Genomic DNA, 41,309 nt, shown 5'->3' on the forward strand with positions numbered 1-41,309 from the left:
CGCTTTCCCGCAGGAGTCTTCGCTAATTCCACATCAACAAAGATAGCTATACAAGATTTTCATTATTAATTTTAATGTTTTTTACTTTTTCAGTGCATTCAATGTAGTGTTACTAGGTCGAAGCTAGGAAGCGTGGCATACTTCAACGAGGAAATTGAAGCCAAGTCTGTAGCGGAACATCTAAATCTGAATATGGAAATAACCGAAAATAGATTTACGAGATTGATTCATTTAGATTTCCAAGGAAGATGCCATATACTAATGAATAATTCCCAATTGAGCGAAAGACAGGGGACTCCTGCGGGAAGATCAAGCGAATCAAGACCCCGCACGAACGAAGTGAGGAGGAGGCTTGATGCTTGCCCGCGGAAAGCGCCTGTCTGTAGCGGAATATCCAAATCTAAAAGTGAAAAGTTTATGTTTAAATGTTCGAGTTTAAAAACCGAAAATAGATTTGTAAATTGATTCAAATAGTATTGTAAATATAAAAAAGGGAGTGGGAGTATGTTTCCATCACTAGAAACGAAAAGGCTTAGATTAAGAGAAATTGTATATGAGGATGCTCAAGGTATTTTTAATTGTTTTTCTAATAACGATGTAACGCGTTATTATGGTCAAGATACTTTAACGAGTATAGAACAAGCAGAACAGTTTGTTGACTTTTTCGCAAGAAACTATAAAGAAAAAAGAGGGATTAGATGGGGGATTGAATTAAAAGAAAAAGGGGGCATTATCGGAACAATTGGATTTAATGTTTGGTCTCCTAAGCATAAAAGGGCTGAGATAGGTTATGAACTTCATCCAGATTATTGGGGTAAAGGATACGCAACCGAAGCTGTCTCAAAAGTTATATCCTATGGTTTTAATGAACTTGATTTAACACGTATTGGAGCAGTTGTTTTTATTGAAAATACACCGTCTAATGAATTATTAAAAAAGCTTGGATTTGAAAAAGAAGGTGTTTTGAGAAACTATATGTACCAAGATGGTATTTCTTATGATACCAATGTTTACTCACTGTTAAAGTCAAAAGTGTAATAGGTGAAAGTTTTGAATAATTTAGAAATATCAAGAAATCAAAGAAATGTTATTATCTGTGACTACATAGAACTATAAAAATACAAATGATTCATTAGCAGCTATCTACTAAAAAGCCTTTCTCGAGAATAGAGAAAGGCTTTTGCTCATAGAATGTAAAAAATAGAAAAGGATTCATGCTTATGAGAATATTAATTTTTCTAATATGTTATGGCTTAATTGTTTTAACTACCACTCATATGATTTTATACCTAAACTATCACGCATTAGGATATACGTGGACGTCCGTATTTACATTTATCTTAAAGACCGCTGATTTTAAGATTTTTGTTGGTTCATGTATAGGTATGCTTATCGTCGTCTTCTTCCCAAGCCCATCGCAGTCTCCATCTTAGTAATTGTTTCGCTAGCAATAGCATTTGCTTTTTCTGCACCAATATCGAGAATGTGATCTAGTTCAGATGAATTGATTAATTCTTCGTATCTTTCTTGAATTGGTGTTAAATGGTTGATGATGCTTTCAGCAACACCAGCTTTAAATGCTCCATAACCTAAACCCTCATATTTTGCAACTAAGTCATCAATTGAAACATCAGTTAAAGAAGATTCAATTATTAAAAGGTTAGAGACACCCGGTTTGTTTTCAACATCGAATTTTACAATACCTTCAGAATCTGTAACGGCAGATTTCACTTTTTTCTCAATATCTTTGGCAGAGTCTAAAACGCGAATCGTTGCTTTTTTGTTATCATCCGATTTACTCATTTTTTTCAATGGGTCCTGTAATGATTTAATACGAGCACCGTTTTTAGGTAATTGAATTTCTGGAATTTTAAATGTTTTTCCATAACGTTTGTTGAAGCGTTCTGCTAAATCACGTGTAATTTCAAGATGTTGTTTTTGGTCTTCGCCAACTGGAACAATATCTGTGTTATAAAGTAAAATATCGCCTGCCATTAAAGGTGGATAAGTTAATAACCCAGCTGATACAGCATCTTTTCCATGAGCTTTATCTTTGAATTGTGTCATACGTTCTAGTTCACCAATGTAAGATGTACAAGTTAGCATCCATCCAGCTTGTGCATGAGCAGGAACTTCAGATTGGATAAATAATGTTGACTTATTAGGATCAATACCAGCTGCAAGATAAGTTGCGGCTAGGGTACGAATGCTTTTGCTTAGTTCATCACTATCTTGTTGTACAGTAATTGCATGTTGGTCTACAATGCTGAAGATACAATCATAGTTATCTTGCATTGTGACAAATTGACGGAAAGCACCGATATAGTTGCCTAATGTAATAACGCCTGTTGGTTGAACACCTGAGAAAATTCTTTTCATGTAATGATTCCTCCTTAGAATATAAAAAAACATCATGCATCCCAAATAGGGACGAATGATGTTTTGTATCCGCGGTACCACCCAAGCTTGTCGAAAAATCGACCACTCAATCTCATAACGTGAGATGCCCGAGCTTCACTACTACATGATGGTTCATAAAGCTAACTCAGAAGTCCATTCCTCATAGTGTATGATCTGTTCCCACCTTACACAGACTCTCTACACATACTTACTACAAGTACTATTCTTCGTCTTCGTTTTAATTATTTATGCTGAAAATTATAATATAGCCCCAAATAAATTACAAGCTTTTACTATGTTAAATAGAATATGCAATTTGATCTTACTTGATACATAAAGTGTTTAGTGTTTTAAAACAAAACATGACGATGCAAATTAAAGCAATGTGCTAAACTTAAATTTTTTTATATACTGGAATGTTTTATTGAAACTTAATCGTATCAATTTTATACAGCAAAATTCATATAAAATATACGAACATTTAATGAATTAATTGCAACGCTTTCGACGGCGAGTCCTCGAAAATGCATTCTCATTTCCTTCGTGCGATGTAATTTAGAAGAAAACTTGAGTTGAAAGCCCCGCGGAAAGCGAAGCTAATTCCACATCATGCAGAAAACAGATTAATATTATTAATATTTGTATTTAAACACTTTTTCAGTATCCTCAACGTAGTGAAGAGCGATTGAAGCCAGCCTCCGTTTGTAACGGTATACAAAATGAATTACATTAAATGAAATAAAATTGATATCGATAAATTTTTAGTATTTGTTCATAAAAAAGACACCTAAAAAATTAAGAAAGAATACAAAAAATGAAACCTTTTGAAATCTAGTTCGTAGATATAGTAGAACACAAAATATTTTCAATGTCAGGTTGCTAAATGAGAAAATTTTTATTATCTTTTGTTGTTTAAAAGCTATAAATTTTGGCAATATTAAAATTGTAAGTGAGAATTGCTCTATACGAATAACCTAAAAAGCTTAAAGTTATAGAATAATTAGTCATAAAACAATTGAAATTATTTCTTTTTTGTGTATATTCAAATGAGAAATTATGTTGTATAATGTTGTTAGACCTCTTTATTAGAGTAATTCTAATTTAAAAATAGATAAATTTTTATATACTTTGACTCACATTTTGAAAGGGTGTGTTTGATATGATGGTAACATTATTTACTTCACCAAGTTGTACTTCATGTAGAAAAGCAAAAGCATGGTTAGAAGAACATGAAATTTCATATAAAGAAAGAAATATTTTTGCTGAACCACTTAGCATTAGTGAAATCAAAGAAATTTTACGAATGACTGAAGATGGAACGGATGAAATAATCTCGACTCGTTCTAAAATTTTCCAAAAACTAAAAGTGGATTTAGAATCATTACCTTTACAACGTTTATATGAATTAATCCAAGAAAATCCTGGGTTATTACGTCGACCAATTATTTTAGACGAAAAACGTTTACAAGTTGGCTACAATGAAGATGAGATTCGTCGTTTCTTACCACGTAAAGTTCGTGCTTATCAATTACAAGAAGCACAAAAAATGGTGAACTAATCGCATAGTTAATGATCATATGTACAAGCTAAGCTAGAGCTCCGCATAAAAGAAATTTGGAGTTTTAGCTTTTTTGTTTTCTTTTTATTATTTGTTGGTGCATTTACCTCCCTTTCAATTTGCAAATTTGTGTGAACACTCCATCAAATATAAAAAAACTTTTATGCGACATTAATAGAAATATAGTATAATCTGTTGAATTTAACTTGCATTTGTAAACAGACTCTACTATATTTCATATACTATTGTTATTTCTCGAGATTTATCCTTTTCATTTTTCATCATCTCGTCATACAATAGTAAGAGACGCTGTTTATGTGGTACACCTTCAATTATCTGGCTAGCAGACAAATCTTTTTAGAAGTAGTGACCGGAGGGAGTTGTGTAATATGGATATGGAACGCATTAATGAGAATACACTAAAACTCTTCATTTCTTATCTTGACATTGAAGAACGCGGTTTCACGAAAGACGAAATATGGTATAACCGAGATAAAGGCGAAGAACTCTTCTGGGTAATGATGGAAGAGATCACTGACGATATAGATTTTGAAATGGATGGACCATTATGGATTCAAGTCGTTGCAAAGGAAACTGGACTTGAATTAACTGTTACTTCTGCCAAATTCACTTCAGATGGTTTGCTTGATTTGCCTTCGAGTCTTGAAGAGAAAAGAAAGTTTTTTGAAAATGCATTTAATGGTATGGATATCAAACCACATGAGTTTGATGAAATTTTTATCGATTCAGATGAGGGCGTAGATGGCTATACGTTCGAGTTAAAAGATTTCGATGACATCATCGATATAGCTTATAGAATCCCTGAGGGAGCAGATTTTGAAAATTCTTTATATGAGATGGATGGGAAATATTATCTTCATGTGGAATTTGATGAAGAATGCTCAATGGAAGAATTAGAGAATTATTTGAGTGTTATTTCTGAAGGTGCGGAAGAAGCAGATACGACGATCTACTTGTTAGAAGAATATGGAAAGCCTATTATGGCTGAACATTGTTTTGAAACAGTCCGTAAATTTTTTTAATGAATAGCGCTGTTAAGTTTGTTTGTTGATATCTGAAAGAAAAACTAATTGTGCTAGCACGCATCTCGTATTGCGTTTAAATATTGTGCTTAGCGTGCTGGTACAATGGATATTCATTAACATTGCCTAATAAATAAAACAATAAAAAAGGGGGTGTCTTAAAAGTTTAGTAAATATTACTTTTAAGACACCCTTTTGAATTGAGTAAGAAGAATTAGAAGATTTATACGCCTGTATTATTGTACTAGCTTCATCACAGAAAAAGTTGCCCAAATTTTTTGGACAACTTTTTTGTTGCAATGGGTACGGAAAATTCTTACAATTTAATTAGGAGGTGATACTATTTTAACAGCACTTAATGCGAATAAGCAGTTATTCGTATTGAAGAGAGAATATGTAAGAGATCAACTGTTGGAATTACGAAAAAATGAGCAGTTTTACTGTCCCCAATGCCAGGAATCTGTTCAATTGAAAATTGGACAAGTGATGATTCCACATTTTGCACATAAAAAACAAAGTAACTGTCAGCAAGCTTTTTCGGAAGGAGAAACAACAATACATTTATTAGGCAAACATCAATTGTATGAGATGTTTCAAAAGCTACAGTTTAAAGTGCAATTAGAACCTTATTTACCGAAATTAGCCCAACGTCCGGACATTCTAGTTGAGAGAGAGCAACAACAATTTGCGATTGAATTTCAATGTAGTACGATTTCTATTCCCCAAATGGAAACACGTACAATTGGTTATCTACAAGCAAATATAATTCCAATATGGATTTTAAAAACCCCAAAACACAAGCATCCATACAAAGATGGAGTTCAACAAATTAAACTTTCCCCATTTAATCAACAATTTACCACATATATTCAGAAACATGCGCATATCATTACTTTTGACCCTGACACAGCGGTTTTTTTATATTTTTCTTATTTAATGCCGATCGAGGGCTATCGTTTTATAGCACATGTACAGCATTTATCAATGGGAAATCAGCAGTTTCCATTTTTACAAGTAAAAGAGCCTACCGAAGTTGAATTTAATATTTATTGGAGGCTTTGGAAGAAAGCAAGGCAACAATTTCTCGACAAAAGATTATTAATAAGTAAAAAAGGAGTGCAAGATCCCTTTTTAAGAGCCTGTTATTTTATGGGCAATCAAGTGGAAAAGTTGCCATTATTTATCGGCATACCTGTGTCGAATAAAGTTAATTTTTCGGTTTTTGATGCTGAGTGGCAGATGTTATGGTTAATGTTCTTGTATGAACAAGGATTTGATTTAAGTCATATATCATCTGATGTTATTGATGGATTTAGAAAGAGATTCCCAATATTATTTATAAATGAAAAAGCAGTGGAAACCTTGCAGAATTATAATGAAATATTAAAAAAACTAGGGGTTAGGCAGATTAACAGTGATTTTGACGAAATAGCGCTATATCAGTATTTATACGCTCAATTTCTTGCAAAGGGTTAAGAAAATTGAGAAAATGTGAGAGTACTTCGTTTCTTAGGAGCAAATTAAAATAGGGGGTCATATCATGGCTGAGAATCAACAATCAAAAGTACTAACAAGAGAGGAGGTACCCACTGAGCTAACTTGGAAACTGGAAGATATTTTTGCAACAGATGCTGCTTGGGAAGAAGCTTATAAAGAAATAGGCGACCTAAGTAAACAAGCTGCTAGTTATCAAGGAACAATTAAAGATGGAGCTGAATCATTGTTAAATGTTTTACGTTTCCGTGATGATGTGTATAGTAAATTAGGCAAACTCTATGCTTATTCTCACATGCGTAATGACCAGGATACAACCAATTCCACTTATCAAGCGATGGATAGCCGTGCTAAAACATTATATGCCCAAATTTCAACAAGTCTATCTTTCTTAACACCTGAAATTTTATCTGTAGATGAAGCAGTTATTGAAGGGTACCTTAAAGAAAACGAAGATCTTCAATTATATAAACAAGAAATCGAAGAAATTAATAAAGAACGTCCTCATATTTTACCAGCAGAACAAGAAGCAATCCTTTCTCAAATGTCAGAGGTTACAGGTGCGTCTTCTAATACATTTAGCATGTTAAACAATGCTGATTTGGAGTTCCCAACAATTCAAGATGAAAATGGTGAACAAGTCCAATTAACACAGGGTAACTATGTACACTTCTTAGAAAGCAAAGATCGTTCAGTTCGTGAAGAAGCTTTCCATGCAATGTATAGTTCGTATGGTAACTTTAAAAATACATTTGCTGCTACATTATCAGGCAATGTGAAAGCACATAATGTAAGTGCAAGAATTCGTAAATACGATTCTGCTCGTCAAGCTGCAATGTCTGCTAACAGTATTCCTGAAAAAGTGTATAATCAACTAATCGACACAATTCATAAATACTTACCATTAATGCATCGATATATTTCATTGCGCAAGAAAATTCTTGGCGTTGATGAATTGCATATGTGGGATGTATACACACCACTTGTACCTGAATCTAAAATCGATATGACATACGAAGAAGCAAAAGGTCATATGCTGAAAGCTTTAAGTGTAATGGGTGATGACTATGTAGGCATCATTGAAAAAGCACTAAAAGATCGTTGGGTAGACGTGGTAGAAAGCAAAGGGAAACGTAGTGGTGCTTACTCTTCAGGCTCATATGGTACAAATCCATACATCTTGTTGAACTGGCATAATAATTTAGATAATCTATTTACACTTGTACATGAATTTGGACATAGTGTGCATAGTTATTATACTCGCAACAACCAACCAATCGTCTATGGCGATTATTCGATTTTCGTTGCAGAAGTAGCATCAACTTGTAACGAAGAATTATTAAATGATTATCTATTGAAAACTATTGATGATCCAAAAACACGAATTTACATTTTAAATCATTGGTTAGAGGGCTTCCGTGGAACAATTATTCGTCAAACCATGTTTGCTGAGTTTGAACATATCATTCATGAAATGGATCAAAAAGGTGAAGCACTAACAGCAGAAAGTATGACTAAAGTGTACTATGATCTAAATAAGCAATACTTTGGTGAAGATATGGTAGTTGATGAAGAAATCGGTTTGGAATGGGCACGTATTCCTCACTTCTACTACAACTATTATGTATATCAATATGCAACAGGAAAGAGTGCAGCTATTGCTTTAAGCTCTCAAATCCTTTCTGAGGGTGATGTTGCAGTTGAACGTTATATCAACAAGTTCTTAAAAGCAGGCTGCTCAGATTACCCAATTAATGTTTTAAAAGCAGCTGGTGTTGATATGGAATCAGCTTCTCCAATTGAAGAAGCGTGCAAAGTATTTGAACGTAATCTAGAAGAACTTGAAAAATTACTAGCTGAATAAATCAATATTCTCCAATGGGCTGTCCCAAAAGTAAAAAAAGTGCAAATCAATGTCATTGAATTTGCACTTTTTTGCGTTTGGAATCGATTGATTCCATTCCTGAGGTCGCTTTCCACGGATGTGGCTTGAACATGTCAGTATGATTTGCTCTATTTAAATAAATCAACGAATGATTAATATCGACAATTTTCGATACTATTCTCCGGATATCTCCAGAATTAATTTGTAGGAATAAATCCTATAAGCTATTATCATCGGCAGATTCATTACATAATATACAATTAAAAACTTCAAATACATTGGAAACGCTTACTATATGACAACTTTGTGAATATAAGCGTGAACCGTTGCTATATCTGCTTTTTCATGCTAAAGTTTAGATGTGAAATAAATCACAAACAAACATACACCCCTTTGTTTGAACGTGAACATTTCTCCCATCCCCTTTGTGAAAAGAAGCATCTCCCGTAGAGATGCTTCTTTTGTTTTTTGTCAAAAAATATCGAATCCAGCTTACATGGAATGTTAGATAATGAATGGCAAATTCTATTTAATGATGTCTCCACTTCTCACATTTGATGTTACATACAAAAAAACCAATGACCGTCTATATTGCCATTGGTTTTGAATATCTAGTATTTATTTTAAACGCCAGAGCGATAATTCATCACAAGTTATTCGATCTAGTTTTTGTTGGAGCATTTTTTTCTTTAGCTCACGTTCAGCTGTATTCAGAGAGATTTGATAAATAGCAGCAACTTCTTTTGTTGTTAATGTATGATAGCGGTGGAATAAATCTTCTACTGAAGGTGGTTGCTGACAAACTAGCTTTTCATCTAGTAATTCTTCTAATATCTTTTCATAGACTTCATATGAATAGGTTCCAGAAACTTTTAAACCCTCATCTTCTATGTTTTCATTGAAGAATACAAAACTCGGTACTTCATCTACTTCCATTTCGCGAGTAATACATAAATCACTTTGGAATGCACGTGAAGCTTCCATTGAAAGAAAATCAGATTGAAATTCCTCAACATCTAATCCGATTTCTTGTGCAATTTCTTGTAATGTACTGCATTGGCAGACATTCTTTGTATTAATCAAAGCGTATTCCTGTAATTTCATTAAAAAACGATAACCTGCTTTTTTCCCTTGAAGCTCTGCTGCTTTAACGGCAATAGAAGGTAGAACAGGATGCGATACATCGACAAGCTCCTCGTGTGATTCGCAGTCATTAATTCGTTGACATGCAGTGTTTAATGAATTAAGTTCTGTACTTAGTACGATACGCAAAGAAAAATATTGACCATAATTTATTTGTAATTGACGAATCAGTGATTGTAATTCCCAGCTACCTGGAGAAAGCAAATCCATGAAAACATATAGTTCAATTGACTTGCTCAAGGTAGTTGTAGGTGATACAGCAGGTTTTTCGACTAAATACTGAATATTGTTCACTCTAAAACCTCCTCGTCATCATCCGGTGCGTTAATCATGTGATGTGCTGTAAGGACGAGACGTTGATAATAGACATCGCGGAATTTACCTTCGAGACCTACCTCATCCATTGCTTCAGACATACATTCTAACCAAGCTTGTGCACGTTCAGGTGTAATTTTAAATGGCATATGACGTGCTTTTAGCATTGGATGACCGTGCTCTTCTGTAAAGATATTAGGACCACCTAAATATTGTGTCTGAAACTGTTTCTGTCTACGAGCTGTCTCGGATAAATCATCAGGGAATATAGGCTTTAGCTTCGGATTATTAGCGACTTTGGAATAGAAAATATCAATCATTTTATAAAGTTTTTCTTTACCAATTTCCTCATAAGGAATGATAGGTTTTTGCGTCATAGATGATTCTCCTTTGCTTTAGCTGTAATTCTATTTTATCAACCTCATTGCAATTTCTCAAACAAATGACTCGCTCTCTATTCCGAATTTCATATTTTGTGATGAAAAAAACCAATAACTGTCGCTTACTCAGAGCAATTCATCATAGTTATTAAAAAAATAAGGATGAATGAATAGTAGCGAAATTATTGGCATTTTGTCAAATTATGCTTTGTATGTATTCATAATATTATTGACGTAGTTCGTTGTTTCCTTATAAGGTGGAATACCGCCATATTTTGTAACGGCACCAGGACCTGCATTATAAGCAGCTAACATTAGATTGTAGTTTCCATCAAATTTGTCATACAGTTGCTTTAAATATTTGGTTCCACCCATTATGTTTTGCTCGGCATCATATACGTCGGATACACCTAAATATTTTGCTGTGCCAGGCATTAATTGCATTAATCCACCCGCACCAGCAGAACTTGTCGCATTGGGGTTAAAACTAGATTCTTGTTTAATAACGGATTTAATCATTTTTTCAGGAATACCATAAGTTTGAGAAGCTTTTTTTATTATTGCATCATAGCCATTATTAGAAGAAACTTTAGTCAATCCTGATTGCGGATTTGATAAATTGCTTAATGAATGGTTAAAACCATTATTAAGATTGTTCAGTACCGACGCAGGTGTATAAACAGGCGATGCTCCATTGTAATATAAAGAATTATTACTAGATAAATTATTCAGATTGTTTAAAATCTGACTATAATCTGAAGTAGCTGAATTTCCGAGACTGCCAAACATTTGACTAGAGTCTGTTGTATAATTGCTTCCCATAAAGTTATTAAGTGGGTTATCTGTTGATAATAGCTGAGATAAATAAGAAGAGCTATTGGAGTTTGAAAGAGAATTAGTTAGTCCAAGCATTTGTGAAGCATTAGTTGAACTAGTTGTTGATGCCGTCAACTGTCCCAACATTTGAGCGAATAAGTTCGACGTTGAAGTTGAACTATTCGTAACATTAGTACCAGTAGAGCTCATGTTTTGTAAGGCTTGGAGCTGAGCTAATGGTTGTAATGATTGTGTGTTCATCGATTACCCTCGTTTCTTATTGACAGCGCTCATAAATCGAGCGATTTTTTTATCAGCTGGTCTAAAAGGGATTGAGTATTGTGCAAGGAATTTCTTAAAGAGTACCTCACCAGTTGCTTCATCCTTTACTTCGTATTCTAATTCATAATCATTGGTGTCTGCATAATGTGAATGATCAAATACTAAAAGACCGCCTTTATATTCTATTTCGGCTCTTTTTGTAAAGAGTGTACCTAAAATTTGCAAATCTTTTGGATCTACCATTAGTGCTTGAAGGCGCTTTTCAACTTCATTTGCATGAAGGATAGAACTACCGGTTAAAATAGATTGAACTTCATCTTTTGTAAGCAGGTCCGTTGTTTCTGTTAAGCCGATGCCTTTTGCAGGTTCTTTTAATGTGCATTCAAAGCGGTTTTGTACTTCGCGAATGCGTAAACCAGAGCCTAAATTTTTTAAAGCAAAATCAGGCGTGTCAAAATAATGATTTGTTTGCTCGTGAAAATCTTTTTCTGTTACTTGGAAGGATTGACATAACTGATTAAATTCTTCTTTGGTTAACATATTTTTGAATTCTATTTCTAATTGTTGGGTCAATTTTAAACACCCTTTCTATTTATGAATTATAAAGGAATTTTATAACAATTTGCAATGTGATAAAAGATGAAAAAGCATGACAATTATCCAGAAAAGTGGTTAGAAATGAAAGAGCCTATGATAAAATAGATTGCAGATTCACAGAAAGGAAGATTGCTTTGCGTAAAACTTATACAGTCGAAAAAGGTTCAATACAAGATTCACATATCCAATTTGAATTACAAGAAAATAATGGTGAAATTAAATGGCAACCAGCAGGTCAAATAATTACAGATTCAGATGACATGGCTTTTATATACTTAATGGAAGAAGCAGATGGATATAGTTATGTGAAATTCCCACAAACTATTTGGCCACTATTAGTGGAAACGTTACAATCGAAAGCAAATCCTATGTTAAAATGGAATACTGAGCAGATTGAATTGGTCAACTTTCAAGATGAATTACAATCATTAATATATAATATTGAAGGTAACTATAATTATGGTGAAGGTTTTACAACTGCGGTTGAAGAAACTTTTGCACAATTACTTGAGTAATACCTAAATTTGTTAGGGGGACTTATCATGGGACAATGGGATCGCTTTTTACAGCCCTATAAGCAAGCAGTAGACGAATTAAAAATAAAATTAAAAGGGATTCGTACACAATTTGAAAAATCCAATACGACATCACCTATCGAATTTGTCACTGGACGTGTAAAACCACTTGCGAGTATTTATGATAAGACATTAGAAAAGGGACTAGTCTTTGAACCATCAGATACACTTGCACATGAACTAGAGGATATAGCTGGTGTTCGTATTATGTGTCAGTTTGTAGATGACATTCCTACAGTTATTGAATTATTACGACAACGGAATGATTTACATATCATTGAGGAAAAAGATTATATCACCAATGTAAAGAAAAGTGGATATCGTTCCTATCATATGATTATTGAATATCCTGTCGGTACCATTATGGGTGAAAAAAAGATATTAGCAGAAATTCAAATTCGAACACTTGCGATGAACTTCTGGGCTTCAATCGAACATTCCTTAAACTATAAATATAAAGGGCTTTTCCCTGAAGAAATTAAAAATCGTCTTCAAAGTGCGGCAGAAGCAGCTTTTAAGCTTGATGAAGAAATGTCTGAAATTCGTGAGGAAATTCGAGAAGCGCAAGCCTATTTTACAGAATATAAGGAAGCTTCTAAACCTAAAGTACGTCAAAATCAACCGAAAGGAGCCCAAGATCACCTATGAGATTTGCCGTCCAATCACGTAACGATCCACAGTCAAACGAACTAATGGAGCGTGCGATTAACTATTTAACTGATTTTGGTCTTGTTGTAGATGAAGAAAAACCTGAAATTGTATTATCCATTGGGGGTGATGGAACGCTTCTACATGCTTTCCATCGTTATACACATATGCTGTCTGAGGTTTCGTTTGTAGGCATTCATACGGGGCATCTTGGCTTCTATGCAGACTGGAAACCAAGCGAAATTGAAAAACTAGTTATATCTATTGCAAAAGGTGAATTTAAAGTAATTGAGTATCCTCTTTTAGAAGTAACGATTAATTATCAAACGAGTGATGATTGCTATACGTATTTAGCATTAAATGAATCTACGGTGAAATCTCCTGAAGTTACACTTGTAATGGATGTAGAACTAAATGGTCGTCCGTTTGAACGTTTTCGTGGTGATGGTTTGTGTATCTCTACACCTTCTGGAAGTACAGCCTACAATAAAGCGCTTGGGGGAGCTATTTTACATCCATCCTTGCAAGCGTTACAACTAACAGAAATGGCATCTATTAATAATCGTGTTTTCCGTACAGTTGGCTCCTCTCTTGTGTTGCCAGCACATCATAAGTGCATCTTAAAACCAGTAAAGGCAGAAGATTTTATGGTTACAGTTGACCATGTTCAACTATTGCATAAAAATGTAAAATCGATTCAATATCGTGTTGCAAATGAAAAAGTCCGTTTTGCTCGTTTTAAAGCTTTTCCATTCTGGCAACGTGTACATGATTCGTTTATTGATAGTGATTTACAAGAATGATTAAAGACTTTCGATATCGCATAACCTTTATCTCACAAAATGATAGCCAATTACTAAGAGAAGCATTAATGGAGTATGGTATATCAAAACGTGCATTAACAGCGATTAAATTTCAAGGTGGAGCTTTACTAGTAAATGGAATAGAACGAAATGTAAGGCATCCACTTGTAATTGGGGACGAGATTACAGTTATTTTTCCTATTGAAGAAATAAGCGAGGGGCTACTTCCCGAAAAAGGAGAATTAGCCGTGCAATATGAAGATGATGCATTGCTTATTGTAGAAAAACCACCGTATCAAAGTACAATCCCTTCACATGACCATCCCACTGGCAGTGTTGCGAATGTCGTAGCAGCGCATTTACAAGCACAACAAATTTTCTCTACCGTTCATGTGGTGACACGACTAGATCGTAATACTTCAGGATTAATATGCATTGCGAAGCATCGGCATATTCACCATCTTATGAGTGAAGCACAAAAGAAACATAGCATTAGCAGAACCTATGAAGCATTCGTTCATGGACACGTATTCGATGACTTTCAACAAATCATCTCACCCATAGGTCGTAAGGATGGGAGCATTATTGAAAGAGAAGTACGGCAAGATGGTCAATTTGCACATACAGATGTACAAGTCATCAAACGTTTTATTGTTCAAGGTGAGAAAGTGAGTCATGTAAGATTAACTTTGCATACTGGACGTACGCATCAAATTCGAGTGCATATGTCGTCAATTGGTCATCCTTTACTAGGGGATGATTTATATGGTGGCACAAAAGAACTCATTGATAGACAGGCCTTACACTGTGTTTCACTAGTTCTTCAACATCCATTAACTCATGAAAAAATGGAATGGCATAGTGAGCTGCCTGAAGATATGCAAAAAGTTATTGTAGTGTAATATTCGTTTGGATTAATCAATCTCTTCTATTTTCAGCGATTAATTCGGAAAAATTCCGAAATCTAGGTCGGTTGAATAAGTCCTTTAAATAGTAAAAGAAATTAAGTTAGCACCCGAGTTCCATAAAGCGCGAAAACGAACCGTGTAAGTCAACGTAGTTGGCACACCGGTTCGTTTTCGTACTTAGCAAGAGGGTATTAAAAAATAGTAGAATTTTTTTCAATTAAAGTAAGAAGGTTGTTCAAAAGGGAATTATTCATTCACTTTTGGGAAAGCCGATTGTTATTCAACCTAAGATTTTGAGAAATCCCTATAACAAAAATTTTCCCTTTATCAATTTCTTAAGTCGATGTCAATGTGGCAGTGCTATCAAAACTTAGATTTTATAAGCTAAGCATATATAGGACAACTTTAACGTGGTAAAATTTGTTATAAAAGGAGGCGGATAAGGTGATTGCTGGATTTATTACTTGTATTGTTGTTGCTTTAATTATCATTATTATAGGTTATCAAATCCATATAAAAAAGAAACTGTGGCTCATTGCAGGTTATCAAGAAGATAGCTTTATCGGTGATAAAGATAAACTAGCTAAACTATTCGGTATTTTCTCTTACATAGTAGGTATTACTACTATTATATTACCTTTTGGACTGGAATTTTTAGGCGAAATTAGCGGTATTATATATGCAGTTTTTATATGTGTAGGGACAGTAGCAGTTTTAGTATGGACACAAATAATTAATAAACCATAGGATAGCATGTCATTGCTAACTTTGTTTATTTAAAAAGGAAATATTTCCTTGGAAATAAAGAAAGGTAGATTTGAGCGTCATTAGTTCAAGTGGGACTATTGAATTTGTTCCAAAAATATTTAAAAAAATAATTGACCGTTATTTATTCTTCGAACTATTATAGTAAAGTGTTATTTAAAGTATAGCAGTCGAGAGGAGGGGACATGCATGATAGACGAAAGAAATGAAAAAGATGAAGTGCAATTTGATGAGGAACATTTACGAAAGTTATTGCAAAATGATGACATGAATGATTTCAGAGATGAATATTTGACACTTCATCCATATGATCAGGCACAGTTTTATGAGAAGGTGGAGCCTGACATACGACAGGTCATTTATCAGTATTTGTCCCCGGAAGAGATGGCGGAGATTTTCGAATCACTCGAACTTGACGATAATGAATATAAAAGTTTCCTTGGGGAAATGTCACCAGCTTATGCTGCACAAATGATAGCTGAAATGTATACAGATGATGCAGTCGATGTCTTAAATGAACTAGATAAAGATCAAATTAGTCATTTTCTTAGAATAATGGATAACGAATCAGCACAGGAAATTCGAGATCTTTTGAATTATGAAGAATATACAGCTGGTTCAATTATGACTACTGAATATGTCGCTATTCCAGAAAATTCTACAGTACGTTCTGCTATGACTATTTTGCGAAATGCTGCGCCAGATGCTGAAACAATCTATTATCTTTTCGTTGTAGATGAAACAAATCACTTAACAGGAGTTATATCATTACGTGATCTTATAATTGCTGAAGAAGATATACTAATTCACGATATTATGAATGAACGTGTTGTCAGCGTAAATGTGACAGATGACCAAGAAGATGTCGCTCAAATTATGAAAGATTATAATTTCTTGGCAGTACCAGTCATTAATTCAAAAAATGAAATGCTTGGGATTATTACAGTAGACGATATTATTGATGTAATCGATGAAGAAGCATCAGAGGATTACTCTAAGTTAGCCGGTGTCTCTGATATGGATACGTTTGATACTAGCCCATTTGCAGCAGCTAAAAAAAGATTGCCTTGGCTAGTCGTATTATTATTTTTGGGAATGATAACAGCTAATTTAGTAGATTTATTTACAGGAACACTTGAAAAAGTTACATTACTTGCTGCATTTATTCCATTAATAGGTGGTACATCTGGGAATAGTGGGACACAAGCATTAGCCGTAGCAGTTCGAGGAATCGCTACTGGGGATGTTGAAAGTACAAATAAGTTGAAGCTAATGTTTAGAGAAGTAATTACCGGGCTCATTATGGGGCTTGTTTGCGGTGCCATTGCATTAGGAATAGTTTACTTTTGGCAGCATACCCTCTTACTTGGCCTACTAGTAGGTGTAGCAATTTGTTGCTCGATCGTAGTAGCTACTTTAGCAGGTGCATTTATTCCACTATTAATGTATCGTTTGAATATTGACCCAGCAGTAGCATCAGGTCCATTTATCACAACCTTAAACGATATTACAAGTATATTAATCTATCTTGGCATAGCAACAGCATTTATTAATCATCTAATGTGAACCAATTTTAACTTTTGGGCATAGTATAAGATAAAAAAAGGATGTGTTGATGTGGGAAATGGCCCACTCCTTTTTATCAAAACACCACCAGCTTTTTTTAAGAAAATAGAAGAACCTAAATTGACCTTTATTGAAGAAATTGAGGAATTAAATTTAGCTAATATGGGAGAAAACAATGAGGAAACACTTGAATTACAAGAAACTCAGCCTGTGATTGAAAATGGCAACTTGCTTAAAAGAAAAGAAAGACTTCTATTTTTATCAAATCCGTTTCAACAGAAAGCCTACCAACCACTTGTGTTCGTCGTTAATGATGGGCGGGAAATTGCTGGAGAAGTACAAAATGTTAATATGGAAACAGATGAGGTTATAATCAGAACCAATAATGATGTTGTTTATCCAATCTCTATTTCTAATTTGGATGATTTACTGTGGCGTGGAAGATCATTTTTATCATAGAGATTTTAGCCTCGCTTTGCCGATTTTCGGAAGATAGAATTAAAAACGAGTATCAGAATTTTTCTGATCTCGTTTTTATTTTTGTTTCCATACTATTTGTTAAGGTGCTTACACAAATTAGCTTGTAGTAACAAAGAAGTGGAGGTGACTGCCTCGACGCTCCTGCCGATTCGTACAGACGAGCCTCTCAGTGAAAGTTTTATACTACGACGAAGCTAGCCAAGCGATGCTGGAGAACGGCGAAAAGTAAAGGGGCAGTAACCGGATACGGTATGTTAGAACTTTCAAAGTCTTACCCCAACATTTAACCTAGAACCTTCAGTTTTGAGTAATGATCCTGTAGATGATCTATCCCAAATAAATAGAAGCGAAGGCTTGATATAATATCAAACCTTCGCTCCCTTTTTCCGACGCTGCTTCACCTAACAATTATTCTGTGCAAACCCCTAAGAAAACATCTTGAACACATTGAACTCCACAGAAGCAATTTAAATCAACTGTGATACAACTATTAGTAGCTGCAAATTTTCTTACTTTACAAACGTTTCTTAAGTCTAAATCTTGACCATGGTCAGCAATAAGCTGTACATCATGATTATCACTTGTTAGTGGTTCTAATACGCGTAAAGTTGCGCAGCAACCATCAAATACATCTTCTACTCGGAAAAATACTGAGAAGCATGTGCAATCAGCAGTTCCATTTTCTCTGAAGAAAGCTTTGAATGGTGTTCCGTCTTCAGTAAGTAGCATGAATACTCGGGTATCAGCATTATGATTTCTTGTTGGACTAACTAAACCTCCAAGCGGTTCTAAAAAGCAGTTTGTTGGGCATTCGCATTCGTTATTTACACCTTGATTTTGAATATCAAGAATCGCACGAACTACATCACAAACGCAATTTCTATTTTTATGATGATTATGACTTGAACTTTCTCTTACGTTAGAACTTTCTCTTCCACACCCCATCTTGTTTTCACCTCCGTTTCCAACTATCTATACCATATGAGTTTTTCAATCGTAGACTCGGGCTGTTGTCACAATACCTGAATATTTTTATTTAAAAAGCATCATACTAAATCAAAAAGGGTGAGTAGTATGAAAAAGGGACTTCTGTTGCTCCTGGCCTTATTGTTAGTAGGTTGTAATAATGGGAAAACTGCTTATTTTACAACAAATGATGATGACATGTATAAGACACAGCGACAAGATTTAGAACAAATTATAAAGAATGATCCACATATTAAAAAAGTTACTGCACTTTTTACGAAAGATGCTGCTCTTATTGGTATAGAAGTAAAGCCGCTTTCTAAATGGAAAAAAAAGAAATACGAAAAAGAATGGCAGAAAAAGATGGAAAAAGCCTTGCCAGAACAAACAGTTTTAGTAAGTACAGATTTGAAAATTATTTGGGAAGCCGAAAAGTTAGCCAAGAAAAAGTTGGATGATGAAAAACTTAAAAAGGAAATTACTAAGTTAAAAGATCTGTCTAAGGAGGAAACATAATGGAAGCAAAGCAATATGAAGAGTTACAACAATCATTATCTCCGAAACCATCTATATTAAAAAATTGTCTAAAGGCATTCCTTGTTGGTGGTATTATTTGCACAATTGGTCAGCTTATTACCTTCTTTTATATTGCTAATTTTGACTTTACGGAAAAGACGGCTGGAAATCCGACTGTTGCGACAATGATTTTCCTATCAATGCTTCTAACTGGTTTCGGACTTTATAAAAAAATTGGTCAATTTGCTGGAGCAGGATCTGCTGTACCTGTTACTGGTTTTGGTAATGCTGTTATCTCTTCAGCAATTGAACATAAGACAGAAGGCTTTGTCTTAGGTGTTGGTGGGAATATCTTCAAACTTGCTGGATCCGTCATTGTTTTTGGTGTTGTATCAGCTTTTGTAGTAGCTCTTGTGAAGCTTATTTTAGTAACAATGGGGGTGACGAGTTGGTAATGGATCAAGGTGTATTATATTTTCCATCAAAGCCAGCAATCATTTCTTCAGGCGTTGTTGCTGGACCAGTGGAAAAACAAAGTGTTTTTGCAACAGATTTTGACAAGCTTTATGACAGTGAGAGAGCAGATGAAGATACCAATGAAAAAGGCCATCAAACTATGGCTGAACAAGCATGTCAAATTGCCTTACAGAAGGCTAACGTAAAAAAGCAGGATGTGGATTTTCTGATGAGCGGTGATTTAGTAAATCAGATGACGCCATCAAATTTTGTAGCAGCAACTTTAGGAGTACCATATATTGGCCTATTTTCAGCATGTGCAACTGCAGTCTCAGGTGTCATAATTGCATCATTATTAACGGAATTAGGTGGTAGTAGGTATGCTCTAGCTGGAGCGGCAAGTCAACATAACTCAATTGAACGTCAATTCCGTTATCCAGTTGAATATGGAGGGCAAAAACCTGGTACTGCACAATGGACTGTAACAGCTGCAGGATATGTCTTAATAGCAAAAGGACAGGTGAATACCCCTGCTATTGAAGCAGCTACTGTAGGTAAAGTAATTGATTTACAACAAACGGATCCATTCCATATGGGAGCAGCGATGGCTCCTGCTGCATGTGACACCATTACACGCCATTTAAAAGGTCGAGGACAAAAATTAAAAGACTATGATTTGGTCATGACTGGAGATCTTGGAAAAGTAGGACTTTCTATATTAAAAGAGATGTTAATTAAAGAAGGTATGTCCAAGCAAGATGTAATGAAAATTAGGGATGGAGGAGCAGAATATTATGGTGATGACGATGGGTTTTTAGCGGGGGCAAGTGGTGCTGGTTGCTCAGCATCTGTTTTTTTTAGTTATATTTTGAAACAATTAAATGATAAAAAAATTGAGCGAGTACTTGCTGTTGCTACAGGTGCTTTACTTTCGCCGTTAACAGTTCAACAAAATGAAACGATTCCATGTACGGCTCATGCGATTGAAATTTCGATGAAATGAGGAATATTAATGTTTGTATCACTATGTATGGCATTTATCGTAGGTGGTTTGATTTGCGTAATTGGACAACTATTAATGGATGTTGGAAAATTAACTCCTGCACATACATTAAGCATATTAGTTGTAGCAGGTGCAGTCCTAGATGGTTTTAATCTTTATGAGCCATTAATTGATTTTGCAGGAGCGGGTGCAACCATTCCAATTACTTCTTTTGGTAACTCTTTAACACATGGAGCACTTGCTGAGGCTGAAAAGCATGGCTGGATCGGTGTTTTAACGGGTATGTTCGAAGTAACAAGTTCCGGTATAAGTGCCGCAATTTTATTTGGAATGATTGGTGCTATAATATTTCGTTCAAAAGGTCAGCAACCTTAGTCAAATGCCCGAGTCTTCTTTTTAATCCTGCATAACATATGGGAGAAAAGAGAGGAGGGATTGCAATGTCAGGATATGGAGGTTACGGTTGTGGTGGCTACGGTGGTGGCTACGGCGGTGGCTACGGCGGTGGTTCAACATTCATTTTAATCGTTGTTTTATTCATTTTGTTAATTATTGTAGGCACTAGCATGATGTATTAAGGGGGCGTTTAGATGAATCCATATTTCTTTCGGAAAATCGAAGAGAAAACAGGAGTTCCAATGGAAGAAGTCTTTGCGCTAGCTAATGCTATACAAAATGCAGATTTTCAAGATGAGCGACAAGTTCGGAAAATTGTTCGTAAGGTTGCAAAACTTGCAAATAAACCAGTTACGAAAGAGTTAGAGGAACAAATTGTAGCGACTATTCTTAAAAATGGAAAATCCTTAGATTTAAGTAAAATTCAAAATATGATGTAGTATGAAGCCATTTCCCTGTAATATCGATTGCTCTTCTTGCATAAATAAAAGTATATTACAGGGGAGGGTTTTTATGGGTTATATATTACCAATAAATGATTTCCAAGCAGCTCAATATATAAAACGTTCTCTGCAAAACAAAGACCACTATTCGTATATTCATAGTGTTCAAAATACTAAAAAGGAGTCTTGTTTTAGCAGAGGACTTGAACGGAGAATTAAACGCTCTGATTTAAAATATTGGCAGCAAAACTCTCAATTTTCTTATTCGGTAATGAAATCCCTTCATACATCTTCATATGAAAAAAATAGTGAAAATGTTACAGGTAAAGGATTGTTCTGTGATTTTTATGTATAGTCTACAATAGTTGTAAGCTTTTGCTTTTGATATTAACACAATCATTATGATAATTTACAAACTAGTGTAAAAAACATACTTCCATATAAAAAGCTACGATGTGTTATGATTTTTTTTCATAGTACATCGTAGCTTTTTTTAACTTTAATTATTTAAAATACTTTTTCCATTGCTCGGTAAGGAATACCTGAATCTAAAAATTCAGGAGAAGTGATGTAATAGTTCTGTTTTTCATAAAATGGAATAGCATGTGTTTGTGCATTTAGTTTAACCTTTTTAATGTTGGAACCTTGAATGAATTGTTCTAGACTTTTCATCATTAATATCCCAATTTGTTTCCTACGGAAAGGAGGCAATACACAAACACGGTCAACAGTAGCGGTTAAATTTTCAATAAATCTAACTCGGCCAGCTGCAATTGGTTTATGGTCAGAGTAAGCTACAAAGTGTGTAGCAATTTCATCATAATCATCTTTTTCTAGTGGCAGAGGAATTCCTTGCTCTTTTACGAAAACTTCTTCTCTAACAAAGTAGGCATCTTTTAATTCTTTTTCAGTTTCAACAATCTTAGAAAAAACCAATAGTTACGCCTCGTCCGTCAAGCGGTATGTTTCATAAACAGTCCAAGAGCCATCTTCAAGCTGATATAGTAAATGGATACGATTGATTGTTTCGCTAAAATCAACTTTCGTCATACGAAGTTGCCCGTAAATATCGTCATGTTCTCCTGAATTCATGTCCTGTGCAATGGTAATATGTGGAACAAATTTGTATATTGCCTCTCCACCAAAGGTCTCAGAATGTAATGCTTGATGTAAATCTAAAAGCTGTTCTGTTGGATCAACCTTTAAATAGATTGCATTGTTCACAGGAGCAAAAGAACTTACTTTTGACAAATGGATTGAGATAGGAGCGAAATGATTACAAATCTCTCTAACCGCGTTTGAAACACTTTCAATTTGTGAATCCTCTACTTCTGTTACGCCTTTTAATGTAATATGCGGTGTAATTTTAGCGTAATGAGTATCATATCTTTTTCGGTATGAATTCGCAAAATCTTGTAATTGCTTAGAAGGAAAAGCAACAATACCATATTTCATCATGAAGTACCTCCTAGGAATTAATTTTAAATTGTTCCTAATTTTCAGTATAGCAGAAAAACTTAATCGTGAAATGCGATAACTATCCTATTGACCAAATTTTTGTTTAATTGCTCTTTTTAAATCCTTCTGCCAGTATTTCCATGTATGTTGTCCCTCAAATTCCTCATAAAAAGTAGTGAAACCTTTGTCAATCAATAATTGATGAAGGTTTCGATTGGGTGTAAGAAAATCTTTAATGGTTTTATCCATTGTTACCACTTCATGTTCTAATGACCCCACAACATGGTAAATAGAGAAAGCATGTGGATCTTTTACTTCGTGAACTTTACGTAGTATTGTATCGTCTACAAAAGGAGATTGCATAATTACTTTTCCAAAAATATTGGGATATGCGATTGCAGCAAGCAATGATACGGTTGCTGCTTGTGAATCTCCAATGAGTGCACGACTCATGCCCATTCGATAAGTTGAATATTGTTCGTCTATATAAGGCACAAGTTCATGTGCCAAGAAACGTAAATAAGCATCATGCAAATCACCGTTAGGTAAGTATTTCCTTCTACGATCTTCAACATTTTTATAAGGAACGCCAACGATGATTAAATTTTCAATTTCTTCACTGGCTAAATACTCATCAGCTACTCGACTTATACGACCTAACTGAAAATAGTCTTTACCGTCTGAAGCAATTAAAATGGAATATTTATAAAAGGGAGAATAATTTGCTGGGATATAGATTAATAATTCCACTTTTTCTTGTAGAGCCTCACTGTAAAATTCAATATCTGTAATGGTACCTTGTCCCACATTGAACACTCCTTTAATGTGTATGTAGGGAAATTGTAACATATGAGTTCGAAAAGGTATAATAGTAGATAGACTGAATTATTAACTAGAAATGAGGTTTATCAATGTATAATGAAAAACTTAAAGTGTCTTCAGAAACTGTGGCGAAAGCGGCACGAGAAGCATTGGAACGTCGTGGAGTAACAATCCACGATATTGCAGAAATTGTTTATGAAATGCAATACCCTTATAATAATGGGTTAACAATAAATCATTGTGTAGAATCAGTAGTGCGTGTTTTAAACAAAAGAGAAGTTCAGCATGCCCTACTTGTTGGAATTGAGTTAGATGAACTAGCAGAGAAAAGAATGTTATCTCAACCACTTCAACAGTTAATTGAATCGGATGAAAGTCTATTTGGAGTCGACGAAACACTGGCAATTGGTTCTGTGCTTACGTACGGAAGTATAGCAGTAACGACATATGGTCATTTAGATAAAAAGAAAACAGGTATTATTCAAAAACTTGATTCGAAAACCGGTAATGGTGTGCATACCTTTTTAGATGATTTAGTGGGGAGTATTGCTGCATCAGCATCTTCTCGATTAGCTCACCGTATTCGTGATTTAGAAGAAGCAGGTGAATCAATAGTTGGTAGAGATAAAGTTTAGCAAAGGGACAGCGCCAATTAATAATTTTGGCGCTGTTAATTTTAAGGCTAAGGTAGATGATTTTGTTGAGTTCTTCATACATTTGACTTGAGCGAAAGGCTGCGACTCTTCGGAAAAGAGAGCTATACAAGACAAAGTAAGTGAGTGTAGCGGAAATTTTTATTCTGATGAGCCTTATTGGTTCACACACGAAAAGCGTCAGCCTATAGCGAATCTGAGATGAATATCAATAATATAAAACAAACAGTTCAAAAGAATATTAGAAAAATTCAACAAAATAGAAATGATGGTGAAATATGAAATTGTGGATGATTATTTTATGTGGTTTAATATTTCTTGTTTTAGCAGGATGTACAATTGGACAAACATCCAAAACTAAAAAGGATAAAGATCGTGTTTCAGTTGAAGTTATCAGTGTGATGGATGGTGATACGATTAAAGTTAAATATAAAGGTGAAATAAAAAAAGTTCGATATCTATTAGTTGATGCGCCTGAAATGTACCATAAAAAATTAGGTGAGCAACCATTCGGTCGTGAAGCGCAAGCTAGAAATAGAGAAATTTTAAATAATGCAAAAAATGTTTCGCTAGAATTTGATGTCGGCGGTAAAGAAGACAAGTATGGGCGTTTATTAGCATATGTCTATGCAGATGGAAAAAGTGTACAAGAACAACTTATTCGTGAAGGGCTTGTGCGTGTCGGTTATATTTATGAACCTAATACAAAATATGAGGACAAGTATAAGAGTATTCAAGAAGAAACAAAAAAAGAGAAAAAAGGTATTTGGCAATATGATGGTTATGTAACAGATCGTGGATTTGTTAAATCGGCTGTGAAAAATTGGAGCCCAGATAAGGCTTCATCAAAAGGTATTTCTACAAATGAATCTTCTACATCAAATCAATTACAAAATAGTAGCACAAATGATAAAGCAGGAGTAACTTGTGAAATAAAAGGGAATATTAATAGTAAAGGAAAAAAATTGTACCATTTACCTGGTATGAATAACTATGATGCTGTAAAGGCAGAGAGAATGTTTTGCACAGAAGAAGAAGCAAAAAAAGCAGGCTTTACTAAAGCAAGCTAATTTTGTTTAAGTGTTGGTATGTTCTCTGTGACGAGTAACCGCAAGAGCATCCGGAAAAGGAGTCAGGCTCAAGAATTGCTACGTTAGATATTTTGATACCTTTCCCCAATAATATATAGTAAACTGCAAATTTTATGGGAATATCGTAAGTAGATTAATCGACTTATTGATATTCCTTATTTTTTTTGAAAAGGACGTTGTCTAAAGATAATTATTTGGGGAGATTAGAAAGAAAGTATGGCTTATACGAATAATCTAGGAAAAATTGTAGAGCTATTTCCAAATTCTATGGTACGATGTTACTCATACTAGATAATGGGGTGTGTGTATGACAAAAATATATATTGTGCGCCACGGTGAAACGGATTGGAATTGTGAAGGTAGACTCCAAGGGGGTACAGATACGACATTAAACGTCAGAGGAAAACGACAGGCAACCATATGTAGAAATTATTTTGAACAAATAAAATGCGATGCAATATTTACCAGCACCTTGCAAAGAGCAATGCTTACAGCAACGATTATGAATGAAACGTTGAAGTTACCACTTATTCCTTTAAAGGAATTTGCTGAGCGGACATTTGGAGCGGCAGAGGGGATGACATATGAAGAACGAATAAAAGAATATCCACACAAAGAATATCCAGATCAGGAGACAATTGATCAGTTGATAGAAAGAATAGCAAGTGGGTTACAAAAAATTCATGATCAATACCCTAATGGTAAAGTACTATTAGTAACACATGGTGCTGTGATTCATACACTTTTTTCAATGGTAGAAAATGCTGAAATATTCCCTCAAAGTGCGCGTCTATCAAATGGTGGTGTAAGCACAATCCATAAACAAGATGGTAAATGGTGGTTAGATAAATATAACGAAATTCAACATTTGTTAGAACAATAGAGAGATACGTAAATATTTTACGTATCTTTTTTAGTTTTAAATATTTGCGTGTTGATAGCTGAAAGAATATTTTTGTAAATTGTAAATGACAAATTAATACTAAATTTACAATAGAAGATTAAATAGAATTAACCAAGAAATAAATATTATTGACATGTTCATATTACTTGTGAAAGTACTTGGATTTTAGTTATATCAATGCTTGCTCGTACTTTAAAATTCTTTCTAAGTTAATATTATGCTGGAAATGGGATGCTTTTTACTAAATAAATTATTTGTTTTTTTCTATTTTGTGAACGCTTATGTTACAAGATTGTAAACGTTACGTTAATTAGTGTAAATTTACGAGAAAAAATATTAATTTATTGTTAAGATATTTTTGCGCTCAAAACGACAATGTTTTGACACTAACTTTTTCAGGAGGAATTTATGTTTAGTCGAAAGAAAGAAGATCCATTTTTTGAAGTATTAGCAAAAATTTCAGTCAACGTTCAAGAGGCAATACACTATGCCAATGATTTTCGTATACAGAATTTAGAGGATCTACGAGAAATTAGTACTCGGATGAAAAAATATGAAACAGATGGAGATACTCTGATTCATGAATTAATTGTTATGCTAAACAAATCATTTATGACCCCTATTGAAAGAGAAGATATCCTTGCTTTAGCAAATAGTATGGATGATGTTCTTGATGGTATGGAAGAATGTATCGCACATTTTGATATGTTTGCATTAACTGAACCAGACAAGTCAATGAATACATTCATCAGTTATATCGTAAAAAGTACAGATGAAGTTGTAAAAGCAATGGAGAAATTACAAAAGAAAGATTTATCTAGCATGCGTGAAAATGCTATTTTAATAAAAGATTATGAGAGTAAATGTGATGAAGTGTTACGTACTTCCATCAAACAATTATTCTTACATGAAAAAGATCCAATCCGTATTATTCAGTTAAAAGATATTTATGAACAACTTGAAGATATTGCAGATGATTGTCAAAACGTGGCGAACACGATGGAAACAATTATTATGCGTAATGCTTAAGGAGCGAAAATACGAATGGATTCAATAGTTATATTAACCGTACTAGTCGTAATCTTCGCTCTAGCTTTTGATTTTATCAATGGTTTTCATGACACAGCTAACGCTATTGCAACATCCGTTTCAACAAGAGCGTTGCCACCTAAAGTAGCTGTATTAATGGCCGCTACTATGAACTTTATTGGTGCGATTACTTTTACTGGAGTAGCCAAAGCCATAACAAAAGATATTGTAGACCCTTATGCATTATCGAACGGCGCACTTGTGATTTTAGCTGCATTAATTGCTGCGATCATTTGGAACTTGGTTACATGGTATTACGGTATTCCTTCTAGTTCCTCACATGCTATTATTGGTGCTATAGCCGGTGCAGCCATTGCAGCTGCAGGTTTTGGAATTTTGAACTATAGTGGTTTTATTAAAATTTTAGAGGCTTTAATACTATCACCATTTATTGCGATGGCAGCTGGTTTTTTAATGATGACACTATTTAAAGTCATATTCAGAAAAGCTAATTTATATAAAACAAATAAAGGTATTCGTATATTACAAATTTGCACGGCAGCACTTCAATCCTTTACACATGGTACGAATGATGCACAAAAAGCTATGGGGATTATTACAATGGCGTTAATTGCAGCTGGTTGGCAAACAACTGACGATATCCAATTATGGGTACGAGTTGCGGCAGCTATTGCAATGGGTCTTGGAACTTCTATCGGTGGTTATAAAATCATCAAAACAGTTGGTGGTAAAATTATGAAATTGCGACCTGTTAATGGTGCAGCAGCTGATTTAGCTTCAGCATCTGTTATCTTCGGTGCAACATTAATTCACTTACCAGTAAGTACAACACACGTAATTTCCTCAGCTATTATGGGTGTAGGGTCTGCTCAACGTGTAAAAGGCGTTAAATGGGGAGTGGCACGTAAGATTGTCATGACTTGGATTATAACAATGCCAATAGCAGCTACATTAGCAGCTGTATGTTACTTTATATTAAATATGATCTTTTAATAAATTTCCAACGACTGTCAACAGCTATCGAAAATTGGCTGGTGGCAGTTTTTTTATATATGAATATGTATTGGATAACTATATGAAGTCATTTCGAAGAGGGGTTTCTGGTAGGTGAAGGGGAAATTCGTAATCATTTCGCTTCAAATAAAAAAAGCAGGCGCTCATCTGCCTGCTCATAAGAAAAGAACTCCCGGCAATCCGTGCCGTTATGGAGTTCTTTTTTGTGATTATTTACAAAGTAAAAATCACTTAGGTTTGGCACCTAATATAGTATTATACAATGGAATTATAAAAAAGCAATGATACTTTTTGGCTATTGTCGAAAATTAAAAGTTAAAGAATAGTATTTTTTTATTTCGTGAAAAAAACAAGGATAAAACTTTGTGGAAAAGAACAGTTTATTTTGAAACACCCCTGAACATGGGAGAAATATGTTCCAATATGGAATTAAGGATATTAAAACAATTAAACTGATACAATTTCATAATGCAAAATTCATATAAAATATACGGAAATTTAATGATATCTAATTTTGGTCATTGTGGAGCGAAAGACGGCGAATCCTCGAAAATGCATTCGTTTTTCCTTCGTGCGGTGTTAATTCAGTGAGGTTTATTCATATTCCTGGGGATAAGCTTGAGCTGAAATCACTGCAGGAACGTAGTGTAGGGAATGAAAAAGTAAAAAGAGTTGCCAATTCTCAATGAAAATCTTGTATAGCTATCTTTGTTGATGTGGAATTAGCGAAAATTCTTTTTGTTCTGCAGGAACAAGAAGAATTTTCTGCGACGAAGCTAGCGAAGCGATGCAGGAGCAATTTTTGCCTGCGGGAAAGCGAGACAGGTGAGACCCCGTAGGCAGCTAGAGCTGCCGAGGAGGCTCAACGCTCGCCCGCGGAAAGCGAAGCTAATTCCACATCATGCAGAAACCAGATATTTTGTCACACATATTTTGATAAATCTTTAAAATAAGATTTTTTTCGTAAGATAGGAAGTCATTTATTGTGTTAATAACAATTTAAAAAACATAAACCTCACATTAAATTGTGTGAGGTTTATGTTTGAGATTATTGAGTCTTATCTATATAAGAACATAGTCAATCATAATTTTGTAAAGAGCAAAAGTCAATATTACAAAAAATTATATATAAAAGCGGATACATGACAGAGAATCTATCCGCTTTCTACTAATAGAGTTTGTGTTAACCTTTTTTTGTTGTTTATAAATACTTTGTTGTGTAAATAGAGCCTTAATGAAAAAGACCTGATTCTCTAGACTTGTGAAGCATTTTCTGAGTTAACTTATTAAGTGGCTTTTTGAAAATAGACCCGATTAATAAGACTACCAATAAGACAACAAATAAGAAAAGAAAATCTGTTGCTATTTTCGACCAGATAATTCCTCCTACTGCTTCTCTTACCATTGAAATCGCATAAGTAAAAGGCAGAAATGGGTTAATCAATTGGAAAAACTTCGGTAGAAGCTCCACTGGATATGTTCCACCTGAACCAGCAAGTTGTAAAACAAGCAGAATGATGGATAACGCCTTTCCGACATCTCCAAATAAAGATACTAACGTATATACTATAGACATAAACACAAGGCTTATAAATAAACAGAATAGGCAAAACCATAATGGGTCTTGAACAGATATCTTTAAAATAAAAAGATTGCCAAGTACTATAATAATTGTTTGGAGCAGACCGATTGTCCAGAAAGTAAGTAATTTCCCGAAATAAACTTCTCGAGAGGTAAATTCAGAGCCTTCATTTGTATTGAATGCTAAAAGTGAAATTAGAAATAGGGAGCCAACCCAAATAGCCAAAACTGTATAGAATGGTGACATACCAGTCCCATAGTTTTCAATAGGAAATACTCGATGTTCATTCATTTGAATAGGTTCTTCAAAGAATGATTTTTCGGCTGTGGGGTTATGCATCAATAATTGAATTATATTATTTAAATTAGTTTCTTTTTCGAAAGTTCTAATTCGATTAGCCAAACGATGCACACTGTCATTTATTATTGGATATTCACCAATAAATGTATTTATTCCCTTTTTTGTATCGTTAATAAAACCATTTGTATGATTTAATAGCGATTCTATCTGAGGAATGGTCCCTTGAATATCTGTGAGAACTTCCTTCGCACCCATCAATGTTTGCTTTGCACTACCGACCTGATCCAATATCGTTGGTTCGACAGTCTGTGTATATTCCTTTATAAAATCATCTATTCCCAGTGATGTATTGGAAGCAATTTGTTGGAGCTGATTGATAGAATTTGTGATTTGTTGTTCTTTATTTCCGATTATCTTGTCGATACTACGGACATTTGTTTGAGCATCACTTAAAATGGTACGTGCATTTTCCGTTTGTGTAATTGCCTGATTTAAATTTTTTGTATCGGTAGTAACATTATTTTCTTCATTATATTTTTTTAGTGAAAGGAGAAGTTCATTTATCGATGTTAAATTATTGAGAGCATCGGTTACTTGGGTATCTAATTTGTTTTTGACTGTATCAATATCTGAAAAGCTGATATCAGATTGTTTCAATTGTGTTAGTAAATTATTGGTATCTGTTGCGATTTTTTGTACAGTTTGCATGTCTTTTTTTACTTTAGGAGCAATTGCATTTAGTTTAGATTCTGCTTGATTAATAAAATGAATTGTATCATTAACAGTTGAAAGTCCTTGAGAAGTCAGTGCTCTTGCTTTAGGAATCTCTTCTTTTGCATGATTAATGATTTGGCTAGCATTATTAACATCCTGCTGTGCAGATTTTAGTTTGCTGTAAATTAAGGGTAAATTCGTTTCGAGAGTAAATACATATTCCTTGAATTTTTCGATATCAGGTAAGTCCTGTTTCATAGCAATACCAAGGCGGTTAAAAATTTCAAAAATGGTACCATTGACATTACCGATAAATTGGGTACTCATTGTATCAACAAGAACACTTGCACCACTGCTCGTAATCTTAGGTGCAATAGAATTGATTTTTTCATTTACATAATATTCAAGGTGTGCTTTTTGTGGATGTTCATTAATAACTGTAGCAAGATTTTGAGAAAAGTATTTAGGAATAATAATGACTGAAAAATAATCACCATTATTAAGATGTTCGAGTGCTTGTTTTCGATTGGTAAATTGCCAGTTCATGTCGCTATTATTTTTTAGATTATTAATAAGTTCTTCTCCAGCATTAAATGATTGATCTTGCAATGTTGCTCCAATATCTTCATTGACTATCCCTACTGGAATTTGATTAGTTTGACTATATGGATCCCAAGTTGCAGCGATATTCAGCCATGCGTAAAGAGAAGGCAATATGATAAGCCCACAAATGATGATAGCAGACACCCAGTTAGTACCAATGCTTTTTATATCTTGTATGTAAATATTTAAGCTGTTTTTCATAGTTGCCCACCTTTAGAAGATGAAAAAGTATTGGGCTGCCCTAATAATATTTAAAGTCATATTAGACAGCCCACTAGAAAATGGAAAAGCTAAGTTGAGGTTTCATCATTGTTATTTATTTCACCTAAGTTCCGTAAATACAAAAATTCCTCTTCCTCTAATTCCTTTTGACGCTCTAACGAAATACCAATTGACAAGTCTCCTGTAAAAAGTGATTCCCACCAAGTTTCTGTTTTTAACATAGTCTGTTCTCCCTTCGCGAGTAGAATTCAAAATTCACAAATGGTACAATTTGAAAAAAGACAGTACGTGCTGGCAAATCGATAAGCTATGTAGCTGAGAATAGTATGGGTGACTGAGCCTTTTTTATACGTTGAAGGAGGATTTAAATGGCGAATTTTACTGCACAAGATGTAGAACTAATGATAGCTGAACAGCGTAATTATTTTTTTTCAAGTGCCACAAAAAAGATTGAATTTCGTAAAGAACAGTTAAGAAAACTTAAGGCTGCTATTAATCGTTATGAAAAAGATATTATTCAGGCATTGTATGATGATCTGCATAAAAGTGAGTTTGAAGCCTATTCAACAGAAGTGGGATTGGTACTAGATAGTATTAGTTATATGCTAAAATATCTAGAGGATTGGATGCATCCAATTGCGGTTTCCACACCGATTCATTTTCAACCTGCAAGAAGTTTTATTGTGAGAGAGCCTTATGGTGTAACGCTCATCATTGGACCTTACAATTATCCATTTCAACTAGTGATGGAACCATTAGTTGGTGCGATTATTGGGGGAAATACTGCTATTGTTAAGCCTTCTGAGTCAGCGCCACATACAGCAGGAATTTTAAAGAAAATTATTCAAGAAACATTTGAAGAAAGATATATCTGCATGGTGGAAGGTGAAGTCGAAGAAACGGCTGCACTTATTCATGCTTCGTTTGACTATATTTTCTTTACAGGTAGCATAGCTGTAGGAAAAATTGTAGCGAAGGCGTGTGCAGAAAGGTTAACACCTTATACATTAGAACTGGGTGGGAAAAGCCCAGCAATCGTTGATCAAACAGCAAATATAGAAGTTGCAGTGAAACGAATTGTTTGGGGAAAATTCACTAATGCTGGCCAAACCTGTGTGGCACCTGATTATGTGCTTGTCCATGAGTCTATAAAGGTTCCTTTTATCCGACATTTGAAAAAAACATTGCAAAAATTTTATGGAAAAAATATACAAGAAAGCCCTGATTTTGGACGTGTTATTAATACGAAGCAATTTAATCGCTTGGTAAATTTATTGGATCTAGAACAGGATAATATTTTATTCGGTGGTCAAACAGATCGTGATGACTTATATATTGAACCGACTATTTTACAAGATATTACTTGGAGTAGTCCCATCATGGAAGATGAAATTTTCGGTCCAATAATGCCAATACTAGTTTATGATGATTTACCTCAAGTAATTCATCAAATTCGACAAAAGCCAAAACCACTTGCAGCATATTTCTTTTCTGAAACAGAGAAAGCAATTCAATATTTCTTGGATGAATTACCATTTGGAGGCGGTTGTATCAATGATACAATTACTCATGTTGCAAGCGTTCATCTACCGTTTGGAGGAGTGGGTACTTCAGGCGTGCATAATTACCATGGCAAAGCAAGTTTTGAATGCTTCACACACCCAAAATCAATTTTAAAAAAATCAACAAAATTAGCCAATAACTTACTATTCCCGCCATATAAACAAAAAGCAAGATTAGTGAAAACTCTTTTACATTAAAAAAAAGTGCCGTTTAGCCTCCACAAGAGATGGATGACTTGAAATCGAAAGCATTTTTAAAAGGATTGTCCCAAAGACGAAAACAGCTTTTGGACAATCCTTCTTTTTATTTTGTTGATAATGGAAAGTAAACTGTAATGTCAGTACCTTCTCCAAATGTACTATCAATTTTGATCTGACCGCTATGTTCTTGAATAATTTTTTCAGTAATCATCATACCTAATCCAGTTCCTTCAGGCTTTGTTGTATAGAACGGTTCAAATATATGATCGACCACTTCTTTTTTCATACCAGATCCTGTATCTTCTATACTAACCTTACAATACTGTCCTGAAGTTTTATCGAACGTAATCGTAATATCTCCATCACTTTCAATTGCTTCTACTGCATTTTTGATAAGGTTGATAAACACTTGTTTAATTTGATTTGCATCACCTTTAATAACCATATTCTTTGTATTCCAATGTTCAGATAAAGTAATGTTTCTTAAATGTAGCTCAGGTTTGTACAATGCTAAAATATCAGAAATCACTTTATCGAGCTTAAATTCTATTGGATTCATTGAATGGGGTTTAGATAATACTAAGAACTCGCTAATTATCAAATTTATTCGATCAATTTCAGAGGTGATTAAATTTGTATAAAAACTATAGGGCGAATTTTGATCTTTGTTCATCATTTGAACGAAACCAGAGATAACAGTTAAAGGATTTTTTATCTCATGTGCAACACCTGCAGCAATTTCACCCGCCATTTTTAACTTTTCAGATTGGATACGAATTTGTTCGGCTTCTTTTTTATATGAAATATCACGTGTAATAACAGAAGTTGCAATAATTTTGCCTTCGGTATCAAAAATAGGTGAAAGTGTGATTTCTGCATCGAAAAGCGTACCATTTTTTTTCATATCTTTTGTTTCAAGTAAATCAAAACTTTCGCCATTTAACATTCTACAAATCCGTTCGTTTGCACGATCTATATTTTCTGGAGGTACCAAAGGAATAGGTTTTCCTATACATTCTTCTTTAGACCATCCATAAAGTTTTTCAAATGCAGGATTTACTGCAATTACACGATTATTTAAATCGAACACAGCAATGCTATCTTTGGCATTTTCAAAGAATAGTTTGAGATATCCTTCCTTTGATAACAATTCCTGTTCTTTACTATTGGCTTCTTGTTCTACTTTCTTCCATCTATGATTCATATATGAACTTTGTATAATAGCGATTACCGCAAAAAAGCAAATATGAAGAAAGAAAATCGTGATATCAGATTGATTATAATAATGTGAGAAATTATTAAAATGATATTTTAATAATAAATAAAATTCCACCATTGTCACAATCATCATTACGAAATTTAACCAAAATGACTGATATAAAGAGAGAACAAAAAGTAGTAAAATAAGAAAGATTAATTGGTGAGTGTAACTGGAGTGTAAGTTAATCATTAGACCAACACCATTTAATCCAATTGCTAGAAGGATACATATTAATCGTTCATCTACTTTTAACCATGTAAGTATAATGATACCTAGACAATATAAAATAGATAAATTGGGAAGGGATATTTTATTTTCTTGTAATCCCAAAAAGTAAATCATTGTGCGAATAACGATAATGGCTATTAGGATAAATAACACAAATTGATTTCTTTTCTGTAAATCAGTAGTGTGCTTCATAAAGACACCTCGAATATGGTATTAATACTATAATACATGATTTAGCTGTGTCGTAAAATGTCATATTTTGATATTATGAAAACAAATAGGTAGGAGGCTTTGCAATGACTAATACTTTTAATGAAAAGGAAACAGTTGAGTTACTAAAAAAACTAGCTAATGTTGCAAGTCCATCAGGTTATACAATGGACATTATGAAATTTATGTCAGGAATCTTGAGAGAATTAGGTGTACAATTTAAACAAACAAACAAAGGGGCGTTAATCGCTACAATTCCAGGGGAAAACAATGAACGTCATCGTTTACTTACAGCACATGTCGATACTCTAGGTGCAATGGTAAAAGATATAAAATCAAGTGGTAGATTAAAATTATCAATGGTGGGTGGTTTCAACTGGAATGCGGTAGAAGGAGAATATTGTACAATTCATACTGCTTCAGGAAAGAAAGTTCGAGGCACCATTTTAATGCACGAAACGTCTGTTCATGTTTATAAAGGGGCTGGAGATTTACCACGTAATGATGAACATATTGAAGTACGTGTTGATGAAAAAGTATTAAATGCGAATGATACAAGAGCAATTGGAATCGAAGTAGGGGATTTTGTATCATTTGATCCACGTTTTGAAGTAACAGAAACGGGATTTGTAAAATCTCGACATTTAGATGACAAAGCAAGTACCGCTTTATTGCTTCAACTACTAAAAACATTAACAACAGAAAAAATTAAGTTACCTTATACTACACATTTCTACATCTCAAATAATGAAGAAATCGGATATGGTGGTAATGCAAGCATTCCTGATGAAGTTGTGGAATATATCGCTGTTGATATGGGTGCAATAGGCGATGGACAAGCTTCAGATGAATATACTGTTTCGATTTGTGCAAAAGACTCAAGTGGTCCATATCACTATGAGCTAACACAACAGTTAGTATCACTCGCAAAAGCAAATAAAATAGATTATAAATTAGATATATACCCATATTATGGCTCAGATGCATCAGCTGCCATTCGAGCAGGTTATGATGTTCGACATGCTTTATTTGGTGCTGGTATTGAGTCTTCACATGCTTATGAAAGAACTCATGTCGATTCACTACGCAATACAGCTGCATTACTGCTTGCGTATGTTACATCATCTATGATTGATGAATAATAGGAGGAACTATAATTATGCAAGCAACACAATTACTACAATGTTTACCTATAAAAAAAATTATCGGTACATTACCTGAAAATATTAAAGACATTGCAATTGATTCACGCAGTGTTCAACCAAAAAGTATCTTCGTCTGTATTAAAGGTTACACAGTTGATGGTCATGACTTTGCACAAAAGGCAGTTGATAACGGTGCAATCATTGTTGTAACAGAACGTCAATTAGATTTAGAAGATCATATCGCACAAGTAATCGTAAAAGATACAAATAGAGCGCTCGGACTACTAGCTGCTAAATTTTTTGATTATCCATCAAAGGATATTACAATGTTCGGCGTGACTGGAACAAATGGTAAGACAAGTGTTGCTACGATGATTGAAAATATCTTACTTGGTTTAGGTATTCGATCCGCTATGAAAGGGACAATTGGTTTTAACTTAAATGGCATCCTATACGAATCTGGGAACACAACAAGTGATGCTTTATCAACTCAGCAAATGATTTTCCGTGCAAGAGCAGAAGGATGTCGAGGAATGATAATGGAAGTATCTTCTCATGGACTTGTACTTGGAAGAGTAGCAGGAGTTGATTTTGATGTCGCAATCTTCACGAATCTAACACATGACCATTTAGATTTCCATGGCACAATGGAAAACTACGGAAATGCAAAAGGTTTGCTGTTCTCACAACTAGGACAAGATCTTGAACAGGATAAACATGCTGTATTGAATGCTGATGATCCTTGGTCAGAAAAATATGCAGACCTAACACCATTCCCAATTTGGACATATGGTTTAAAAAATGAAGATGCCATATTCAGAGGTATTAATTGTCAATATCATGACCATATGACATATTTTGATATGGTTACACCAGAGGGTACGTTCCCAGTACAATTACACTTACTAGGTGAATTTAATGTTTATAATGCATTAGCTGCAACAGCTGCTCTTTATTGTAAAGGCTATCCAATAAAAGATATTATCGAACAATTAGAAGTAATGGGACCTGTAAAAGGACGTATGCAACAAGTTTCAACAAAAGATCTACCGATTAATATGTTTGTAGATTATGCACATACACCTGATGCAATCGAAAAAGCAATAACAGCTGCAATACCATATAAGAAAAACAAACTTATTTTCTTAATCGGTACAGGTGGTAATCGTGATAAATCTAAACGTCCAGATATGGCTAAAGAAGCTTCACGTGCAGATTATGTTATTTTAACTACAGATGATCCACGATATGAAGAATACGAAAGTATCATGAATGACCTTGAAAAAGGGATGCAACATGATCATTACAAATGTATTGGCGATCGTGCAGAAGCAGTACGCTATGCTGTAGAGATAGCTGAACCAGATGATATGATTATTTTCGCTGGTAAAGGACACGAAGATTATCAAATCATTGCAAATACAAAATACCCACATAGTGATGCTGAAATCGCCCTGGAAGCAGCTAGAAAGAAATTCAAAAATATTAGTAAATAACGATTATTCATAATAGTAAATAAAGATTAATGATACTACAGATGTTCTATAACATTTGTAGTATTTTTTTATGATTTTTATTGAATTATGTCGATAAATGATAGAAAGATGATATGATACATGTAAATTAAAACGAGGAGAATTATGGATTTATTCATAATAAAATAACAAATATGGTTAAAAAAAGAAATGTAAACAAGCTATTAATTGCAAGCATATCAGCAGTAATCAGTACAACTACAATTCCTAGCATTACCTTAGCTTCAGTTAGTAATCAGAATAGTAGTTCGAAAGTGACTCAAGTAGAGCAAAGCCAATCAAATGAAAAATCTGCTACAAATCCCCTTAAAACGAATGTAAGTAGTAGTAAAGAAAGAGTAGCTAATACTTCGATAAAAGTAACAGAAAGTACATATACAATTGTTGATGGTGATACACTATCTAAAATCGCCCTAAATTTCAATACGACCGTATCCAATTTAATGGCATGGAATAATTTAAAAACAGATTTTATCTATGCAGGTCAAAAACTGAATGTTAGCAAACCCTCATCGACAGTAAAAACAGTTGCAAAACCAAGTAGAGTTTCAAAAAAATCAATAACTACTGATAAAAACGTAACAAATATGAAAACATATACAGTAGCAAGTGGTGACACACTATCCAAAATTGCACTAAAAAATAATACGACTGTAGAAAATTTAAAGACGTGGAATCATTTAAAATCCGATTTAATTTACATAGGTCAAAAGATAAATGTAAGTAAATCATCATCAGTACAAACTGTTTATAAAAAAAGTAGTGTAACGACTAAAAAGAACACGAATAAGCCATTAAAGGAAAAAACAACTTCATCAAATAAGATCGAGTATTATGTAGTAGTAAGTGGCGATTCATTATCAAAAATAGCATTAAAACATAATACATCAGTAGAAAATTTAAAAACGTGGAATAAATTAAAAACAGATTTAATTTATGTTGGTCAAAAATTGAATGTAAGTAAACCTACATCGATTAATAAAACGACAGAAATTAAAGGAAATTCTACAAGTAACAAAAAGATTATTTCTAAAGCTTCAATAAAATCAAATAATACAACTACTTATATAGTTAAAAGTGGTGATTCATTGCACGTTATTGCAAAAGTATTTAATGTCACAGTTGAAAACTTAAAAACGTGGAACGGACTGACATCCGATTTGATTTACGTTGGGCAAAAAATAAAAATCGAAAAGCCAAAAAAAGTAACGAATTCTTCTAATACTTCAAATTCAATTCAATCGATTAATACAAAGAAATACATTGTTCAAAGTGGCGATTCTCTTTCTGTTATTTCTAAAGTATATGGTGTCTCAGTAGAAGATATTAAGAATTGGAACAACTTAAAGTCTGATCTAATCTACATTGGACAGAAATTAATCATAAAAAAATAAGTCAATCGTTATAAGTGGGGGTATTAATATCTCCACTTTTTTTGTTATAATTGAAAGGTTAAGTTTTGAAGTTGAAGATAATTGTTTAAAATAGATAAATAGGCATTTAAAATAGTTAAGGAACGTGATATCCAGTGTAGAAAAAAAGATGTCTTTATTTGGATATTTTTATATATAACAAGAATGGAATAGAGGAGTTAGAAAACATGAGTTCGAACTTGGAACAAGATATATTAGCTCGTCGTACTTTCGCCATCATTTCCCACCCGGATGCTGGTAAAACGACAATGACCGAAAAATTACTATACTTTGGTGGTGCCATTCGTGATGCGGGTACTGTTAAAGCAAAAAAATCAGGGAAATTTGCAACATCTGACTGGATGGAAATTGAAAAACAACGTGGGATTTCTGTTACATCTTCAGTTATGCAATTTGACTACTCTGGTTGTCGTGTTAACATTCTGGATACACCAGGACACCAAGATTTCTCCGAAGATACGTATCGTACATTAATGGCTGTAGACAGCGCAGTAATGATTATCGATGCTGCCAAAGGGATCGAAGCACAAACATTAAAATTATTTAAAGTTTGTAGTATGCGTGGTATTCCAATTTTCACTTTTATCAACAAATTAGACCGTCAAGGGAAAGAACCACTTGAATTGATGGAAGAGCTAGAAGAAGTATTGGGTATTCAAGCTTATGCAATGAACTGGCCTATCGGTATGGGAAAAGAATTCCTTGGTATTTATGACCGATATAACAAGCGTATAGAACAATTCCGTACAGAAGAGGAAGATCGTTTCTTACCATTAGATGAAAATGGTGAGCTTGCTGTTGAACATGATATGAAAAAAACATCCTATTACACACAAGCGATGGATGATATCATGCTTTTAGATGAAGCAGGAAATGAATTCTCAAAAGAACGAATTATCAGAGGTGAGCTTACACCAGTATTCTTTGGTTCTGCATTAACCAACTTTGGTATTCAAACATTTTTAGAAACATATTTGCAATTTGCACCAACGCCACAACCTCGTTTAACAGAAGATGAATCGATAGTGGAACCTTTAGATAATGATTTTTCAGGATTTGTGTTTAAAATCCAAGCGAATATGAATCCAGCGCACCGTGACCGTATTGCTTTCGTCCGTATTGTTTCTGGTAAATTTGAACGTGGTATGAATGTTACGTTAACACGTACAAATAAATCATTTAAAGTAACACAATCTACTCAGTTTTTAGCGGATGACCGTGAAACTGTAGACGAAGCAGTTGCAGGGGATATTATTGGTTTATATGATACAGGTAACTATCAAATTGGTGATACCATTGTAGGTGGTAAAAAATCATTCCAATTCGAAAAATTACCACAATTCACACCAGAACTTTTTGTTCGTGTAACTGCAAAAAACGTTATGAAATCAAAACACTTCCATAAAGGTATTGAACAACTTGTACAAGAAGGAGCTATTCAATACTATAAAACATTACACACAGAAGACATCATTCTGGGTGCAGTTGGTCAACTTCAATTTGAAGTATTCGAAAATCGTATGAAAAACGAATACAATGTTGATGTTCGTATGGAACCAATTGGCAATAAAATGGCTAGATGGATTGAAAACGAAGAAGATGTTAAAGAATCAATGTCAGGTCCTCGTAGCGTGCTAGTGCATGACCGTTTTGATAATTTTGTATTCCTATTTGAAAACGAATTTGCAATGCGCTGGTTCCATGATAAAAATCCAGATATTAAATTATATAGTTTACTTTAAGAAATACATTTAAAGTATACCAAGGACTTTATAAGTGATTACTTTCACTTATGAGTCCTTTTTTTATATTGGGGAGTTTTCATCAATGCTCTTCTAATTATCTGCTATTTAATGAAGTGGGATTAGCTCCGCTTTCCGTGG

General features: G+C 34.1%; 41 protein-coding genes and 1 other annotated feature. Of the genes, 29 read left to right on the forward strand and 12 right to left on the reverse strand.

The features are described from left to right. Positions 1 to 504: 504 nt before the first annotated feature. Positions 505 to 1,038: a GNAT family N-acetyltransferase gene (locus ABE048_RS11020; protein WP_430311328.1), complete on the forward strand. Its 534-nt coding sequence runs from the start codon at positions 505 to 507 to the stop codon at positions 1,036 to 1,038. Between the two features lie 351 nt (positions 1,039 to 1,389). Here ABE048_RS11020 and trpS read toward each other — a convergent pair whose 3' ends face one another. After that, positions 1,390 to 2,379 (reverse strand): tryptophan--tRNA ligase, encoded by a 990-nt coding sequence (gene trpS / locus ABE048_RS11025; RefSeq protein ID WP_430311329.1) that lies wholly within the window; start codon positions 2,377 to 2,379, stop codon positions 1,390 to 1,392. A gap of 44 nt (positions 2,380 to 2,423) precedes the next feature. Continuing rightward, positions 2,424 to 2,643, reverse strand: a binding site (T-box leader). Between the two features lie 919 nt (positions 2,644 to 3,562). On the opposite strand from trpS, the gene spxA reads away from it, so the two are divergent. The 4 genes from spxA (at position 3,563) to pepF (ending at position 8,359) form a co-directional block, all read left to right on the forward strand. Then, the gene (gene spxA / locus ABE048_RS11030) at positions 3,563 to 3,958 is read left to right on the forward strand and encodes a transcriptional regulator SpxA (RefSeq protein WP_430311364.1); all 396 of its coding nucleotides are present in this window, start codon (positions 3,563 to 3,565) and stop codon (positions 3,956 to 3,958) included. A 389-nt stretch (positions 3,959 to 4,347) separates the two neighbouring features. Then, a complete protein-coding gene (gene mecA / locus ABE048_RS11035; protein ID WP_430311330.1) occupies positions 4,348 to 5,001 on the forward strand; it encodes an adaptor protein MecA in 654 nt (217 codons plus the stop codon). Between the two features lie 342 nt (positions 5,002 to 5,343). After that, positions 5,344 to 6,477 carry a competence protein CoiA gene (locus ABE048_RS11040; protein ID WP_430311365.1) on the forward strand — a complete coding sequence of 378 codons (1,134 nt, stop codon included), beginning with the start codon at positions 5,344 to 5,346 and terminating at the stop codon, positions 6,475 to 6,477. Positions 6,478 to 6,541: 64 nt separating this feature from the next. Next, positions 6,542 to 8,359, forward strand: coding sequence for an oligoendopeptidase F (pepF, locus tag ABE048_RS11045; RefSeq protein ID WP_430311331.1), 1,818 nt, complete (start codon positions 6,542 to 6,544; stop codon positions 8,357 to 8,359). 639 nt (positions 8,360 to 8,998) lie between these two features. Here pepF and ABE048_RS11050 read toward each other — a convergent pair. The 4 genes from ABE048_RS11050 to ABE048_RS11065 form a co-directional block, all read right to left on the reverse strand. After that, complete coding sequence (locus ABE048_RS11050; protein ID WP_430311332.1) at positions 8,999 to 9,817, reverse strand: DsbA family protein; 819 nt, start codon at positions 9,815 to 9,817, stop codon at positions 8,999 to 9,001. Continuing rightward, a complete protein-coding gene (locus tag ABE048_RS11055; protein WP_430311333.1) occupies positions 9,814 to 10,215 on the reverse strand; it encodes a globin in 402 nt (133 codons plus the stop codon). The genes ABE048_RS11050 and ABE048_RS11055 overlap by 4 nt, the downstream gene beginning before the upstream one ends. A gap of 204 nt (positions 10,216 to 10,419) precedes the next feature. Next, a complete protein-coding gene (locus ABE048_RS11060; protein WP_430311334.1) occupies positions 10,420 to 11,295 on the reverse strand; it encodes a lytic transglycosylase domain-containing protein in 876 nt (291 codons plus the stop codon). Between the two features lie 3 nt (positions 11,296 to 11,298). Then, a complete protein-coding gene (locus tag ABE048_RS11065; protein WP_430311335.1) occupies positions 11,299 to 11,889 on the reverse strand; it encodes a CYTH domain-containing protein in 591 nt (196 codons plus the stop codon). 158 nt (positions 11,890 to 12,047) lie between these two features. Between ABE048_RS11065 and ABE048_RS11070 the strand changes: the two genes are divergently transcribed. The 7 genes from ABE048_RS11070 to ABE048_RS11100 all read left to right on the forward strand — a co-directional run bounded on the left by ABE048_RS11070 (position 12,048) and on the right by ABE048_RS11100 (position 17,637). Then, positions 12,048 to 12,428, forward strand: coding sequence for a hypothetical protein (locus tag ABE048_RS11070; RefSeq protein WP_430311336.1), 381 nt, complete (start codon positions 12,048 to 12,050; stop codon positions 12,426 to 12,428). Positions 12,429 to 12,455: 27 nt separating this feature from the next. Next, positions 12,456 to 13,136 (forward strand): GTP pyrophosphokinase, encoded by a 681-nt coding sequence (locus ABE048_RS11075; protein ID WP_430311337.1) that lies wholly within the window; start codon positions 12,456 to 12,458, stop codon positions 13,134 to 13,136. Beyond that, positions 13,133 to 13,939, forward strand: a complete 807-nt coding sequence (locus ABE048_RS11080) for an NAD kinase (protein WP_430311338.1) — start codon at positions 13,133 to 13,135, stop codon at positions 13,937 to 13,939. Before ABE048_RS11075 ends, ABE048_RS11080 begins: the two co-directional genes overlap by 4 nt. Then, on the forward strand, positions 13,936 to 14,841 hold the full coding sequence (locus tag ABE048_RS11085) for an RluA family pseudouridine synthase (RefSeq protein ID WP_430311339.1): 906 nt from the start codon (positions 13,936 to 13,938) through the stop codon (positions 14,839 to 14,841). Before ABE048_RS11080 ends, ABE048_RS11085 begins: the two co-directional genes overlap by 4 nt. Positions 14,842 to 15,294: 453 nt before the next feature. Further along, entirely contained in the window at positions 15,295 to 15,594 is a 300-nt protein-coding gene (locus tag ABE048_RS11090) for a DUF3784 domain-containing protein (protein ID WP_430311366.1), read from the forward strand. 207 nt (positions 15,595 to 15,801) lie between these two features. Beyond that, on the forward strand, positions 15,802 to 17,178 hold the full coding sequence (gene mgtE, locus ABE048_RS11095; protein WP_430311340.1) for a magnesium transporter: 1,377 nt from the start codon (positions 15,802 to 15,804) through the stop codon (positions 17,176 to 17,178). A gap of 51 nt (positions 17,179 to 17,229) precedes the next feature. Next, on the forward strand, positions 17,230 to 17,637 hold the full coding sequence (locus ABE048_RS11100; protein WP_430311341.1) for a hypothetical protein: 408 nt from the start codon (positions 17,230 to 17,232) through the stop codon (positions 17,635 to 17,637). A gap of 429 nt (positions 17,638 to 18,066) precedes the next feature. Here ABE048_RS11100 and ABE048_RS11105 read toward each other — a convergent pair whose 3' ends face one another. Next, positions 18,067 to 18,603 (reverse strand): CotY/CotZ family spore coat protein, encoded by a 537-nt coding sequence (locus ABE048_RS11105; protein WP_430311342.1) that lies wholly within the window; start codon positions 18,601 to 18,603, stop codon positions 18,067 to 18,069. A 129-nt stretch (positions 18,604 to 18,732) separates the two neighbouring features. Here ABE048_RS11105 and ABE048_RS11110 point away from each other — a divergent pair, with 129 nt between their 5' ends. From ABE048_RS11110 to ABE048_RS11140, 7 genes are all read left to right on the forward strand, one after another. Continuing rightward, positions 18,733 to 19,140, forward strand: coding sequence for a hypothetical protein (locus ABE048_RS11110; protein ID WP_430311343.1), 408 nt, complete (start codon positions 18,733 to 18,735; stop codon positions 19,138 to 19,140). Further along, positions 19,140 to 19,595 carry a stage V sporulation protein AC gene (spoVAC, locus tag ABE048_RS11115; protein ID WP_430311344.1) on the forward strand — a complete coding sequence of 152 codons (456 nt, stop codon included), beginning with the start codon at positions 19,140 to 19,142 and terminating at the stop codon, positions 19,593 to 19,595. Before ABE048_RS11110 ends, spoVAC begins: the two co-directional genes overlap by 1 nt. After that, the gene (locus ABE048_RS11120; protein ID WP_430311367.1) at positions 19,595 to 20,599 is read left to right on the forward strand and encodes a stage V sporulation protein AD; all 1,005 of its coding nucleotides are present in this window, start codon (positions 19,595 to 19,597) and stop codon (positions 20,597 to 20,599) included. Before spoVAC ends, ABE048_RS11120 begins: the two co-directional genes overlap by 1 nt. Positions 20,600 to 20,608: 9 nt before the next feature. Further along, entirely contained in the window at positions 20,609 to 20,974 is a 366-nt protein-coding gene (gene spoVAE, locus ABE048_RS11125; protein ID WP_430311345.1) for a stage V sporulation protein AE, read from the forward strand. 38 nt (positions 20,975 to 21,012) lie between these two features. Then, on the forward strand, positions 21,013 to 21,177 hold the full coding sequence (locus tag ABE048_RS11130; protein ID WP_430311346.1) for a YjcZ family sporulation protein: 165 nt from the start codon (positions 21,013 to 21,015) through the stop codon (positions 21,175 to 21,177). 12 nt (positions 21,178 to 21,189) lie between these two features. Next, the gene (locus tag ABE048_RS11135; RefSeq protein ID WP_430311347.1) at positions 21,190 to 21,435 is read left to right on the forward strand and encodes a stage VI sporulation protein F; all 246 of its coding nucleotides are present in this window, start codon (positions 21,190 to 21,192) and stop codon (positions 21,433 to 21,435) included. A gap of 73 nt (positions 21,436 to 21,508) precedes the next feature. Beyond that, positions 21,509 to 21,793, forward strand: a complete 285-nt coding sequence (locus ABE048_RS11140; RefSeq protein WP_430311348.1) for a hypothetical protein — start codon at positions 21,509 to 21,511, stop codon at positions 21,791 to 21,793. Positions 21,794 to 21,945: 152 nt separating this feature from the next. Here the strand turns inward: ABE048_RS11140 and ABE048_RS11145 are convergent, their stop codons facing one another. The 3 genes from ABE048_RS11145 to ABE048_RS11155 all read right to left on the reverse strand — a co-directional run bounded on the left by ABE048_RS11145 (position 21,946) and on the right by ABE048_RS11155 (position 23,703). Beyond that, a complete protein-coding gene (locus tag ABE048_RS11145; RefSeq protein ID WP_430311349.1) occupies positions 21,946 to 22,374 on the reverse strand; it encodes a GNAT family N-acetyltransferase in 429 nt (142 codons plus the stop codon). 3 nt (positions 22,375 to 22,377) lie between these two features. Beyond that, a complete protein-coding gene (locus ABE048_RS11150) occupies positions 22,378 to 22,893 on the reverse strand; it encodes a YjcG family protein (protein ID WP_430311368.1) in 516 nt (171 codons plus the stop codon). Between the two features lie 87 nt (positions 22,894 to 22,980). Further along, complete coding sequence (locus tag ABE048_RS11155; RefSeq protein ID WP_430311350.1) at positions 22,981 to 23,703, reverse strand: alpha/beta hydrolase; 723 nt, start codon at positions 23,701 to 23,703, stop codon at positions 22,981 to 22,983. 104 nt (positions 23,704 to 23,807) lie between these two features. Here ABE048_RS11155 and ABE048_RS11160 point away from each other — a divergent pair, with 104 nt between their 5' ends. The 5 genes from ABE048_RS11160 (at position 23,808) to ABE048_RS11180 (ending at position 28,409) form a co-directional block, all read left to right on the forward strand. After that, positions 23,808 to 24,353, forward strand: coding sequence for a phosphatidylglycerophosphatase A family protein (locus ABE048_RS11160; RefSeq protein WP_430311351.1), 546 nt, complete (start codon positions 23,808 to 23,810; stop codon positions 24,351 to 24,353). A gap of 296 nt (positions 24,354 to 24,649) precedes the next feature. Further along, entirely contained in the window at positions 24,650 to 25,441 is a 792-nt protein-coding gene (locus tag ABE048_RS11165) for a thermonuclease family protein (protein WP_430311352.1), read from the forward strand. 328 nt (positions 25,442 to 25,769) lie between these two features. Then, a complete protein-coding gene (locus ABE048_RS11170) occupies positions 25,770 to 26,345 on the forward strand; it encodes a histidine phosphatase family protein (RefSeq protein ID WP_430311353.1) in 576 nt (191 codons plus the stop codon). A 429-nt stretch (positions 26,346 to 26,774) separates the two neighbouring features. Beyond that, positions 26,775 to 27,395, forward strand: a complete 621-nt coding sequence (locus ABE048_RS11175; protein ID WP_430311354.1) for a DUF47 domain-containing protein — start codon at positions 26,775 to 26,777, stop codon at positions 27,393 to 27,395. A gap of 15 nt (positions 27,396 to 27,410) precedes the next feature. Continuing rightward, positions 27,411 to 28,409 carry an inorganic phosphate transporter gene (locus ABE048_RS11180; RefSeq protein ID WP_430311355.1) on the forward strand — a complete coding sequence of 333 codons (999 nt, stop codon included), beginning with the start codon at positions 27,411 to 27,413 and terminating at the stop codon, positions 28,407 to 28,409. Positions 28,410 to 29,661: 1,252 nt separating this feature from the next. Here ABE048_RS11180 and ABE048_RS11185 read toward each other — a convergent pair. After that, on the reverse strand, positions 29,662 to 31,830 hold the full coding sequence (locus tag ABE048_RS11185) for a YhgE/Pip family protein (RefSeq protein ID WP_430311356.1): 2,169 nt from the start codon (positions 31,828 to 31,830) through the stop codon (positions 29,662 to 29,664). Positions 31,831 to 31,919: 89 nt separating this feature from the next. Then, entirely contained in the window at positions 31,920 to 32,072 is a 153-nt protein-coding gene (locus tag ABE048_RS11190) for a hypothetical protein (RefSeq protein WP_430311357.1), read from the reverse strand. Between the two features lie 147 nt (positions 32,073 to 32,219). Between ABE048_RS11190 and ABE048_RS11195 the strand changes: the two genes are divergently transcribed. Then, a complete protein-coding gene (locus tag ABE048_RS11195; RefSeq protein WP_430311358.1) occupies positions 32,220 to 33,611 on the forward strand; it encodes an aldehyde dehydrogenase in 1,392 nt (463 codons plus the stop codon). Positions 33,612 to 33,717: 106 nt separating this feature from the next. Here ABE048_RS11195 and ABE048_RS11200 read toward each other — a convergent pair whose 3' ends face one another. Continuing rightward, entirely contained in the window at positions 33,718 to 35,295 is a 1,578-nt protein-coding gene (locus ABE048_RS11200) for a two-component system sensor histidine kinase NtrB (RefSeq protein ID WP_430311359.1), read from the reverse strand. A gap of 104 nt (positions 35,296 to 35,399) precedes the next feature. Here ABE048_RS11200 and ABE048_RS11205 point away from each other — a divergent pair, with 104 nt between their 5' ends. From ABE048_RS11205 to ABE048_RS11220, 4 genes are all read left to right on the forward strand, one after another. Next, positions 35,400 to 36,455 carry a M42 family metallopeptidase gene (locus ABE048_RS11205; RefSeq protein WP_430311360.1) on the forward strand — a complete coding sequence of 352 codons (1,056 nt, stop codon included), beginning with the start codon at positions 35,400 to 35,402 and terminating at the stop codon, positions 36,453 to 36,455. A gap of 17 nt (positions 36,456 to 36,472) precedes the next feature. After that, entirely contained in the window at positions 36,473 to 37,954 is a 1,482-nt protein-coding gene (locus tag ABE048_RS11210; protein WP_430311361.1) for a UDP-N-acetylmuramoyl-L-alanyl-D-glutamate--2,6-diaminopimelate ligase, read from the forward strand. 173 nt (positions 37,955 to 38,127) lie between these two features. Beyond that, complete coding sequence (locus ABE048_RS11215; RefSeq protein ID WP_430311362.1) at positions 38,128 to 39,387, forward strand: LysM peptidoglycan-binding domain-containing protein; 1,260 nt, start codon at positions 38,128 to 38,130, stop codon at positions 39,385 to 39,387. Positions 39,388 to 39,593: 206 nt separating this feature from the next. Next, a complete protein-coding gene (locus ABE048_RS11220) occupies positions 39,594 to 41,168 on the forward strand; it encodes a peptide chain release factor 3 (protein WP_430311363.1) in 1,575 nt (524 codons plus the stop codon). Positions 41,169 to 41,309 lie beyond the last annotated feature (141 nt).

Origin of the sequence: Rummeliibacillus pycnus, from assembly GCF_050459865.1 — a bacterium.
GTDB classification, from domain to species: domain Bacteria; phylum Bacillota; class Bacilli; order Bacillales_A; family Planococcaceae; genus Rummeliibacillus; species Rummeliibacillus pycnus_B.

What these genes read in the sequence shown, in the direction of transcription:
- ABE048_RS11020 (WP_430311328.1), top strand. Translation starts at nt 505, where the DNA reads ATGTTTCCATCACTAGAAACGAAAAGGCTTAGATTAAGAGAAATTGTA.
- trpS (WP_430311329.1), bottom strand. Translation starts at nt 2,379, where the DNA reads ATGAAAAGAATTTTCTCAGGTGTTCAACCAACAGGCGTTATTACATTA.
- spxA (WP_430311364.1), top strand. Translation starts at nt 3,563, where the DNA reads ATGGTAACATTATTTACTTCACCAAGTTGTACTTCATGTAGAAAAGCA.
- mecA (WP_430311330.1), top strand. Translation starts at nt 4,348, where the DNA reads ATGGATATGGAACGCATTAATGAGAATACACTAAAACTCTTCATTTCT.
- pepF (WP_430311331.1), top strand. Translation starts at nt 6,542, where the DNA reads ATGGCTGAGAATCAACAATCAAAAGTACTAACAAGAGAGGAGGTACCC.
- ABE048_RS11055 (WP_430311333.1), bottom strand. Translation starts at nt 10,215, where the DNA reads ATGACGCAAAAACCTATCATTCCTTATGAGGAAATTGGTAAAGAAAAA.
- ABE048_RS11060 (WP_430311334.1), bottom strand. Translation starts at nt 11,295, where the DNA reads ATGAACACACAATCATTACAACCATTAGCTCAGCTCCAAGCCTTACAA.
- ABE048_RS11075 (WP_430311337.1), top strand. Translation starts at nt 12,456, where the DNA reads ATGGGACAATGGGATCGCTTTTTACAGCCCTATAAGCAAGCAGTAGAC.
- ABE048_RS11080 (WP_430311338.1), top strand. Translation starts at nt 13,133, where the DNA reads ATGAGATTTGCCGTCCAATCACGTAACGATCCACAGTCAAACGAACTA.
- ABE048_RS11085 (WP_430311339.1), top strand. Translation starts at nt 13,936, where the DNA reads ATGATTAAAGACTTTCGATATCGCATAACCTTTATCTCACAAAATGAT.
- mgtE (WP_430311340.1), top strand. Translation starts at nt 15,802, where the DNA reads ATGATAGACGAAAGAAATGAAAAAGATGAAGTGCAATTTGATGAGGAA.
- ABE048_RS11105 (WP_430311342.1), bottom strand. Translation starts at nt 18,603, where the DNA reads ATGGGGTGTGGAAGAGAAAGTTCTAACGTAAGAGAAAGTTCAAGTCAT.
- ABE048_RS11110 (WP_430311343.1), top strand. Translation starts at nt 18,733, where the DNA reads ATGAAAAAGGGACTTCTGTTGCTCCTGGCCTTATTGTTAGTAGGTTGT.
- spoVAC (WP_430311344.1), top strand. Translation starts at nt 19,140, where the DNA reads ATGGAAGCAAAGCAATATGAAGAGTTACAACAATCATTATCTCCGAAA.
- ABE048_RS11120 (WP_430311367.1), top strand. Translation starts at nt 19,595, where the DNA reads ATGGATCAAGGTGTATTATATTTTCCATCAAAGCCAGCAATCATTTCT.
- spoVAE (WP_430311345.1), top strand. Translation starts at nt 20,609, where the DNA reads ATGTTTGTATCACTATGTATGGCATTTATCGTAGGTGGTTTGATTTGC.
- ABE048_RS11130 (WP_430311346.1), top strand. Translation starts at nt 21,013, where the DNA reads ATGGGAGAAAAGAGAGGAGGGATTGCAATGTCAGGATATGGAGGTTAC.
- ABE048_RS11135 (WP_430311347.1), top strand. Translation starts at nt 21,190, where the DNA reads ATGAATCCATATTTCTTTCGGAAAATCGAAGAGAAAACAGGAGTTCCA.
- ABE048_RS11140 (WP_430311348.1), top strand. Translation starts at nt 21,509, where the DNA reads ATGGGTTATATATTACCAATAAATGATTTCCAAGCAGCTCAATATATA.
- ABE048_RS11150 (WP_430311368.1), bottom strand. Translation starts at nt 22,893, where the DNA reads ATGAAATATGGTATTGTTGCTTTTCCTTCTAAGCAATTACAAGATTTT.
- ABE048_RS11160 (WP_430311351.1), top strand. Translation starts at nt 23,808, where the DNA reads ATGTATAATGAAAAACTTAAAGTGTCTTCAGAAACTGTGGCGAAAGCG.
- ABE048_RS11165 (WP_430311352.1), top strand. Translation starts at nt 24,650, where the DNA reads ATGAAATTGTGGATGATTATTTTATGTGGTTTAATATTTCTTGTTTTA.
- ABE048_RS11170 (WP_430311353.1), top strand. Translation starts at nt 25,770, where the DNA reads ATGACAAAAATATATATTGTGCGCCACGGTGAAACGGATTGGAATTGT.
- ABE048_RS11175 (WP_430311354.1), top strand. Translation starts at nt 26,775, where the DNA reads ATGTTTAGTCGAAAGAAAGAAGATCCATTTTTTGAAGTATTAGCAAAA.
- ABE048_RS11180 (WP_430311355.1), top strand. Translation starts at nt 27,411, where the DNA reads ATGGATTCAATAGTTATATTAACCGTACTAGTCGTAATCTTCGCTCTA.
- ABE048_RS11185 (WP_430311356.1), bottom strand. Translation starts at nt 31,830, where the DNA reads ATGAAAAACAGCTTAAATATTTACATACAAGATATAAAAAGCATTGGT.
- ABE048_RS11190 (WP_430311357.1), bottom strand. Translation starts at nt 32,072, where the DNA reads ATGTTAAAAACAGAAACTTGGTGGGAATCACTTTTTACAGGAGACTTG.
- ABE048_RS11195 (WP_430311358.1), top strand. Translation starts at nt 32,220, where the DNA reads ATGGCGAATTTTACTGCACAAGATGTAGAACTAATGATAGCTGAACAG.
- ABE048_RS11200 (WP_430311359.1), bottom strand. Translation starts at nt 35,295, where the DNA reads ATGAAGCACACTACTGATTTACAGAAAAGAAATCAATTTGTGTTATTT.
- ABE048_RS11205 (WP_430311360.1), top strand. Translation starts at nt 35,400, where the DNA reads ATGACTAATACTTTTAATGAAAAGGAAACAGTTGAGTTACTAAAAAAA.
- ABE048_RS11210 (WP_430311361.1), top strand. Translation starts at nt 36,473, where the DNA reads ATGCAAGCAACACAATTACTACAATGTTTACCTATAAAAAAAATTATC.
- ABE048_RS11215 (WP_430311362.1), top strand. Translation starts at nt 38,128, where the DNA reads ATGGTTAAAAAAAGAAATGTAAACAAGCTATTAATTGCAAGCATATCA.
- ABE048_RS11220 (WP_430311363.1), top strand. Translation starts at nt 39,594, where the DNA reads ATGAGTTCGAACTTGGAACAAGATATATTAGCTCGTCGTACTTTCGCC.